53 protein-coding genes and 1 pseudogene (1 of these 54 cut by a window edge) are annotated in these 55759 nt (G+C 66.1%); 31 read left to right on the forward strand and 23 right to left on the reverse strand.

The window, feature by feature from the left end; translation table 11 throughout:
• A pseudogene (locus tag AB0N24_RS19720) lies at positions 1–766 on the forward strand (pyruvate dehydrogenase (acetyl-transferring), homodimeric type); the annotation flags it as partial.
• A 117-nt stretch (positions 767–883) separates the two neighbouring features.
• Positions 884–1492 (forward strand): nicotine blue oxidoreductase, encoded by a 609-nt coding sequence (gene nboR / locus AB0N24_RS19725; RefSeq protein WP_364127890.1) that lies wholly within the window; start codon positions 884–886, stop codon positions 1490–1492.
• 36 nt (positions 1493–1528) lie between these two features.
• Here nboR and AB0N24_RS19730 read toward each other — a convergent pair whose 3' ends face one another.
• Positions 1529–2179: a uracil-DNA glycosylase gene (locus AB0N24_RS19730; protein ID WP_364127893.1), complete on the reverse strand. Its 651-nt coding sequence runs from the start codon at positions 2177–2179 to the stop codon at positions 1529–1531.
• Between the two features lie 47 nt (positions 2180–2226).
• On the opposite strand from AB0N24_RS19730, the gene AB0N24_RS19735 reads away from it, so the two are divergent.
• Complete coding sequence (locus AB0N24_RS19735; protein ID WP_364127895.1) at positions 2227–2751, forward strand: DUF488 domain-containing protein; 525 nt, start codon at positions 2227–2229, stop codon at positions 2749–2751.
• Between the two features lie 56 nt (positions 2752–2807).
• Here the strand turns inward: AB0N24_RS19735 and AB0N24_RS19740 are convergent, their stop codons facing one another.
• Complete coding sequence (locus tag AB0N24_RS19740) at positions 2808–3791, reverse strand: aldo/keto reductase (protein WP_364127898.1); 984 nt, start codon at positions 3789–3791, stop codon at positions 2808–2810.
• Between the two features lie 80 nt (positions 3792–3871).
• Here AB0N24_RS19740 and AB0N24_RS19745 point away from each other — a divergent pair, with 80 nt between their 5' ends.
• Together AB0N24_RS19745 and AB0N24_RS19750 are read left to right on the forward strand one after the other, a co-directional pair.
• Positions 3872–4300, forward strand: coding sequence for a DUF3592 domain-containing protein (locus AB0N24_RS19745; RefSeq protein WP_364127900.1), 429 nt, complete (start codon positions 3872–3874; stop codon positions 4298–4300).
• 3 nt (positions 4301–4303) lie between these two features.
• Positions 4304–4735, forward strand: coding sequence for a DUF3592 domain-containing protein (locus AB0N24_RS19750; protein WP_364127903.1), 432 nt, complete (start codon positions 4304–4306; stop codon positions 4733–4735).
• Positions 4736–4748: 13 nt separating this feature from the next.
• Here AB0N24_RS19750 and AB0N24_RS19755 read toward each other — a convergent pair whose 3' ends face one another.
• The 5 genes from AB0N24_RS19755 to AB0N24_RS19775 form a co-directional block, all read right to left on the reverse strand.
• Entirely contained in the window at positions 4749–7619 is a 2871-nt protein-coding gene (locus tag AB0N24_RS19755; RefSeq protein WP_364127906.1) for a molybdopterin cofactor-binding domain-containing protein, read from the reverse strand.
• Between the two features lie 2 nt (positions 7620–7621).
• Positions 7622–8611 carry an FAD binding domain-containing protein gene (locus AB0N24_RS19760; RefSeq protein ID WP_364127908.1) on the reverse strand — a complete coding sequence of 330 codons (990 nt, stop codon included), beginning with the start codon at positions 8609–8611 and terminating at the stop codon, positions 7622–7624.
• Positions 8602–9942 (reverse strand): XdhC family protein, encoded by a 1341-nt coding sequence (locus AB0N24_RS19765; RefSeq protein WP_364127911.1) that lies wholly within the window; start codon positions 9940–9942, stop codon positions 8602–8604. Before AB0N24_RS19765 ends, AB0N24_RS19760 begins: the two co-directional genes overlap by 10 nt.
• A 177-nt stretch (positions 9943–10119) precedes the next feature.
• On the reverse strand, positions 10120–11616 hold the full coding sequence (locus tag AB0N24_RS19770) for an NCS2 family permease (protein ID WP_364128172.1): 1497 nt from the start codon (positions 11614–11616) through the stop codon (positions 10120–10122).
• Positions 11617–11630: 14 nt separating this feature from the next.
• Entirely contained in the window at positions 11631–12125 is a 495-nt protein-coding gene (locus AB0N24_RS19775) for a nucleoside deaminase (RefSeq protein ID WP_364127914.1), read from the reverse strand.
• 397 nt (positions 12126–12522) lie between these two features.
• Between AB0N24_RS19775 and AB0N24_RS19780 the strand changes: the two genes are divergently transcribed.
• Together AB0N24_RS19780 and ligD are read left to right on the forward strand one after the other, a co-directional pair.
• Positions 12523–13896 (forward strand): 8-oxoguanine deaminase, encoded by a 1374-nt coding sequence (locus tag AB0N24_RS19780; protein ID WP_364127916.1) that lies wholly within the window; start codon positions 12523–12525, stop codon positions 13894–13896.
• Between the two features lie 69 nt (positions 13897–13965).
• Positions 13966–15237 (forward strand): non-homologous end-joining DNA ligase, encoded by a 1272-nt coding sequence (gene ligD, locus AB0N24_RS19785; protein ID WP_364127919.1) that lies wholly within the window; start codon positions 13966–13968, stop codon positions 15235–15237.
• 80 nt (positions 15238–15317) lie between these two features.
• Here ligD and AB0N24_RS19790 read toward each other — a convergent pair whose 3' ends face one another.
• Entirely contained in the window at positions 15318–15533 is a 216-nt protein-coding gene (locus AB0N24_RS19790) for a hypothetical protein (RefSeq protein ID WP_364128178.1), read from the reverse strand.
• Positions 15534–15869: 336 nt separating this feature from the next.
• On the opposite strand from AB0N24_RS19790, the gene pucL reads away from it, so the two are divergent.
• Together pucL and AB0N24_RS19800 are read left to right on the forward strand one after the other, a co-directional pair.
• Positions 15870–16778: a factor-independent urate hydroxylase gene (gene pucL, locus AB0N24_RS19795; RefSeq protein WP_364127921.1), complete on the forward strand. Its 909-nt coding sequence runs from the start codon at positions 15870–15872 to the stop codon at positions 16776–16778.
• 171 nt (positions 16779–16949) lie between these two features.
• Positions 16950–18452 (forward strand): nucleobase:cation symporter-2 family protein, encoded by a 1503-nt coding sequence (locus AB0N24_RS19800; RefSeq protein ID WP_364127924.1) that lies wholly within the window; start codon positions 16950–16952, stop codon positions 18450–18452.
• 142 nt (positions 18453–18594) lie between these two features.
• Here the strand turns inward: AB0N24_RS19800 and AB0N24_RS19805 are convergent, their stop codons facing one another.
• Positions 18595–19350: an IclR family transcriptional regulator gene (locus tag AB0N24_RS19805; RefSeq protein WP_364127927.1), complete on the reverse strand. Its 756-nt coding sequence runs from the start codon at positions 19348–19350 to the stop codon at positions 18595–18597.
• 221 nt (positions 19351–19571) lie between these two features.
• Here AB0N24_RS19805 and AB0N24_RS19810 point away from each other — a divergent pair, with 221 nt between their 5' ends.
• From AB0N24_RS19810 to AB0N24_RS19840, 7 genes are all read left to right on the forward strand, one after another.
• Positions 19572–21008, forward strand: a complete 1437-nt coding sequence (locus AB0N24_RS19810; protein WP_364127930.1) for an NAD-dependent malic enzyme — start codon at positions 19572–19574, stop codon at positions 21006–21008.
• A 27-nt stretch (positions 21009–21035) separates the two neighbouring features.
• Positions 21036–22634 (forward strand): malate synthase A, encoded by a 1599-nt coding sequence (gene aceB / locus AB0N24_RS19815; RefSeq protein WP_364127932.1) that lies wholly within the window; start codon positions 21036–21038, stop codon positions 22632–22634.
• A gap of 3 nt (positions 22635–22637) precedes the next feature.
• Entirely contained in the window at positions 22638–23912 is a 1275-nt protein-coding gene (locus AB0N24_RS19820) for an aldolase (RefSeq protein WP_364127935.1), read from the forward strand.
• A 10-nt stretch (positions 23913–23922) separates the two neighbouring features.
• Positions 23923–24735, forward strand: a complete 813-nt coding sequence (locus AB0N24_RS19825) for a bifunctional allantoicase/(S)-ureidoglycine aminohydrolase (RefSeq protein WP_364127938.1) — start codon at positions 23923–23925, stop codon at positions 24733–24735.
• Positions 24736–24866: 131 nt separating this feature from the next.
• Positions 24867–26030, forward strand: a complete 1164-nt coding sequence (locus tag AB0N24_RS19830) for a serine hydrolase domain-containing protein (protein ID WP_364127940.1) — start codon at positions 24867–24869, stop codon at positions 26028–26030.
• Between the two features lie 74 nt (positions 26031–26104).
• Positions 26105–27010 (forward strand): CHAD domain-containing protein, encoded by a 906-nt coding sequence (locus tag AB0N24_RS19835; protein ID WP_364127943.1) that lies wholly within the window; start codon positions 26105–26107, stop codon positions 27008–27010.
• Positions 27011–27104: 94 nt separating this feature from the next.
• Positions 27105–27323 carry a hypothetical protein gene (locus tag AB0N24_RS19840; protein WP_364127946.1) on the forward strand — a complete coding sequence of 73 codons (219 nt, stop codon included), beginning with the start codon at positions 27105–27107 and terminating at the stop codon, positions 27321–27323.
• Here AB0N24_RS19840 and AB0N24_RS19845 read toward each other — a convergent pair.
• The 4 genes from AB0N24_RS19845 to AB0N24_RS19860 form a co-directional block, all read right to left on the reverse strand.
• Positions 27320–28021, reverse strand: a complete 702-nt coding sequence (locus AB0N24_RS19845; protein WP_364127948.1) for an HAD family hydrolase — start codon at positions 28019–28021, stop codon at positions 27320–27322. The genes AB0N24_RS19840 and AB0N24_RS19845 overlap by 4 nt on opposite strands.
• 14 nt (positions 28022–28035) lie before the next feature.
• Positions 28036–28347: a hypothetical protein gene (locus tag AB0N24_RS19850; RefSeq protein ID WP_364127951.1), complete on the reverse strand. Its 312-nt coding sequence runs from the start codon at positions 28345–28347 to the stop codon at positions 28036–28038.
• Between the two features lie 101 nt (positions 28348–28448).
• Positions 28449–29321: a fumarylacetoacetate hydrolase family protein gene (locus AB0N24_RS19855; protein ID WP_364127953.1), complete on the reverse strand. Its 873-nt coding sequence runs from the start codon at positions 29319–29321 to the stop codon at positions 28449–28451.
• A gap of 135 nt (positions 29322–29456) precedes the next feature.
• Positions 29457–31250 (reverse strand): glycoside hydrolase family 15 protein, encoded by a 1794-nt coding sequence (locus AB0N24_RS19860; RefSeq protein WP_364127956.1) that lies wholly within the window; start codon positions 31248–31250, stop codon positions 29457–29459.
• 47 nt (positions 31251–31297) lie between these two features.
• On the opposite strand from AB0N24_RS19860, the gene AB0N24_RS19865 reads away from it, so the two are divergent.
• Both AB0N24_RS19865 and AB0N24_RS19870 read left to right on the forward strand, forming a co-directional pair.
• Positions 31298–32029 carry a DUF72 domain-containing protein gene (locus AB0N24_RS19865; RefSeq protein WP_364127959.1) on the forward strand — a complete coding sequence of 244 codons (732 nt, stop codon included), beginning with the start codon at positions 31298–31300 and terminating at the stop codon, positions 32027–32029.
• 119 nt (positions 32030–32148) lie between these two features.
• A complete protein-coding gene (locus tag AB0N24_RS19870; RefSeq protein ID WP_364127962.1) occupies positions 32149–33207 on the forward strand; it encodes a phosphatase domain-containing protein in 1059 nt (352 codons plus the stop codon).
• A gap of 36 nt (positions 33208–33243) precedes the next feature.
• Here the strand turns inward: AB0N24_RS19870 and AB0N24_RS19875 are convergent, their stop codons facing one another.
• From AB0N24_RS19875 to AB0N24_RS19885, 3 genes are all read right to left on the reverse strand, one after another.
• Entirely contained in the window at positions 33244–34743 is a 1500-nt protein-coding gene (locus AB0N24_RS19875) for a GH1 family beta-glucosidase (protein WP_364127965.1), read from the reverse strand.
• A 108-nt stretch (positions 34744–34851) separates the two neighbouring features.
• Positions 34852–35235 (reverse strand): DnaJ domain-containing protein, encoded by a 384-nt coding sequence (locus AB0N24_RS19880; protein WP_364127968.1) that lies wholly within the window; start codon positions 35233–35235, stop codon positions 34852–34854.
• A 65-nt stretch (positions 35236–35300) separates the two neighbouring features.
• Positions 35301–35726, reverse strand: a complete 426-nt coding sequence (locus AB0N24_RS19885) for an Hsp20/alpha crystallin family protein (protein WP_364128175.1) — start codon at positions 35724–35726, stop codon at positions 35301–35303.
• Positions 35727–35866: 140 nt separating this feature from the next.
• On the opposite strand from AB0N24_RS19885, the gene AB0N24_RS19890 reads away from it, so the two are divergent.
• On the forward strand, positions 35867–36172 hold the full coding sequence (locus AB0N24_RS19890; RefSeq protein ID WP_364127970.1) for a MerR family transcriptional regulator: 306 nt from the start codon (positions 35867–35869) through the stop codon (positions 36170–36172).
• Positions 36173–36179: 7 nt separating this feature from the next.
• Here AB0N24_RS19890 and AB0N24_RS19895 read toward each other — a convergent pair whose 3' ends face one another.
• The gene (locus AB0N24_RS19895) at positions 36180–36485 is read right to left on the reverse strand and encodes an MmcQ/YjbR family DNA-binding protein (RefSeq protein WP_364127973.1); all 306 of its coding nucleotides are present in this window, start codon (positions 36483–36485) and stop codon (positions 36180–36182) included.
• 6 nt (positions 36486–36491) lie between these two features.
• On the reverse strand, positions 36492–37274 hold the full coding sequence (locus AB0N24_RS19900; protein ID WP_364127975.1) for a phosphatase PAP2 family protein: 783 nt from the start codon (positions 37272–37274) through the stop codon (positions 36492–36494).
• A gap of 146 nt (positions 37275–37420) precedes the next feature.
• Here AB0N24_RS19900 and AB0N24_RS19905 point away from each other — a divergent pair, with 146 nt between their 5' ends.
• The 6 genes from AB0N24_RS19905 (at position 37421) to AB0N24_RS19930 (ending at position 43421) form a co-directional block, all read left to right on the forward strand.
• Positions 37421–38536, forward strand: a complete 1116-nt coding sequence (locus AB0N24_RS19905; protein ID WP_364127978.1) for a DNA alkylation repair protein — start codon at positions 37421–37423, stop codon at positions 38534–38536.
• A gap of 312 nt (positions 38537–38848) precedes the next feature.
• Positions 38849–39973 (forward strand): multiple monosaccharide ABC transporter substrate-binding protein, encoded by a 1125-nt coding sequence (gene chvE / locus AB0N24_RS19910; RefSeq protein ID WP_364127981.1) that lies wholly within the window; start codon positions 38849–38851, stop codon positions 39971–39973.
• A 100-nt stretch (positions 39974–40073) separates the two neighbouring features.
• Positions 40074–41603 (forward strand): multiple monosaccharide ABC transporter ATP-binding protein, encoded by a 1530-nt coding sequence (gene mmsA / locus AB0N24_RS19915; RefSeq protein WP_364127984.1) that lies wholly within the window; start codon positions 40074–40076, stop codon positions 41601–41603.
• 5 nt (positions 41604–41608) lie between these two features.
• Positions 41609–42922 carry a multiple monosaccharide ABC transporter permease gene (mmsB, locus tag AB0N24_RS19920; RefSeq protein ID WP_364127987.1) on the forward strand — a complete coding sequence of 438 codons (1314 nt, stop codon included), beginning with the start codon at positions 41609–41611 and terminating at the stop codon, positions 42920–42922.
• A gap of 44 nt (positions 42923–42966) precedes the next feature.
• Positions 42967–43176: a hypothetical protein gene (locus AB0N24_RS19925; RefSeq protein WP_364127990.1), complete on the forward strand. Its 210-nt coding sequence runs from the start codon at positions 42967–42969 to the stop codon at positions 43174–43176.
• Positions 43177–43190: 14 nt separating this feature from the next.
• Positions 43191–43421 (forward strand): hypothetical protein, encoded by a 231-nt coding sequence (locus AB0N24_RS19930; RefSeq protein ID WP_364127993.1) that lies wholly within the window; start codon positions 43191–43193, stop codon positions 43419–43421.
• Between the two features lie 87 nt (positions 43422–43508).
• On the opposite strand, the gene AB0N24_RS19935 is transcribed toward AB0N24_RS19930, so the two are convergent.
• The 3 genes from AB0N24_RS19935 to AB0N24_RS19945 all read right to left on the reverse strand — a co-directional run bounded on the left by AB0N24_RS19935 (position 43509) and on the right by AB0N24_RS19945 (position 45923).
• Positions 43509–44540 (reverse strand): aldo/keto reductase, encoded by a 1032-nt coding sequence (locus AB0N24_RS19935; protein WP_364127996.1) that lies wholly within the window; start codon positions 44538–44540, stop codon positions 43509–43511.
• Positions 44541–44548: 8 nt separating this feature from the next.
• Complete coding sequence (locus AB0N24_RS19940) at positions 44549–45421, reverse strand: NAD(P)-dependent oxidoreductase (RefSeq protein WP_364127999.1); 873 nt, start codon at positions 45419–45421, stop codon at positions 44549–44551.
• A 184-nt stretch (positions 45422–45605) separates the two neighbouring features.
• Positions 45606–45923: a DUF3040 domain-containing protein gene (locus tag AB0N24_RS19945; RefSeq protein WP_364128002.1), complete on the reverse strand. Its 318-nt coding sequence runs from the start codon at positions 45921–45923 to the stop codon at positions 45606–45608.
• 282 nt (positions 45924–46205) lie between these two features.
• Between AB0N24_RS19945 and AB0N24_RS19950 the strand changes: the two genes are divergently transcribed.
• The gene (locus AB0N24_RS19950; protein ID WP_364128004.1) at positions 46206–46838 is read left to right on the forward strand and encodes a response regulator transcription factor; all 633 of its coding nucleotides are present in this window, start codon (positions 46206–46208) and stop codon (positions 46836–46838) included.
• Positions 46839–46892: 54 nt separating this feature from the next.
• Here the strand turns inward: AB0N24_RS19950 and AB0N24_RS19955 are convergent, their stop codons facing one another.
• Positions 46893–48563, reverse strand: a complete 1671-nt coding sequence (locus AB0N24_RS19955; RefSeq protein ID WP_364128006.1) for a GAF domain-containing protein — start codon at positions 48561–48563, stop codon at positions 46893–46895.
• Positions 48564–48834: 271 nt separating this feature from the next.
• On the opposite strand from AB0N24_RS19955, the gene AB0N24_RS19960 reads away from it, so the two are divergent.
• A complete protein-coding gene (locus AB0N24_RS19960; protein WP_364128008.1) occupies positions 48835–49878 on the forward strand; it encodes a glycosyltransferase family 4 protein in 1044 nt (347 codons plus the stop codon).
• Here AB0N24_RS19960 and AB0N24_RS19965 read toward each other — a convergent pair.
• Positions 49875–51224: a phosphoribosyltransferase gene (locus AB0N24_RS19965; protein WP_364128011.1), complete on the reverse strand. Its 1350-nt coding sequence runs from the start codon at positions 51222–51224 to the stop codon at positions 49875–49877. The genes AB0N24_RS19960 and AB0N24_RS19965 overlap by 4 nt on opposite strands.
• Positions 51225–51607: 383 nt before the next feature.
• Between AB0N24_RS19965 and AB0N24_RS19970 the strand changes: the two genes are divergently transcribed.
• The 4 genes from AB0N24_RS19970 to AB0N24_RS19985 form a co-directional block, all read left to right on the forward strand.
• The gene (locus AB0N24_RS19970) at positions 51608–52348 is read left to right on the forward strand and encodes a GAF and ANTAR domain-containing protein (RefSeq protein ID WP_364128013.1); all 741 of its coding nucleotides are present in this window, start codon (positions 51608–51610) and stop codon (positions 52346–52348) included.
• A gap of 182 nt (positions 52349–52530) precedes the next feature.
• Entirely contained in the window at positions 52531–53553 is a 1023-nt protein-coding gene (locus AB0N24_RS19975; RefSeq protein WP_364128015.1) for a LacI family DNA-binding transcriptional regulator, read from the forward strand.
• A 104-nt stretch (positions 53554–53657) separates the two neighbouring features.
• On the forward strand, positions 53658–54893 hold the full coding sequence (locus AB0N24_RS19980) for an ABC transporter substrate-binding protein (protein WP_364128018.1): 1236 nt from the start codon (positions 53658–53660) through the stop codon (positions 54891–54893).
• Between the two features lie 9 nt (positions 54894–54902).
• Positions 54903–55759: the 5' portion of a sugar ABC transporter permease gene (locus tag AB0N24_RS19985; RefSeq protein ID WP_364128021.1), read on the forward strand. The gene runs 175 nt beyond the window's last position; only the first 857 of its 1032 coding nucleotides appear in the window; its start codon is at positions 54903–54905; its stop codon lies off the right edge, out of view.

The raw sequence follows: 55759 nt of genomic DNA on the forward strand, positions 1-55759 counted from the left end.
CGCCACCAACCCGGCAGTGGTCACCTACGACCCCGCCTACGGCTACGAAATGGGCCACATCATGCGCGACGGCATCGAGCGCATGTACGGACCGGCCGCAAGCGGCGACGGAACCGGAACTGCGTCCGATAAAAACCTGATGTACTACATCACCGTCTACAACGAACCCATCACCCAGCCGAACGAACCGGAGAACCTCGACGTCGAAGGTGTGCTGAAAGGCATTTACCGGGTATCGGCGTCGGGCGCTGAAGGTCCCAGGAGCCAGATCCTGGCCTCCGGCGTCTCCGTTCCCTGGGCGCTGGAAGCCCAGCGGATCCTGGCCGGGGACTGGGGCGTCTCAGCGGACGTCTGGTCCGTCACGTCCTGGAACGAACTGCGCCGTGACGGCCTCGCCGCCGAGGAGGAAGCCTTCCTGAACCCCGGCGAACCGGCACGGGTCCCGTTTGTGGCCCGGCAGCTGGCCGATGCACAAGGTCCCGTCGTGGCGGTCTCGGACTACATGAAGGCCGTCCCGGACCAGATCCGCCAGTTCCTCCCCCACCAGTTCGCCTCCCTCGGCGCGGACGGCTTCGGCTTCTCCGACACCCGGGCCGCGGCACGACGTTTCTTCAAGAACGACACCCACTCCATCGTGGTGAAGACGCTGCAGCTGCTCGCGGCGAGGGGCGACGTGGAGGAGGGCGCGCCGTCGTACGCCATGGACCGCTACAAGCTCCTGGACGTCAACGCCGGCACCACCGGCGGAGCCGGCGGCGACGCCTGACATACCGCTGGAGTTTTTGTCCAGATAATGCGAATTGGAGGCCCTTTTGGGGCCATTATCTGGACAAAAACTCCTCCCCGGGGAGGGTGAGGCGATCCTTGGAGCTAGGGTTTGGGCATGGCTGACTTGAATGGACCGCGGACGACGGCGGTGCTGCTCGCCGCCGGGGCGGGCACCCGGCTTGGGCGGGGGCCAAAGGCGCTGCTGCCGTTCCGCGGCCGGACCCTGGTGGAAGTGCTGGCCGGTGTCCTGCTCGACGGCGGCTGCCGCGAGGTGGTCATCGTCCTCGGCGCCGACGCGGCGAAGGTCCGCGATGCCACCGACCTGGCCAACTACACCGTCATCAAAAACCCCGACTGGCAGTCCGGAATGGGCAGTTCATTCCGGCGGGGAATTGCCGCGGCGGCAGCCGAAGACCATGTGGTGATGGCCCTGGTGGACCAGCCCGGCCTGACCCCGGAAACGGTGGCCCGCGTGCTGGCAGCGCACCGGGCCGGCCGGGTGACCTCCGCCGCCTACCGCGGACCGGGCGGCACCCTCCGGCGCGGCCATCCGCTGTTGCTGGACGTCACCTTGCGTGCAGAAGCGGCCGCATCAGCAACGGGCGACGCCGGTGCCCGGCTTTTCCTGCAGACCCACCCGGAGCTCATCGACCTGGTGGATTGCAGCGATCAGTCCGGCGGCGAAGACCTGGATACTCCGGACCAGCTGCGGTTGCTCGGCTAGGCCAGACGCAAGGCCGGGCCCTGGCCGCAGACTGCCCTACTGCCGCACCTCCGCTGAAAGCAGCTCCTCCAGTCCGCGCTTGAAGCCGGACCTGCCGCCGTGGGCGGGATGCCTGATTTTCGGCACGTCCAGGCCGCTCCGTTGCAGGCTGCGGTGGGCCACATTGCCCACGGCCACAACGGTTTCGATCGGGAACAGCTCCGTCAGTGCCTGCCAGAACGGAGTACCCAGGGCTGCCTCGGGGGCAGTCGGCGTGCGGTTGGACAACGGCCGCCCGGGCACATGCGTATGCCAGGGGCACGCACTCCACAGCACGGGCAGGAAGTCCAGCTCGGCCAGCACCTGCCACATTACTGTTGCGGTCGGCTCGGACGCGACCCCCTCAGCCTCCGTCGGCAGCTCGTAGCCCTTTCCCGGCCCGAACAACCCGAAGTGGTTCGCCGGCCCCTCGAACATGGTGCGGTTGGTGAAGGGAACGCCGGTGATTCGCATGCCCCTGAAGCCGGGTGCTTCCCCCACCAGCAGCACCTTCGGGGAGCGGTCCAGCATTTCCTGCAGGTAGAGGCCCAGGTTCCGGCGGCGCTGCGCATTGGCCGGGATGGTGTGATCGAAGAAGTTGTTGCACCCGGGCGGTGTGGCTACGGCCGCGAGCCGGTCCACGAACGCGCTGATGGATGGTGTGGTCATGCACGTCCCCCTTAGCACCTTGGCAGCCGCCACCATAGCATTGGGGCATGACGGACATGACCATCTTCACGGTGGGCCACTCCACTCATCCCATCGAGGAATTCATCAGCATCCTGAAGGCCCACGGCGTGAAGAAGCTGATCGATGTGCGCACCGTCCCGAAGTCGCGGCACAATCCGCAGTTCAATGGGGATGCCTTGGCGGCGAGCCTTCGTGCCAGCGGAATTACCTACCGGCGGATGCAGTCCCTCGGCGGGCTGCGGCACGCCCGCAAGGACAGTCCCAACAGTGCCTGGCGCAACGCGTCGTTCCGGGGCTACGCGGATTACATGCAGACCGAAGAATTCTCAGCAGCCATCGACCAGCTTCTGGAACGTGGGCGGAGCAACAAGGCTGCCATCATGTGCGCGGAAGCCGTCCCGTGGCGCTGCCACCGCTCACTGATCGGTGACGCGCTGGTGGTCCGGAACGTCGAGGTTCTGGACATCATGACGGAAAAGACCGCCAAACCCCACACCCTGACGTCCTTCGCACGAGTCGACGGCGAGCGGGTCTGGTATCCGGTGGACTGATCTGCACCAATTGGTCCCGCAGCCTCAGCCATGCATGTCCCATTCCAGGAGACCGCCTACCAGCGCGGGTGGATCGAATCGCGGAAGTAGCGGTCGTAGATTTCCCGGACCCCCACGTCGAACGTTGCGTCAACGCCGGTGACGCCCGCCGCGGCGGCGTTGGAGCGGGCCTGGTCCACGTTCCGTGCGCCCGGGATCACCGTGCTGACGCCGTCCTGGGCGGCGATCCAGGCGATGGCCGCCTGTGCGGTGCTGACGCCGTCGGGCACCAGTTCCTCGAACTCTGCCACCGCTTTGAGCCCCTGCCCGAAGTCCACTCCGGAGAAGGTCTCTCCGACGTCGAACGATGAGCCGTCGCGGTTGAAATTCCGGTGGTCGTCCGCCGCGAAGGACGTGTCCGCGGTGTATTTGCCGGACAGCAGTCCCGAGGCGAGCGGAACCCTGGCGATAATGCCTACCCCGGCAGCCTCGGCCGCGGGCAGCACCAGGTCCAGCGGCTTGAGCCTGAAGGCGTTGAGGATGATCTGCACCGTGGCCGTGCCTTGGTGCCGGATGGCTTCGAGGGCTTCGTCTGCCCGCTCCACGCTGACGCCGTAGTTCCGGATTGCACCGTCCGCCACGAGGGTGTCCAGTGCGTCATAGACCTCGGCGTTGCTGTAAACCGCGGTGGGCGGGCAGTGCAGCTGCACCAGGTCCAGCTGCTCCGTTCCCAGGTTGCGCCGGGACCGGTCCGTCCATTCGCGGAAGTTGGCGAGGCTGTAGTTCTCCGGCTGCTGCTCCTTCCGGCGGCCCATCTTGGTGGCCACAGTGACATCCAGGCCGGGGTTGTCCGCCAGGAATGCGCCGATGGCCTGCTCGCTGCGGCCGTCGCCGTAGACGTCAGCAGTGTCGAAGAACGTGACACCCGCTTCCACGGACGCAGCCAGGATGTCCCGTGCCTGCGCGGGATCCACGTTGCCCCAGTCCGCGCCCAGCTGCCAGGTTCCCAGGCCAACAATGGAGACGTTCCGTCCAGTCTTGCCCAAAATGCGCTGTTCCATCATCCGACTATATGCCGTCGGCTTCGGTCCAGTGCGAGCCGGGATGACATACTTTTGGTGACTCGAACCGGGGGAATAGCTTGAAAATCGTTTTGTACGCCGTCTGGGCGCTGTTTGCCGTCGGCATCACGTTGACGCTGATCCATCAGTTTCGTAAATCGATGCGCCACGAAAAACTGATAGCCAGCTGGCCAAAGGTGCGGGCCACCGTGACCGGCAGCGTTGCAGGCTGGAGCAACGGCGGCGGCAGCGGAGAGAGGAGCCGGCGCTTCTTCGCCACCTACCAGTTCGCGGACCCGTACGGGACCCTCTTTGCCGGCGAATCGGAGGTGTCAAACGCCAACCCGCCGATGCCCGGATCGTTCGTCGAGGTGGCCTACAACCCCGTTAATCCCGTCCAGTCATTTGAGGTCCAGAACGGATCCACTACGATGCTCGGCATTGCGGCTGCTGTCTTCGCCGGAGTCCTCGCGGGCATGTTCGTCTTTATCGGCGTCCTCACAGGCTGAACCATGGACTCCATCAAATTGATCTTCGTGGTAGTGCCGGGCATGTTCCTGGTGGTCGGCCTGATCCTCATAGGCCTCTCGCTGGCCCCGTCCTTCCGACGTCGCCGTGCCGTGTCCAAGTGGTCACGCACCTCGGCCATGGTCACCGGCAACCTCCACGGCACGGACGGACCCGGCAGCAACGGCAGGAACCGCTTCGCCCCGACCTACGAATTCACGGACTCGACGGGCAAGCGCTGGCTGGGCCAATCGGACATCTACGGCTTCGACCAGGCGATCATCGGAACTGCCATTACGGTGCTGTTCAACCCGGCCAACCCTGCCGAATCCACGCCGCCGGTCCTGGTCGTTGCCAAAGGCCTGATGTCAACAGGCCTGATCATGGTGCTCTTTGGCGCAGGGGGCGTCACGATGTTTGCCACCGTTCTCTGGTAGCCTCCCCGCGCCGCTATAGGCCGTGGGCCCCCTCCAAACGCGACGCCCTGCCTGCTTCCTTCAGACCCAGGTAGATCTTGTCCCTCGCGATGGGCAGCTCGGCGAACCTCACGCCCGTGGCGTTCCGGATGGCATTCGCCAGCGCCGGAGCCACCGGATTGAACGGGCTCTCGCTCATTGACTTGGCCCCCAGCGGACCCATCTTGTCGCTGGTTTCGGCGAAGTACACCTCGCTGCGGGGCACGTCCGCGAAAGTGGGGATGTGGTACTGCCGCAGGATGTCCGTGGTGACTTTCCCGCCGTCGTCCACCCTGACTTCCTCATACAGCGCGGCGCCGAGGGCCTGGGCGATACCGCCTTCGATCTGGCCGCGGCACTGCCGCGGGTTGACCACCACGCCGGCATCGGCGGCCTGGACGCTTTGCAGGATCTTCAGTTCGCCGGTTCCGGTGTTGACCGCCACCCGGAAGCCCTGGACGTTGAACGCAACCGATCGCGGCGTCCCGCCCCAGTGCCCTTCGGTGGCAAGCTCGACGCCGGCCGCTTCCGCTGCGCCGAAGATTTCCGTCAGGGGCACCCGGGTTCCCTCGCAGACCACGGCGTCCTCCTCCAGCACGCAGCCTGAGGACTGCACCTGCCGGATGCCGGCGGCGAACGCGCGGATCCGGACTGCGAGCTCTTCGGCCGCGGTCAGCGTGGCCTTGCCGGCCACCACCGTTCCGGCCGAACCGAAGGCACCTGTATCGTGCTGCACCAGGTCCGTGTCCGACTGCCGCACGGTGACGCGCCCGGCCGTCGTGGACAGGGCCGTGGCCGCGAGCTGCGCATGGACCGTGGTGGTGCCGTTGCCGAATTCGGCGGTCCCGACGTCGGCAGCGTACGTTCCGTCCGGAAGGAGCCGAACCTTGGCGTGGGCAAAGTGGCCGCGCGGCGGGACGGTGTCGATCATGGACAGCGCCGTCCCCTCCCCTGTGACCCAGTCCGGGCCCAGGTCATCCAGCCCGGCAGCCCGGTACCGTTCGAGCCCGCGGGCTAGTGCATCCTGCACAAGCCGGGTGCACTGGTCCAGCCCGTAGCTGCCGTAGTGGACGTCCTCTTCCGGTTCGGGATGCGTGGAAAGCATGTCATCGCCTTCGAGGACCATGTTGCGGCGGCGGAACTCCAGCGGGTCCATCCCGATCCCGGTGGCGAGCTCGTCGATGCCGGACTCGATGGCGAAGATCATCTGGCTCAGGCCGTAGCCGCGGAACGCGCCGGCGGGAACCGTGTTGGTGTACACCGCGTGGGCGTCCACCTTCTTGTTGGCGCACTTGTACACGCCTAGGGATTCGCCGCAGCCGTGGAACATCACGCCGACCGCATGGTTGCCGTAGGCGCCGGTGTTGGTGAGCACGTCCAGCTGCAGCGCCGTGAGCCGGCCGTCCCTGCTGGTGCCGGCCTTGAGGTGGATGGTGAACGGGTGCCGGGTGGTGGAGGCCGTGAACTGCTCCGTCCGGGTGAATTCGAGCTGCACCGGCCGCTTCAGCTTCAGCGCCGCCAGGGCGACGACGTCCTCGGTGAGCACTTCCTGTTTCCCGCCGAAGCCGCCGCCCACGCGGCCGGCCACCACACGGATCTGCTCTTCCGGCAGGTCAAAGACGCGGGACAGGGTGCGGCGGACCAGGAACGGCACCTGGCTGGAGGTGCGGACCTGGAGCCGGCCGTCAGGGTCGACCGAGGCGATGGCGGCGTGCGTTTCCAGTGCGGTGTGCTGCACGCGCTGGGTCCGGTAGGTCTGCTCGTGGATGAAATCGGCCTCGGCAAACCCGGCGGCAACACTGCCGAGTTCCGAATGCAGCTCCGCCACCACGTTCTGGTCCGGCCGGCTGATCCGTGCGGTGGCTGCATCCTTCTCCCCGTGGATCGCCGGCGCACCCGGCCGCATCGCATCCTCGGGGGTGAAGACGGCGTCCAGCGCCTGGTAGTCCACCTTGAGGGCGCGCACTCCGGCTTCCGCCGCCGCCACGGAATCGGCGACGACGGCGGCAACCTTCTGCCCGATGAACCGGACCACGTCGTCCAGGACGCGCGTATCGTCCGGATCGTCGGTGTACAGCTCGTGCTGGGCCGTGGAGAACAGCTGCGCCGGGGCGTCCTCGTGAGTGAAAACGGCCACCACGCCGGGGATTTCCAGGGCCGCCGTTGAGTCGATGGAGAGCACCCGGGCATGGGCGTGAGGTGACCGCAGGAGCTTCAGGTGCAGCAGCCCCGGCAGTTCCTCCGCGGGCACATCCAGGGTGTACTGGGCCTTTCCTGTCACGATGGCGAGGCTCGCAGGCGCGGGCACGTCGTCGCCGAGCTGGCCCGGCTTGGGCTCGGGCTGGCCTTCGCCGGCGATCCCCGAACCCGGGCCTTTGGGATCCGGGTGCCCCTCATGGCCACAGACGGCATCCTCGATGGCCCGGTACCCGGTGCAGCGGCAGAGATTGCCCTTGAGGTTGCGGGGCAGGTTTTCCTTCTGCTCCTCGTCGAACGTGGCGGCCGTCATCACCATGCCGGCCGTACAGAATCCGCACTGGAATCCCTGGCGGTCCAGGAACTGTTGCTGCATCGGGTGGAGGGCGCCGGCGTCGGACGAAATCCCGTCGGGCGTTCCGCAGGTGGCCAGCCCCTCGATGGTGGTGACGGCGTGCCCTTCGGCCCGCACGGCGGGGTAGATGCAGCTGTGCACGGGGGTGCCGTCCACATGGACCGTGCAGGCCCCGCAGTCGCCGCCGTCGCAGCCCTTTTTGACGCCGAAGTTTCCCTGCTCCCGCAGGAACGTGCGCAGGCACTGGCCGGGACGCGGTTCAGCCGCGGCCGGAACGCCGTTGATTTCGATGGTGCGGGTGGTGTCGTTGGCCATGCTCAGGCCCCTTCCTGCTGAGACGAAGCCTGCGATGAAGCCGTGCGCCGGGTGATGTGCAGCGGCGATGTATGCTGCGGCAGGGTCTGCGGCGGCGGCCAGAAATCCCCGGAGACACGGACGGGCGGAATCCCGGCCGGGGCCTCCAGCTCGGCCCGGATCTCCTCCGCGAGGCGGTAGGTCATGTCTTTCCGCCAGGCTGGCAGGCCGTGGATGTCGTTGTGGTACAGCTCCGCCGGAATGGCGGCATCGAGTGCTTCGACGAGGGCACCTGCCGACGTCGCGGCGCCGTGCGGCGCACCGAAGCGCAGCTGGACGGGGCGTTTGGTGGCGGCGGTGACGGTGAGGACCAGGGTGCCGTCGGCGTCGAGCCTTCCAATCAGCAGCACCCCGGACCGTCCCAGGTTGCTCAGCGACAGCCGGCGGAACGCCACCCTGGCGGCAAGGGCCGACGCCGGAAGATGGATGCTGCGCAGGAGTTCGCCGGGCCCCAGGCAGTTCTTGCCGTCCCCCGTGACGAAGTCGGCCACCGGCACGGTGCGGCGGGCACCGCCCGGTCCGAGCACGGCGGCCTCGCCGTCGAGCGCAGCGCACAGCGAAATCATGGGACCGGCGGGCAGCGACGTGCAGAGGTTGCCGCCCACGGTGGACATGTTCCACACCTTGAAGGAGGCCACGAAGGACTCGCAGCAGGGGCGGACGAGGCTCAGGGCGGGCCAGGCAGCTTCCCGCTCCCCCAAAACGTCGGAGGAAGGCAGTGCGTAGAGCTCCGCGACAGTGCACGTTGCCGCGAGCTCGATGCCCGTTTCAGTGACTGTGACGGCGGGCCAGCCGGCGGCGCCGAGGTCCAGCAGCCGGCGGAGCGGCTCCTTGCCGAAGGCGAGGCTCCCGTAGGAGAAGAGGACCGTTCCGCCTGCGAGCCAGGCATCCCCGTCGCGCCATTCGGCCGGGTCCTCGGTGCGGACCACGGCCTCGATGGTGGTCATGTCCATGGGGTCTCCTGGTGTTGCGTGGTGTTGACGTTGTGAATGGGGCCCGTGTGAATGGGGCCTGTGCCGTCCTTCAGCGACGATGCCAGCACGGATGCCCCGGCGGAGCGGCTGCGGCTGGCCACCAGCTCGGCGGTGATGGACACCGCCACCTCGGCCGGGGTCACGGCGCCCAGGTCCAGCCCGATGGGCGAATGCAGCCGGGACAGGGCCTCGGCCGGAACCCCGGCGGCAAGCAGCGAATCGACACGCTGCCGGTGGCTTCGCCGTGATCCCATGGCGCCCACGTAGGCAAGATCCAGGCTCAGCGCCGTTTGCAGCAGCGGGATGTCGAACTTCGGGTCGTGGGTCAGGATGCAGGCCACGGTCCGGGCGTCGATCCGCCCCGCCGCGGCTTCCTCCGCGAGGTAGCGGTGCGGCCAGGCCGTAACCACCTGGTCCGCGCCGGCGAACCGTGACTGGCCCGCAAAGGCAGGCCGGGCATCGCACAGCGTCACGTGGTAGCCCAGCAGCTGGGCAGCGGGCAGCAGGGCCGCGCCGAAGTCGTTGGCGCCGAAGATCAGCAGGCGGGCTGGCGGAAGTCGGCTCTCCACGAGCAGGGAGATGGGCTCCGGATCGGTGGCTGGGTTTGTGGCTGGGTTTGTGGTGTGGCTTTGTGGCACGAGTGTGCCGGAACCCGCGCCGGGAACTTCCCCGGCCATGGCAGCGGCCATGCCAGCCGGAAGGCAGCCCTCCGGCGGGGCAAGCCGGACCAGGCCGGTCCGGCCGCCGCGCAACAGCGGTTCCAGCTGGGCAGCGGCCGCCAGCATCAGCCGCCCGGCAGCCGGTGCCCCATGAGAGGCCAGTCCCAGCAGCGCCGCGAGTTCGGCGGAAGAGTCCACCCGGTACGTGGCCGGATCCGGGATCACGACGGCGCCGCCCCCGTGGGCGTCCACCCTCCTGACCAGCGCCAGGGCACTCGCGGGGCCGTGGCCGGCGAACGCCTGCAGGCTCTCCAGCCTGAGCCCCCCCGGGGCCGAGCCGAGCGGCTCGATGTGGATCTCCAGCTCCCCGCCGCAGGTGAGCCCGACGGCGAACGCGTCCTCGGCGCTGTAGCCGAAAAACTTGCGGCGGGTGCCGCCGTCGTGCAGTGCCGCCAGCGCCGCTTCCACGACGGCGCCCTCAACGCAGCCGCCGGACAGGCTGCCGAGGACGTCTCCCGCCTCGGACACGAGCATGGACGTGCCCAGCGGCCGCGGCACGGATCCGCCGGCGCCCACTACGGTGGCCACGGCGCAGCGCTGGCCGGTAGCGGCGGGCTGCCATTCCTTCAGTGAAGGCATCAGATCCAACATTGCTGCACTCCCTTTTCCTGTGCCGCGATGGTGTCCATATTCTCGTTCCTATCCTGCGCCGGGGGAAGCACCGGCAGTAGTGGCGCCTGCCGTAATTTCCTTGCAGCCGGCGATGTTGCAGTTTGGTGGACCGGGGCCGGCCCCATCTGCCTGCCCCGGTCCGGTCTAAAGGGGTCCCTATACGCCCAGCAGGGCGTTGATGGGACCGCGGGCGAAGTACACCAGGAAGCCGGCCGTGACCACCCACATCAGCGGGTGCACCTTGCGGATCTTGCCGGAGCATGCACTGATGACCGCCCAGGAGATGAAGCCCACGCCGATGCCGTTGGCGATGGAGTAGCTCAGCGGCATGGTGACGATGGTCAGGAACGCCGGGAGCGCCACCGAGAACTTGCTGAACTTGATCTCGCGGATCTGGGCCATCATCATGGCGCCAACCACCACCAGGGCTGCGGCGGCCACTTCCAGCGGCACCACTGACGTGAGCGGGGTCAGGAACATCGAACCCAGGAACAGCACGCCCGTGACCACGGAGGCCAGTCCGGTGCGGGCGCCTTCCCCGATGCCCGCGGCGGAATCGATGTACACCGTGTTGGATGAACCGGAGGTGGCACCGCCCGCGACGGCTCCCAGGCCTTCGACGATGAAGGCCGACTTCAGCCGCGGGAACGTGCCGTCCTTGTGCGCCACGCCGGCGCTTTTGGCCAGGCCGGTCATGGTGCCCATGGCGTCAAAGAAGTTGGTGAACACCAGCGTGAAGACCAGCATGGTGGCGGCGAGTCCGCCGATCCGGCCGAAGGCGCCGAACAGGTCGAACTGGCCCACCAAACCAAGGTCCGGGGCGGACACAAGCTGGCCGGAGAGAACAGGGGTGTTCAGGTGCCAGCCGCCGGGGTTGCTTTCGCTGCCCGGGCCGATCTTCATGAACGCTTCGACGACCGCGGCCAGCACGGTGGTGGCCACGATGCCGATCAGCAGGCCGCCCTGCACCTTGCGGGCCACGAGGACGCCCATGACCAGCAGCCCCACGATGAACACCAGGGTGGGAACCGAGGTGATGGAGCCGTTGTCACCCAGCTGGACCGGAGGGCCCGCCGTCGTGGCCCGGACAAAGCCCGAATCCACGAACCCGATGAAGGCGATGAACAGGCCGATGCCCACCGTGATGGCGGCCTTCAGCTCCTTGGGCACGGCCCGGAAGATGGCTGTCCGGGCGCCGGTGACGCCGAAGAGCACAATCAGGATGCCGTTGATGACCACCAGGCCCATGGCCTCGGCCCAGGTGACTTCCTGGATAACTGCCACTGCCAGGAAGGAGTTGATGCCCAGGCCTGCTGCGAGTCCGAAGGGGAGGTTGGCGATCAGTCCGAACAGGATGGTCATCACGCCGGCGGTCAGGCCGGTGACGGCACCGACCTGCGCTGCGGACAGCCAGCCCCCGGCAACGTCGGTGGGGGCGTTGTCCGCGCTGAAGCCGCCAAGGATCAGCGGGTTCAGGATGACGATGTAGGCCATGGTGAAGAAGGTGACCAGTCCGCCGCGGACCTCGCGGGCCACGGTGGAGCCGCGCTTGGTGATCTCGAAGAAACGGTCCAGGAAGGCGTTCGACGGCCGCGGGCGCTTGGGGGCGGCAGGCTGCTGCCGCTCTTCGACGGTGGTGTCCAGGATTGTCATGTCAGCCACCGGCCCTAGTAGTCAATCCTGGAGTCGAGCGTGTTCCAGGTGTTGAACGGTTGAAGGACCGGAGGCGCCTGGGGGTCCTCGAGTTCCAGCTTGGCCACCGGCATCAGCGCATCGCGCCGGTCGTTTTCGAAGTACTCGTAGAACACGGCGTCGTCGAAGCCGACGGAGGCTGCGTCGTGCCGGTCCGCCGCGAACACCACGCGCTCCACCCGCGCCCACAGCGCCGAGGCCAGGCACATGGGGCACGGCTCGCAGCTGGTGTAGAGGGTGGCTCCGGTGAGGTCGAACGTGCCAAGTTCGCTGCACGCCCGGCGGATGGCCGTGACTTCGGCGTGGGCTGTGGGGTCGTTCGTGGCGGTGACGCGGTTGACGCCGTCGAACGTTTTTCCGTCTGCAGTGACAATGACGGCGCCAAACGGACCGCCGCTGTTCAGGACGTTGGCCGTGGCCAACTCGATGGATTTGGCCAGGAATTCCTGGGCCGTGACGGTGGTACTCATGATGCGACTCCCTTTGCTTGGAAGCCGGTACGCCGAGGTGGAACGAAAGGGCCAGATGCGACGGTTACCAGGCTTCAGCATGTGCTTTTGAAGGTTAAGTTGCGCCTGGTAGATAGCTTCCCCGTAGTCCCGGGGGCCCGCCTTTGGCAAAATCGAGATTAGCACCGGAACGTGAGCTGCGCCATAGGTTTTGGAAAGTTAATTTCGTGATGTGAAATTTGGATGTCCAAGTTGTCACATCGGGTTGGCTCCACCCGGAGCGTTGACGCGCCCCTTCCCGCCGTCCTACGCTGATGCCCAACCGGCGCTCGCCTTAGCCTGCGCCGGGAGCCTGGATCAGCAGACAGGCCTTCACTGAGCTGGCATTTCATCCGCACACTCAGACAGGAGCGCCCACATGTTCACGCACCCCCCGCACCCCACGGAATCCCGGCTCTGGATCCGGAACCCGCTCGCAGCCTTCACCGCCAACGCCCTGGACGCCTCCGGCGGCATCGTGGTCAGCGGCGGAGTGATCACGGAGGTTCTGGCCGCCGGCCAGCTCCCGTCCGCACCCGTCCAGGAGACGTTCGACGCCTCCGGGCATGTCCTGCTGCCGGGCCTGATCAACACGCACCACCACTTCTACCAAACGCTCACGCGCGCCTGGGGTCCGGTGGCCAACGCACCCCTGTTCCCGTGGCTGCAGAACCTGTATCCCGTCTGGGCGAGGCTCAAGCCGCGGGACCTGGAGCTGGCCACCACCGTTGCGCTCGCGGAACTGCTGCTCTCCGGCTGCACCACGGCCGCGGACCACCACTACCTCTTCCCCGACGGCATGGAGGACGCCATCGACATTGAGGTCCGGGCAGTGCGCGCGCTGGGCATGCGGGCAACCCTCACCCGCGGATCCATGACACTCGGGGAGGACGACGGCGGGCTGCCGCCACAGTCGACTGTCCAGGCGCCGGACGTGATCCTGGCGGACAGCGAACGGCTCATCCGCGAGTACCACGAGCGGGGCGACGGCGCCGTCATCCAGATAGCCCTGGCCCCGTGCTCACCGTTTTCCGTGACGAAGGAGATCATGGCCGAAAGCGCTGCCCTGGCGGAACGGCACGACGTCCGCCTGCACACGCACCTGGCCGAAACCCTGGATGAGGAAGACTTCTGCCGGGAGATGTTCGGCCTGCGCACCGTGGAGTACCTGGAGAGCGTGGGATGGCTGGGCAGCCGGACCTGGCTGGGCCACGGCATCCACTTCAGCGACGCCGAGATCGCCGCGCTGGGGGCCGCGGGCACCGCCGTCGCGCACTGCCCCACCTCAAACATGCGGCTGGCCTCGGGCACTGCCCGCGTGCTCGAGCTGGAAGACGCGGGAGTGCCCGTGGGGCTGGGAGTGGACGGCTCGGCATCGAACGATGCCTCGAACATGATCCTCGAGGCGCGGCAGGCGCTGTACCTGCAGCGGCTGCGCTACGGGGCGCAGGTCCCGGTCGAACGGGCGCTGGGCTGGGCGACGCGCGGGTCGTCGGCGGTGCTGGGCCGGTCCGATCTAGGGCAGCTGGCCCCGGGGATGCAGGCGGACCTGGCCCTGTTCCGGCTGGACGGCCTGCGCTTCTCCGGCAGCCACGACCCCCTCGCCGCACTCCTGCTCTGCGGGGCGGACCGGGCCGACCGCGTGATGGTGGGCGGGCAGTGGCGCGTGGTCGACGGGCAGATTCCCGGACTTGATGTTGCCGGGCTCATCGCGGAGCACTCGGCCGCGGCGCGGAAGCTGGTGGCGGGGTAGCTACTCCGCCGTTTCGCCTGCCGCGCAGCTGCTCTAGCTGGGACATCCGATCGTTGCTAGCGTGACGGAATGAACCCGTCGAAGGCCCCGGCCGAGATCCTCACCATTAACGGCGCCGAGGTGCGCATCTCGAGTCCGGACAAGGTGGTGTTCCCCGAGCCAGGGCTGACGAAGCTCGACCTGGTGCGCTACTACCTCGCCGTCGCGGACGGTGCACTGCGCGGCGCCGGCGGCCGGCCAATGGTGCTCAAGCGCTTCCCGAAGGGCATCGATGCCGAGCCGTTCTTCCAGAAGCGCGTGCCCGAAAACCACCCCGACTTCATCGACACGACGACGCTGCACTACGCGTCGGGGACGTCGGCCGAGGAGGCCGTCATCCGGGATGCCGCGGGCCTGGCATGGGTGGTGAATCTTGGCTGCCTCGACCTCAACCCGCATCCCGTGCGGGCCGAGGACCTCGAGCACCCCGACGAGCTCCGGGTCGACCTCGATCCGATGCCGGGAGTCGGCTGGTCCCAGATCGTCGACGTCGCGTATGTGGCACGGGAGGTGCTCGGCGACATGGGACTCGTGGGGTGGCCGAAGACGAGCGGGTCGCGCGGACTCCACATCCTGGTGCGCATCGCGCCGCAGTGGTCGTACCGCGACGTGCGGCTCGCCGCGGAGACCCTCGCCCGCGAGGTGGAGAACCGCGCTCCCGGCCTCGCCACCGCGCGGTGGTGGAAGGAGGAGCGCGGCGAGAGCGTGTTCGTCGACTTCAACCAGAACGCCAAGGATCGCACCGTGGCATCCGCATACTCAGTCCGGGCACTGCCGGATGCCCGGGTGTCGACGCCACTCACCTGGGACGAGGTCCGCTCCACCCGGCCGGAACAGTTCACGGTGCGCACAGTGCCCGTGCGCTTCGCGGAGGTGGGCGACCCCCACGCCGGCATCGACGACGCGGTCGGCTCACTCGACGGCCTCCTCGCCTTGGCGGCCGAGCTCGGGCCCGCCGAGAAAGCGCCGCGCGGCGGCGACGGCTCCGGCCGCCGGCAGTCGGTGATGCCGCTCATCGAAGTGGCCCGCACCAGGACCAAGCCCGAGGCGCTCGCGGCGCTCGATGAGTGGAAGACCCGGCATGCGGACATCGTGCCCGCCCTGCATCCGGCCGATGTGCTCGTCGATGGAATGCGCGGGTCGAGCTCGCTTTGGTACAGGGTGCGGGTGAACCTGCAGCACGTCTCCGAAGCGGACCGTCCGGTGCAGGAGGAGCTCATCGCCGACTACGACCCATGGGCCGGCAAGGAGTGGCCGGGGCACCCTGGGCCCGACACCGGCGACGCGCAAAGTTCCTCATGACGCGCAAAAGGCCTGGCGACACCCGAATCCGGGTGTCGCCAGGCCTTTTGCGCGTCGCTTAGCGCATTGCGTGTCCCGGGCTACGGGCGCTGCCGGCCGAAAACCGGGAGCGCCCGCAGCCAGCGGGAGAATCCGCGGTCGGTGCGGTCGCAGTCGGCCGGGATGTAGAAATCGGGATCGGTGGCGCCGAACGGCAGGTACAGCTCCTGGCCGGGTGCCGGAAAGTCAGCGACGTTGTTCTTATCCTGCGAGTCCATCTGTTCCTCCTCGTTCTTGCGGGGCTTCGTTTCCGTCATTCGGAAAAGATTTATTGTTATGTGGAAATCCTAATGGCCGGACCCAGGCGGGTCAAGACCCCCGCCCAAGGCCTCCTCCTCACGTGGGGGCCGCGCCGGTCACAATCCGATTTTTCGATTAGTGATGTACACCACGGCAAAGCTCGGCTACGCTTTAAGTCAACTCGTGGCGTAGGTCACGTAACCTGGGAGCAGCAGGCAGGGTCGTAATGAGCTGGCGTCATTGGATGCCGGCTCTTTTTTGTTGGGTCGGCTCCATCAGAAACGCGTGGGAAACACGCGCTTAATTTCAATGATGGAACCTAGGTTCCACATCACGGAAGTTGGGAACAGACCATGAGCAGCAAAATCATCCTCGGCCAGAACCAGTACGGCAAGGCCGAAGTCCGGGTCGTCAAGATCACCAGGGACACCGACCGCCACGAGATCGAAGACCTGAACGTCACCTCGCAGCTCCGCGGGGACTTCACCGCGGCCCACCTCGAAGGCGACAACAGCCACGTCGTAGCCACGGACACGCAGAAGAACACCATCTATGCCTTTGCCCGCGACGGCATCGGCTCGCCGGAGGCATTCCTCCTGCGGCTGGGCGAGCACTTCACTTCGAGCTTCGACTGGGTCACCGGCGGCCGCTGGGAAGCCGAGTCCTACAGCTGGAACCGGATCCAGGCCCACGGTGCGGAGCATGACCACTCCTTCGTGCGCAACGGCCAGGAAGTCCGCACCGCCGTGCTGGTCCGCGATGGCGCGGCAACGCACCTCATCTCGGGCCTCAAGGACCTTACGGTGCTCAAGTCCACCCAGTCCGGATTCGTGGGATACCCGAAGGACAAATACACCACCCTGCCCGAGACCACGGACCGCATCCTTGCCACGGACGTTTCCGCACGCTGGCGCTTCAATGCCAACACCGATTTCAACGCCCTTGATTTCAACAAGAGCTACGAAGACGTCAAGAGCCTCCTTCTGGAAGGCTTCACCGAAAAGTACTCACACGCCCTGCAGCAGACCCTGTTCGACATGGGCGCCAAGGTCCTGGAAGCACACAGCGAGATTGACGAGATCAAGTTCTCGATGCCCAACAAGCACCACTTCCTGGTGGACCTCTCGCCGTTCGGCCTCGACAACCCGAACGAGGTCTTCTTTGCCGCCGACCGCCCGTACGGCCTGATCGAGGCTACAGTCCAGCGCGAAGACGCCGCTTCGGCGGACGTCGCCTGGAACGGCATCGCCGGCTTCTGCTAAACCGCACCCGGCGGCCCGGAGTTTTTGTCCAGATATCGAGGCTTAAAGACACTCAAACGCCCATTATCTGGACAAAAACTCCGGGCCCAGCGCACCAATGATTCAAAAACTGTTAGCCAGACACCGTTAGCCAGACAAAGACGTCTGCCATGAACACCAAGAAAGTCTGCCATGAACATTAAGAAGAAATCGGCTGCAGAAGCCGGCACTGGCCGCAAGCAGTCCGACCGCCCGGAGGACCAGCGGCTTCCCCTCGGAAGCACCTTCGCCTACGGCTTCCAGCACGTCCTCACCATGTACGGCGGCATCATCGCCCCGCCGCTGATCATCGGCGCAGCGGCGGGGATGTCTTCGCAGGACATCGGCCTGCTGATTGCCGCCTGCCTCTTCGTCGGCGGCCTGGCCACGATCCTCCAGACTGTCGGCATCCGGTTCTTCGGGTCCCAGCTGCCCCTGGTCCAGGGCGTCTCCTTTGCCGGCGTCTCCACCATGGTGGCGATCGTCCACGGCGGCGGGGGCATCCAGGCCGTATTCGGCTCCGTCATCGCCGCTTCATTGATCGGGCTTCTCATCACGCCGCTGTTTTCCAAGATCATCCGCTTCTTCCCGCCGGTGGTCACGGGCACAGTAATCACCACCATCGGCCTGACGCTGATGCCGGTCGCGGCCAACTGGGCCATGGGCGGCAACAGCAAGGCGCCGAACTACGGCAGCGTGGCCAACATCGGCCTGGCCGCGGCAACCATGGCAATCGTCCTGTTGCTCAGCAAGGTGGGCAGCGCCGCGATCTCCAGGCTTTCCATCCTGCTGGCCATGGTGCTCGGCACGGTGATTGCCTTCGTCTTCGGCATGGCTGACTTCTCCAAGGTGGGCCAGGGCGACATCGTCGCGTTCCCCACCCCGTTCGCGTTCGGTCCGCCCACCTTCGAAATCGCTGCGATCATCTCCATGCTGATCGTCATCCTGGTGACGCTCACCGAGACCTCCGCGGACATCATTGCGGTCGGCGAGATCGTGGGCACCAAGGTTGACTCCAAGCGCATCGGCGACGGCCTGCGGGCGGACATGCTCTCCAGCGCCATCTCGCCCCTGTTCAACTCCTTCACCCAAAGCGCCTTCGCCCAGAACGTGGGCCTGGTTGCCATCACGGGCGTCAAGAGCCGCTTCGTGGTCAGCGCCGGCGGCCTGATCCTGGTGATTCTGGGCCTCCTGCCGGTTCTTGGCCGGGTGGTCGCAGCGGTGCCGACTCCCGTCCTGGGCGGCGCCGGCGTCGTACTCTTCGGAACGGTTGCCGCCAGCGGCATCCGGACACTTGCCAAAGTGGAGTACAAAAACAACATGAACCTGATCATCGTGGCGGCGTCCATCGGTTTCGGCATGATCCCGATCGCGGCTCCGGCGTTCTACGATCAGTTCCCGTCCTGGTTCGGCACCATCTTCCACTCCGGCATCAGCTCGGCCGCCATCATGGCCATCCTGCTGAACCTGCTGTTCAACCACCTCAAGGCCGGCAACTCGGAGAACCAGTCCGTGTTTGTGGCCGGCACGGGGCGCGTGGTCCGCGAAGAGGACCTTAAGTGCCTGGCCGACGGCGACCGCTACGAAGGCGGCAAGCTGATCGACTGCGACGGCAAGGAAGTCCCGGTGGAGTCGGCATCGAAGTCTGAGCACTAAGGCTCCCCCGCCAGTTCCCGGCCACCGCCACACAAACGCGAACGGACAGTTGAAACCCTCTTTCCACCGGATTGAGGACCTCAACTGTCCGTTCGCGCGTGCAGCGCCCGCCGTCGTCGTACCGGACTTACGACGGCGGGACCTAGCTTTGGTTGAGCTCGTCCGAGATCGTCTGGGCCGCTTCGCGCAGCAGCGGCACAGCACGTTCCGCGAAGGACTGGTCCACGCGGGACACCGGCCCCGACACCGAGATGGCCGTGGGCGTCGGGGCGTTCGGGACAGCCATTGCGAAGCAGCGGACGCCGATCTCCTGCTCCTCCTCGTCGATGGAGTAGCCGCGTTCACGGATCAGCTTCAGGTCCAGGAGCAGGGTGTCGATGTCGCCGATGCTCTTGGGCGTGGGCGTGGGCATGCCGCTGCGCTGGATGATCCCGCGGACGGTGTCGTCGTCCAGCTGGGCCAGGATCGCCTTGCCGACGCCGGTGGCGTGGGTGTGCGCGCGGCGGCCCACCTCGGTGAACATGCGCATGGAATGCAAAGACGGCACCTGGGCCACGTAGATGACCATGTCCGAGTCCAGCACGGCCATGTTGGCCGTCTCCCCGAGCCGGTCCACGAGGGATTTGAGCTGCGGCCGGGCCAGTGCTCCGAGCTGCTTGTTGGCGCCTTCGCCAAGCCGGATGAGCCGCGGGCCGAGGGCATAACGCCGGTTCGGCAGCTGGCGGATGTAGCCAAGGGTGACCAGGGTGCGCAGCAGGCGGTGGATGGTGGGGAGCGGCAGATCGGTGGAGGAAGAAAGCTCGCTGAGCGTGACGTCTCCGCCGGCGTCAGTAATCAGTTCCAAAAGTTCGAAGACGCGCTCAACGGACTGCACGCCTCCCGGGGCCTTTTCAGCCATAACCGTGGTCTCCTGCGGTATCGGTTCCGACAACTCTTATCCACATCGTGAAAAAAATTGCTTAGAAGTCCCAAGATACAGCACGCTCCGGTCGTCGTCGATGCGCCTTTGGGGCTTGTGTTTCCACAAAGTAGATAATAATATCCATAATACGAAAACATTTGATTGAGCACTAAGCCCTGATGTGCACCGCATCGGGGCCCGACCAGGAGGAACATTCAATGGCGAACCCGAGCCCCGGAAATTCGATCACCCTGCGCGTGGAAGCACCGTCCAGCTTCACCGCCACGAGCGAACTGGCCGCCGCCGTCGGAGCCGCCGGCGCAGCCATCACCGCCCTGGACGTCACCGAGTCCCACCACGAGACGCTGGTTGTGGACGTCACCTGCAACACCACTGATGACGAGCACGCCGCCCGCGTCAAGGACGCCCTGAACGCGCTCGACGGCGTCACGGTCCAGCACGTTTCCGACCGCACCTTCCTGATGCACCTCGGCGGCAAGCTCGAGGTCGTCCCGAAGGTGGCCCTCCGCAACCGCGACGACCTTTCCCGCGCCTACACCCCCGGCGTCGCCCGCGTCTGCCTGGCCATCGCGGAGGACCCGTCAGCGGCCCGCAACCTGACGGTCAAGCGCAACACGATCGCCGTCCTCACCGACGGTTCAGCAGTCCTTGGCCTGGGCAACATTGGCCCGGCCGCAGCGCTACCCGTCATGGAGGGCAAAGCCGCCCTGTTCAAGCAGTTCGCCAATGTTGACGCCTGGCCGGTCTGCCTGGACACCCAGGACACCGAGGAAATCATCATGATCGCCAAGGCCATGGCCCCCGTCTACGGCGGCATCAACCTCGAGGACATCGCGGCGCCGCGCTGCTTCGAGATCGAAAACCGCCTCCGCGAAGAACTGGACATCCCGGTCTTCCACGACGACCAGCACGGCACGGCAATCGTCACCCTGGCCGCACTGGTCAACGCCCTGCGCGTAGTGGACAAGAAGCTCTCCGAGGTCAAGATCGTTGTCTCCGGCGTCGGTGCCGCAGGCTCGGCCATCATCCAGCTCCTCAAGGCCCAGGGTGCGCAGCACATCGTCGCCGCCGGCCGCTCCGGCGCCATCCACTCCGGCCAGGAATACAGCGACGAACACCGCAGCTGGATCGCAGCCAACACCAACGAAGAAGGCTTCTCCGGGACCCTGCACGAGGCCATCGTCGGGGCGGATGTCTTCATCGGCGTCAGCGCCCCTCACGTGATCGGCGAGGAGCAGGTGGCCGCGATGGCTGAGAACGCCATCGTATTCGCCATGGCCAACCCCACACCGGAAATCGACCCGGTGGTAGCGTCGAAGCATGCGGCAGTGGTGGCTACGGGGCGCAGCGACTTCCCCAACCAGATCAACAACGTACTGGCATTCCCGGGGTTCTTCCGCGGGCTGCTGGATGCCGGGGCCTCGGACATCACGCCGGACATGCTGGTGGCCGCAGCGGAGGCGATTGCCAAGCGCGTGGCGGACGATGAACTCAACGCCAGCTACATCATCCCCAGCGTCTTCGACCCCCACGTTGCCGCCGACGTCGCAAGTGCCGTAGCACAAGCAGCAGCCAATGCAGCCAACGCAGCCAAAGCCGCCGCGCACGCAGCCCCAGAACCCGCCAACGCCTGATTCGCAAGCCTAGAAAGGACCCGGACAATGGCTCTCTCAGTCACAGACCCGCAGCCGATTGCACGAGCAGAGGAAATCCTCACCCCGAAGGCACTGGCCTTTGTGGAGGAGCTCCACAAGCGGTTTGCGGGCACCCGCGCCGAACTCCTCAAAGCCCGCGTGGCCAAGCGCGAGCAGGTAGCCCGGACCGGAAAGCTTGATTTCCTGCCGGAAACCAAGGATGTCCGCGAGGGCGACTGGAAGGTTGCGCCGGCGCCTGCCGCACTGCAGGACCGCCGCGTGGAAATGACCGGCCCCGCCTCACCGGCCAAGATGGCCATCAACGCCCTCAACTCCGGCGCCAAGGTGTGGCTGGCCGACCTCGAGGACGCCAGTACACCCACCTGGGCCAACGTCATCGACGCCATCCTAAACCTGCGCGATGCCGCCACCGGATCGCTGAGCTACACCTCCCCCGAGGGCAAGGAATACCGGCTCCGCACCGATGCCCCGCTCGCCGTGGTCGTGGCCCGTCCCCGAGGCTGGCACATGGACGAGCGCCACCTCCTGCTCAACGGCGAACACACCGTGGGCGCGCTGGTGGACTTCGGCCTGCACTTCTTCCACGTGGCCAAGCAGCTGGTCCTCAACGGCCACGGTCCGTACTACTACCTGCCCAAGATGGAAAGCCACCTTGAGGCGAGGCTCTGGAACGAAGTGTTCGTCTTCGCGCAGGAATTCCTGGGCCTCCCGCAGGGCACCATCAAGGCCACCGTGCTGATCGAGACCATCCCCGCAGCGTTCGAGATGGACGAAATCCTGTACGAGCTCCGCGACCACGCCGCCGGTTTGAACGCCGGACGGTGGGACTACCTGTTCAGCATCATCAAGTACTTCCGCGATGCCGGAGCGGACTTTGTGCTGCCGGACCGCGCCACGGTGGCCATGACGGCACCCTTCATGCGCGCCTACACCGAGCTGCTGGTCAAGACGTGCCACCACCGCGGCGCCTTTGCCATGGGCGGCATGGCTGCCGTGATCCCCAACCGCCGCGAACCCGAGGTCACCGCCCAGGCGTTCGAGAAGGTCCGTGCGGACAAGACGCGCGAGGCCAACGACGGCTTTGACGGCTCCTGGGTTGCGCACCCGGACCTGGTGCCGGTGTGCCAGGAAGTGTTCGATTCCGTCCTCGGGGAGCGCCCCAACCAGCTGGACAAACAGCGCCCGGAGGTCAGCGTCACCGCGGACCAGCTGCTGGACATCGCCTCGGCTGACGGCACGGTCACGGAGGCCGGGCTGCGCCTGAACCTCTACGTCGCCGTCGCGTATACGGCCGTGTGGATTTCGGGCAACGGCGCGGTGGCCATCCACAACCTGATGGAGGATGCCGCCACGGCCGAGATCTCCCGCTCGCAGGTCTGGCAGCAGATCCGCAACGGCGTGGTGCTGGCCGACACCGGGAACACTGTCACCCGTGAACTCGTCAGCGCCATCCTCGCCGAGGAAACCGCAAAGCTCCGCGGCGAAGTGGGAGAGGAAGCCTTCGCGAAGTACTACCTCCCCGCCAGCGAGCTGATCGCGGACATCTGCCTTTCCGAGGACTACACGGACTTCCTCACCACTCCGGCCTACGAACTGGTGGGCTGAGGCATGGCAGTACCCTCAGGTTCCCTCAGCCCCAACGATCTCGCGCAGATCGACGCCCAGCTGGCCGCCACCGACCAGCTGCTGGAGCGCAACTACCCGGGCGACGACGGCACCCGCCAGCCCGTACATACCGTGTATATACCGGCGGACCGTTTCACGCCGTCGTTCGCGGCTGAGTGGGGTGCCCAGGCGCTGGCGACGGCGGACGCCCACGGCGGCCTGGCCCGCCTGGGTCACCTGCTGGGCCAGGACGCCGACCTTGCCGAGGCCGTGGCGGCACGGGTCCAGGCGAAACTGGAGACCGAGCCGGTCGAGGACCTGCGCCTGGACTTCGAGGACGGGTTCGGGGACAGGGGCGACGACGCCGAGGACGCTGCCGCTGTGGCGGCGGCTTCCGCCGTGGCCGCCGCAGTTGCGGCCGGCACAGCGCCCCCGTTCATCGGCATCCGATTCAAGTGCTTCGAGGCTGCCACCAGGGCCCGCGGCCTGCGTACGCTGGACCTGTTTGTTTCCGGCCTGGCCGCAGCGGGCGAACTCCCGCAGGGCCTGATCCTCACCCTGCCGAAGGTCACCACCGTGGCGCAGGTCAAGGCCATGGACTTCGCCGTCTCCCGGCTGGAGGAAGCCCATGCGCTGCCCGCAGGCCGGCTGCGGTTCGAGGTGCAGGTGGAGACCCCGCAGCTCATCCTCGGCCCGGACGGCACCTCACCGGTGGCGCAGCTTCCGCACGCCGTCCCGGGCAGGATCAGCGGCCTGCACTACGGCACCTATGACTACTCCGCCTCCCTGCAGATCGCCGCCGAATACCAGTCCATGGAACATCCGGTGGCTGACTACGCCAAGGAGGTCATGCAGCTTGCAGTGGCCGGAACGGGCATCCGGCTGTCGGACGGTTCCACCAACATCATCCCGGTGGGCGACAACGTGGAGAATGCGTGGCGCCTGCACGGGCGGCTGGTGCGGCGTTCCCTGGAACGCGGCTACTACCAGGGCTGGGACCTGCACCCGGCCCAGCTGCCCAGCCGGTTCGCGGCCACCTACGCGTTCTACCGCCAGGGGCTGCCCGCGGCGGCGGCCCGGCTGCGCAACTACGTGGATCACACCGAAGGCGGGGTCATGGACGAGCCCGCCACCGCCCGGGCGCTGGCCGCATTCGTGCTGCGCGGCGTCCAGTGCGGCGCCGTGGGCGCCGAAGACGTCCAGGCGCTTGCCGGCGTCGGAATCCCCCAACTCACCGGTCTGGCCCACCCAAGGCTGGCCCACTCCACTTCGAAGTAAGGACCCAATGATGGGCAAGTACTACTACCCCCAGGGCGGCCTGCCGCCGCAGACCCACCTCACCACTGAACGGGCCATCGTCACGGAGGCCTACACGGTCATCCCCAAGGGCGTCATGACCGACATCGTGACCAGCACCCTGCCGGGTTTCACTAACACCCGGTCCTGGATCATCGCCCGCCCGATCGCCGGTTTCTCCACCACCTTCTCCCAGCTGATCGTTGAGATCGGCCCCGGCGGCGGTGCCCCGAAGGCCGAGTTCGAAGCAGGCGTCGAAGGCGTCGTCTTCGTCACCAAGGGCAAGGTCAACCTGACCCTCGACGGCGAACTGCACGCAATGGAGGAAGGCGGCTACGCCTACCTTGCTGCCGGCTCCACCTGGGGCCTGGAAAACGTCTCGGACGACATCGTCTCCTTCCAGTGGATCCGCAAGGCCTATGAGCGGCTCGAGGGTTACGAGGCCAAGTCGTTCGTCACCAGTGACGCGGAAGTCGAACCCACCGCGATGCCGGATACCGACGGCGCCTGGAAGACCACCCGCTTCACGGATTCCAGCGACCTGGCCCACGACATGCAGGTGAACATTGTGACGTTCCAGCCGGGCGGCGTGATCCCGTTCCCGGAGACCCACGTCATGGAGCACGGCCTGTACGTGCTGGAGGGCAAGGCCATGTACCTGCTCAACAACGACTGGGTGGAGGTGGAGGCCGGCGACTTCATGTGGCTGCGCGCCTTCTGCCCGCAGGCTTGCTACGCCGGTGGTCCCGGCCAGTTCCGTTACCTGCTGTACAAGGACATGAACCGCCAGATCCGGCTGACCTAGCCCTCCAAGACTGACGCCCACCGAGATCGTCGGAAGCCTGCCAATTCGCCGTTGGTCCGGCGATTTCGCGCGTTTCCGGCGAATTCGGCGGCATCCGCTGGCTATTGACGCGTCAGAGCGCTCTGAGGAACATGAGTTTCGTGGCACGGATTCGCGCACTGCCGTTCCGGACCGCGGCCGCGGCAACCGTCGCCGTGCTGGTCGCAGCACTGGGCGGCTGCACTGCGGCCCCGGAGCCGCCGGAGCAGCCCTCGTCCCTGGCACGGCTGGCGGCAGCGCTGGAAGAGTTTGGCAACGAAATGCTCGACGACGGCGCCCCCGCCGTCCTGATGCAGGCCAAAGTGCGGGGCGAAGAATGGTCCCGCGCTTCCGGTGTCAGAAGCCTGGAGGGCCGGGAACCGTTGGAGATTGACAATCCCGTGCCCATCGGAAGGGTGACCGAATCCTTCGTGGCCGTGTCCGTGCTCAAACTCGCGGTGGAAGGCAGACTTGGCCTCGAGGACCCTGTCAGCCAGCATTTGCCGGACTTCGAGAGCATCATGCACCCGCCCGGGCCCGTCACGATCCGGCGGCTGCTGCAGCACGAGTCCGGGATGCCGGACTACCTCATCCCGCTCCTTCAACAGGGCAGCCTGGGCGAGGTGTTGGCCACCGGCCGCAGCCACCGGGAACTCCTCGCCTTGGCCGCGACCAAGCGGTGGGAGCCGAGGCTGGCGCAGGGTTATGAGTACTCGGGTTCGAACTACATCGCGCTGGGCATGATCGTGGAACGGCTGCGCGGGTTGCCGATCGGCGACGTATTGCGATCCGACGTGACAGAGCCGCTCGGCCTCACGACCACGTGGATGACCGAACGCGGTCCCGCCCCTCCCTCGCTGGTCCACGGCTACGTCACCAGTTCTGGCGAGCGCCTGGACGTCAGCTACCCCCCATTCCGCGCCGGCGATCCTGCCGGGGGCCTGGTGTCCGGCGTCGGCGACCTGAACACGTTTTATGCCGCGCTGCTCGAGGGCCGCCTGATCCCACGGGCCATGGTCACGGACATGCAGACCCCGCCGTACGCCCGGTACGGGATGGGGATCCAGCGCTGGAACGATACCTGCACCAACAACTTCTACTACGGCCGCGCCGGGGACACGGCCGGCTACGGCACTATTTCGATGTCCAGCGCTGACGGAACCCGGCAGGCATCGGTCTCCCTTGCTACCCCGCCGCGGCCCTTCAGCTTAAAGGGCAACGGTATGGCGGAGGACCTCGTGGACATCGTTGAGGAAGCACTCAACGCCAGCTGTTGAAGCACGCAGAAGCCCAGCAACACGGCATGACAAACGGCCCTTCTGGCGTCACCCCCGCCGACGTAGAGTGAGGCATGCCCACCACAGCCGGCGAGGTCCTGACAAACTACTTGGCCCAGCAGCTCGCCGAGCTCAGGCATCAGGAGCCCCTGGTGCGCCAGGAAGAACCGGACTCAGTCCATCAGATGCGGATGTGCGCCCGCCGGCTGCGGTCAGTGCTCGCAACAGGGAAGAAGCTCCTCGACGCCGGCACCGTGACTGATGTGAGGGCAGAGCTGAGGTGGCTCTCCGAGGTGCTCGGTTCGGCGCGGGATCCGGAAGTGATCCACGACCGGCTCCGGGAGCTCCTGGCCGGCGAACCCGACGCGCTGGTCTTCGGACCAGCGGCCCAGCGAATCGACGACGAACTTGACTCCACGTCCGCCGCTGGCCGCCTCGCCGTCCTGGAGGCCCTCGACGGCGACCGTTACGCCACCTTGGTCTCCCGTCTTGAGGAGCTGGTGGCGGCCCCGCCCCTGACCGCGAAGGCTGCAGGAGACGCCCGCAAGGCAATGCGGAAGCTGGTGTCCAGGGAAACCAAGAGGGTCCGGCGCAGAGTGCGGGCGCTGCAGGAACAGCACGGCGGCAGCAGTCCAGCAGCGAGCTCCGGCTCCCCTCCGGACGGTACGGCCCGCGACGCCGGCCTTCATGAAGTGCGCAAGGCGGCCAAGCGGCTCCGCTACGCTGCCGAGGCCGCCGAACCGGTTGCTGGGAAGAAGGTCGCAAGAATGGCCAAACGTGCCCACGAACTGCAGCAGATCCTGGGCCTTCACCAGGACAGCGTGGTGGCACGACACCTCCTCGCGGACCTTGGCGGCCGGGCCTTCCGCGGCGGGGAAAGCGGCTTCACGTACGGACGGCTCCACGCTCGGGAAGAAGCACGTGCGGACCGCGCCGAGGCTAAATTCAGGAAGGCCTGGAAGAAGTTTCCCCGCAGCTAAGTAGAAAAACTAAGCAAACTGAGCAAATCCCTTGCCTGGGGAGGCAGCGGATCATAGCGTTGGATCATCCCGAGCATCGAGGAAAGGCAACGACATGACGCTGTACCAGCCAGAGCCGGTGGAGATTTCCACGCGGATGCGTCCCGGCGAGTGGACGGAATCCAGCCTTGAAGAGCTGGTCACGTCCTACCGGGCCAAGCTCATGAAAATGGGGGCGGGGCCTACCGATGTCATCACCGAAGTTGAACGGGACGATGACGGCTCCGTCAGTGTCGCGGTTTCATGGAACAAGGGCGACATCTCCGACGCCTAGTCCCTTGCGGCGAGCCTGCCTAAGGCGCTGTCACGCAGGTTCGACAGCAGGTCGCGCGGATTCTCATAAATTTCCACGGCACCGGCCTCCAGCAGCTCGGCCGCGCTGGTTCCGCCGCAGGTGAGGCCGATCGTGGGAATACCCAACTTGCCGGCGGCGTACACGTCCCACACGGCGTCGCCGACGTAAACCGCATCCCCGGCGTCCAGGCCGATCGCTTCCAGCGCCGCCTCCAGGATGTCCGGGTCCGGCTTGCTTTCTTTGGCATCGTTGGCGCTGGTGGCGGCGTGGATGAAGGAATCGGCGCGAAGCGTGGAGCGCAGCACCTCGAGGTCCTGCGCCCGGGCCGATGACGCAAGCGCGACGGCGAAGCCGCTTTCATAACACTGGGCCAGGAGGTCCCGCGCTCCGTCGAAGGCCCGCAGCGCTGGCCAGTAGGTGGCGAACACCGCGCCGTGGGCGGCCATGATGGCTGCGTCCCGGGTCTTGTCGCGTCCGGTCGGGAGAAGCCGGTCAACCAGCTTGTCGCCTCCCATGCCAACAGAGCGGTGGATGGACGCCATCGGAACATCCAGGCCAACTTGCCTGAACGCCTGCCACCACGCGAGGGTATGCAGATAGCTGGAATCCACCAGGGTCCCGTCGACGTCGAAAAGAACGCCGCGCTGCCGGCCTGAGCCGGGTCCGATGTTGGGCATGGCCACCTTTAGGCTCAGTGATGCGTGCGGGCTCGCTTTTGACCTGTGGCCGCCGATGCCCGCCCGGACCCCAGAACGCCTATGTTCTTGGGTGCCTTGGCATGCTGCCGCACGGGCGGCTGCCTGAGCGGCTCGGAGTCCTGGGTTTCGCTAAGGTCGCGGATCAGGCCGGTCCCCGCAATTTCCCTAGCCTTGGCCACGCCTGCCGCGGCGGCACGCTTGGTGGGAAAGGTCACTGAGATGGCCATCAGGGTTCCGGTTCCGTCGATGAGCTTGACGCGGTAGCCGCCGTCGGGGGCATCAACCAGCTCGAAGTATCCAGCCATTGCAACTCCTCCATCCATACCCCAATCCGAGGTATTAGTAAGTATACTTACCTCTGCTGGATAGGGAAGTCCCGAGGCATGTCCAGGCGACGGCTTCCGGGCTAAAGTGCAGCGGTTTGCCGAAGAACCTGGCGCTGACGGCCCAGTCCTTCGACTTCCAGCTCCAGCACATCGCCGTCCCGGAGGTAGGGAAAGCGCCCGGAGAGGGCCACGCCCTCCGGGGTACCGGTCAGGATGACGTCGCCGGCTTCCAGGACCATGAACTGGCTCAGGTGGTGCACGATGGCGGGAACGTCGAAGATGAGGTCCGCCGTGGACGAGTCCTGGCGAGGCTCGCCATTTACCCAGGTCCGCAACCGAAGATCCGTTGCGTCCAGGTCAGCGGCCGGGACGAACCACGGGCCAAGGGGCGTGGACGCCGGCAGCGACTTTCCTTTGACCCACTGGCCGGCCGCGCCGGGCAACTGGTAGTCACGCTCTGAAAGGTCGTTGGCCAGCACGTAACCGGCGATGCAGTCCGCGGCCTCGCCCACCGACGCCAGGTAGGAGGTGCGCCGCCCGATCACGACGGCGAGCTCAACTTCCCAGTCATACTTGCCGGACAGCGGCGGGATGGGGGCGTCGTCGAACGGGCCTGCCACCGTGTTGGTTGGCTTGAGGAATACCACCGGCACTTCCGGCACGGCGGCTCCTGACTCGGCCGCATGGCCGGCGTAGTTCAGGCCGATGCCCACCAGCGCGCGGGGGCGGGCCAGCGGGGCACCCGTGCGAAGCGCGCCAGCGTCAGTGATCTCGGCCAGGTTCCCGGCCGCGAGCGCGTCCCGGACCCGGTCAACGCCACTGGCTTCCAGGAACGTTCCGTCGATGTCCGCTGTGAGGCCAGCGAGGGAATACCATTTCCCGTTCGAGTCCGCACCGCCGGGCTGAACGGCCGGCTGCTCCCTGCCTGGATCTCCGAGACGCGCAAATTTCACCGGTCAACACTCCTTCGTGCCTGCTCCGAATAGGTTCCGTGACCATGGAACCACGCAGCTGCCCCCGGCCCCCAGCTGAACGAAATGTGACCGCCTCGCGGACCGCCGGGCAGGCCGCCGCCGCCGGCCCCGCCGTCAGCTCCCGTGTACCGGGGTGTCGCTGCGGTGCACGCTGTCCTCATGCAGTTCCAGCGCACTCATGATCAGCGCGAAGTGGCTGAAGGCCTGCGGGGTGTTTCCCAGCTGGCGGCCGCTTTCGACGCCCCATTCCTCGCTCAGGAGACCCACGTCGTTGCGCAGCGCCAGGAGCCGCTCGAACAGTTCCTTGGCTTCGCGGCGCCGCCCCACCCCAATGAGCGCTTCCACCAGCCAGAAGGAGCAGGCGAGGAAGACGCCTTCGTCCCCGGTGAGCCCGTCGTCGACTTCCTCCGTCCGGTAGCGCAACAGGAAACCGTCGTGCGTGAGTTCGCGCTGCACGGCTTCGATGGTGCCCACCACCCTGGGGTCTTCCGGCGGGAGAAAGCCGACGCGGGGCAGGAGCAGGAGGCTGGCGTCCAGCTCCGGCCGCCCATAGGACTGCACAAAGGTGTTCCGCTCCGCGTCGAATCCGTGGGCCATGACATCTGCGTGGATGGTGTCCCGGAGTTCCTCCCAGCGGTCAGCCGGGCCCACCAGACCAAAATCCCGTACGCCCTTGACCATCCGGTCGGCCGCAACCCATGCCATCACTTTTGAGTGGGTGAAGTGGCGGCGGGGGCCGCGCATCTCCCAAAGTCCGTTGTCGGGCTGCCGCCAGGCGCCCTCAAGGTGTTCCATAAGGGCAACCTGGACGTCCCAGGCCTCGTCGCTGTGCTTCAGCAGGGAGTGCCTGGTCAGGGACAGGCAGTCCAGGACCTCGCCCCACACGTCCAGCTGGAGCTGGCCGGCGGCACCGTTGCCGATCCGCACTGGAGCGGACTTTTCGTAGCCCTGCAGCCACGGGAGCTCCATTTCCGGCAGCCTGCGCTCGCCGTGGATGCCGTACATGATCTGCAGGTCCGCCGGGTCGCCGGCCACTGCCCGCAGTAGCCAGTCGCGCCAGGAGGCTGCCTCTTCGGTATAGCCGGCGGCAAGCAGTGCCTGCAGCGTGAGCGTGGCGTCCCGGAGCCAGCAATAGCGGTAGTCCCAGTTGCGGGAGCCACCCAGCTGCTCCGGCAGGGACGTGGTCACAGCAGCCACGATGCCGCCCGTTGGATCGTAGGTCAGTGCCTTGAGCGTGATCAGCGAGCGCTGGATGGCCTCACGGTAGGGGCCGGTGATGGTGCATTTCGCGGACCAATCCAGCCAGAAGGCCTCCGTGGACGCCAGGACGGCCTCCGGATCGATGGACCGCGGGCGGTAGAGGTGGCTGGGCGTCCAGGTGAGCACGAAGGGCACTCTCTCGCCCGCTCCGACGGTGAAATCGCTGACGGTCTTCATGCGCTCGCCGCGCAGGGGTGCGTCGGTGACCAGGTAGGCCGCATCGGGGCCGGCGACGGCGTGGATTCCGTGCTTGTCGTGCCGGACCCAGGGGACGATGTGGCCGTAGTCGAACCGCAGGGCCAGTTCGCCCCGCATCCTGACGCTTCCGCGGACGCCAACCACGATCCGCACAATGTCCGCCACGGCGTCACGGGGCGGCATGAAGTCGATGACCTTCACCTTTCCGCTTTCGGTTTCCCATTCGGTCTCCAGAATGAGCGTCCCCTTGCGGTAACGGCGCCGGGTGCAGTTTCCGCCGCCGGCAGGTGCCAGCAGCCACCGTCCCGACTTAGGTGTGTCCAGCAGCGCGTTGAAGCAGGCCGGCGAATCGAACCGCGGCAGGCACAGCCAGTCGATGGAACCCTCCGTGCTGATAAGTGCCGCCGTGTGCAGGTCGCCCACCACCGCGTAGTCCTCTATGCGTGCCATGGGACTCACAGTGCCACACGCCGCCCCGTCCGACTACCATCCAAGGCATGGGGATCCACATCGGCACGTCCGGCTGGAGCTATGACCACTGGGAGAACGTGCTCTACCCGCCGGGGCTGCCGGCGCGCGACCGGCTGGCGCACTATGTGGCGCGCTTCAATACCGTGGAGCTCAACGCGAGTTTCTACCGCTGGCCCCGGGAGTCCTCGTTCGCGAGCTGGCGCCGCCGCCTCCCCGAGGGGTTTGCCATGTCGGTCAAGGCCCCCCGCGGCCTGACTCACGGCAAGAAGCTGTACGGCCCCGAGGTGTGGGTGGAGCGGATCATCAGGTGCTGGCATGAGCTGGGTGACAAACGCGCGGTGCTACTGGTCCAGCTCCCGCCTGATTTCGGCCGCGACGATGCCCGTCTTGGCTACTTCCTGGCGGCATTGCCGTGGTGGGTCCGCGTTGCGGTGGAGTTCCGGCACCCCAGCTGGGACCATCCTGACGTGTACGCCCTGCTGGAGCGCCACGGGGCCGCCTATTGCATCATGAGCGGCGCAAACCTCCCCTGCATCCTGCGGGCCACGGCGCCGTTCGTGTACGTCCGCCTGCACGGCCCGGACCACCAGCACCTCTACGGGGGCTCCTATTCGGAGGATGACCTTCGATGGTGGGCAGACCGCGTCCGGGAGTGGCAGGGTCTGGGCAAGGACGTGTTCGTCTATTTCAATAACGACGGCGGCGGCAACGCCGTGCGGAACGCCGACACGTTGCGGTGGCTGCTCGGAGAGGGCTGACTCACCTGCAATGGCCCCTTCGCGGGGAGCTCCCGCTCCACCTCCGCGGGTTGTTACGGTGCAGCGCCTTAGTGTCCGGCGGCGGTTGCCGGAGGGCCCCCTTGTGGCAGAGTGGAGGCATGGAATTGGCGTCGCAGGAATCACAGTTGCCCGGAAACCACGCGCTCCGGGTGGCACACAAGGTCTCGGATACGGTCAACGGCGTCCGCATCCAGCTGGCCCGGCGCTGGAATTTTATTCCGCAGACCCTTGCCTACCAGGGGTACGGCTCCACGTCGTGGGTGCGGGTCCTTGGCCGGGTAGTCCTCACCAGCAAGCCGAAACCAGGCAGCCGTGCAGAGCACGCCGCGAAGAACGGCAACCAGAATGTCCGCGGCTGGAGGGCGTTCACCAGCGTGCCCCTGCAGTTCACGAATGTGGACATCGAAATCGAGGGTGTGACCACCCGGGTCAAGGCGGACCGTGGCGGCCTGGTTGACACAGTGGTGAAGGTTGAACTGTCCCCGGGCTGGCACACCGCGACACTCCGCGCCGAAGGGACCGAGGCCGTGAAGGCCAGCATCCTGGTCATAGGTCCGGACACCAAGTTCGGAATCGTGTCCGACATCGACGACACCGTGATGGTCACGGCTCTACCCCGGCCCTTCCTTGCCTTGTGGAACACCTTTGTACTGAGTGAGCGGGCGCGGATGGCCACGCCCGGCATGCCGGTGCTGATGGACAGGCTGGTGGTGGAACACCCGGACGCCCCGGTGATCTACCTTTCCACCGGACCATGGAATGCGGCCCCGACGCTGGCTCGTTTCCTCAGCCGCAACATGTACCCGGCGGGCCCCCTGCTCCTGACGGACTGGGGGCTGACCCAGGACCGCTGGTTCCGCAGCGGCCAGGAGCACAAGAACGGCAATCTGGACCGGCTCGCCCAGGAATTCCCGGATGTGCGGTGGCTGCTGATCGGGGACAACGGCCAGCACGACGAACAGATCTACTCCAGGTTCGCCCGGGATCACGGCGACCGCGTTGCCGCCATTGCCATCCGCCAGCTCTCCGTTGGCGAATCAGTCCTGGCAGGCGGCCACTCTGAAAACGGGGACCACAGCGCCTCCGCCGTCCCGTGGATCTACTCCCCCGACGGCGCAGGCATCACCAGGGGCCTCGCCGACCTGAAACTGGTCTGACCTGCGGGCTGGACCCCAGCCGGCACGCACATCCCGTCACGGCACAGGCTCAGGCTCTTCCGCGGCGCCGGCGTCTAGGGCGGGGGCGGCCGCGTCCTTGCGCGCGGCGAGCACCTCCTGGAGCCAGTAGTAGGAGGCCTTGGGCGTCCTTGCCAACGTTTCGAAGTCAACGTGCAGGAGACCGAACGGCTGTTTGTAGCCGGCGGACCATTCAAAATTGTCCAGCAGCGACCACACATAATAGCCACGAAGGTCAATGGACTCCGCCTCGCCGCCCGGGGCTGTGGCCTCCAGCGCTGTGGCGATGTGCTGGGCCAGGTAGCGCAGCCGCCGCTCGTCGGGAATGATGATCCGGTCCGCGGCCTTGTCCCGGACCACTATGTCCTCAAAGCTTCCCCCGCCCTCGGTAATGAAGACCGGCGGCAGGTCCGGGTAGCGTTCCGCCATTTCACTGAGCGCCACCGCCATGTATTCAGGCTTGATGGGCCAGCCGTAGGCGGTCGTTTCGGCGTCGGGGAAGGGGGCGATGTGGAACGGGGCCCCCGGTGCGGTTCCGCTGAGGTCGTCCCCCATGGCCTCCGCCATCCCTGGCGGAACTGCTCCCTCGCCGGGCCCGGAGGCAACACTCGTGGGCATGTAGTAGTTCAGGCCGTAGAAATCCATGGGCTGGGAGATAAGCTGCATGTCCTCGTCGGAGGGGCTGAACGGGGTAAAGAACGTGGCAGCCCGGATGACGTCCGGGTACTTTCCGAGCAGGACGGGGTCCGCGAACAGCCTGTTCTGGAAGACGTCCATAAGCCCCGCGCTCAGCTTGTCCAATGGATTGCTCGAGGCGGGAACCATGGGCGAGTACACATTAGTCATGCCGATTTCGCCCGGGACTTTCGCTGCTCGCAGCGCCTGCATGGCCAGGCCGTGGGCAAGCAGCTGGTGATGGACGGTGGGCAGGGCCTGCAGGAGCTGCGATTCGCCCGGGGCGTGCAGGCCAAGGGCGTAGCCATTGGTGGTGACCGTGGCCGGTTCGTTGACCGTCACCCAGCGTGCCACCCGGTCACCGTAGGCAGCAGCCGCTATCGAGGCAAACTCGGCCAGCCGGTACGCCGTGTCCCGGTTCATCCAGCCGCCGGCTTCGTCCAGGGGAAGCGGCGTATCCCAGTGGTAGAGGGTCACCATCGGCGAAATACCGCTGGCGAGCAACTGGTCCAGCAGCCTGTCGTAGAAATCGAGTCCCGGCCTGTTGACCGGACCGCTGCCGCCCGGCTGGATCCGTGACCAGGACAGTGAGAACCGGTAGGAATCGATCCCCAGTTCCTTCATCAGTGCAACGTCTTCGGGCATGCGGTGGTAGTGGTCACAGGCAACGACGGGGCTGTGGTCGTCGACGATCGCGCCGGGCTTCTTCGCGAACACGTCCCATCCGGAGGGTCCGCGGCCGTCCTCGTCGAGGGCACCCTCGATCTGGAAGGCGGCCGTTGCAACCCCCAGGGTGAAGGACGGCGGGATCTTGGCGGCCATGTCCTTGGCTGAAAAGTTCATCGGCTTGCCCCTTATGTAGTTACCGGGTGGTGGATTGATATTAGTGCACTGCGGGCTCCGTGCCGAAGAGAAATTCCTTGCCGTGCATCAAGGCTTATCCGGTTCCCGCTAACCGGAGCCTGCCTTCGGGCCGCGTTCCCAGAGCACGGGACTAACCCGCAGCAACGGAGGCTGCTGCGCATGGACACGGCGGACCGGCACCTCGATCGGCCCGCGGCGGCGGGTGGTCGGGACGGACATGGTGCGGTCGTATGCGGCGCGGGTTATTGGATCCCCGAGTACCGCAAAAGCCTCCATGATGTCCAGCAGGCCGCTGTCGGCGTCGGCTTGACCGCCGTTGCCGGTCCCACGATCGGCCGGCACGCTGCCGCCGCCGTCGACGTCCGGGTGGTGGAGCCGCATCAGCGCGCGGTATGCGCGCGCGATTTCCCGCCGGGTGGCCGTTCTGTCCACCTTCAGCACTTCGTAATAGTCAGGCGGTTGATTACTCATGGCCGTAGTCCGCGACGGGGCGGCGGCCAGTCACCACGGCACCCGCCCCGCGCTTCATTTACCGACTAGCTGCCGATTTCGTGCATGCTGTCCTGCTTGGAATCGATTTCGATCTTGCGCGGCTTGGCCTGCTCGGCGATCGGGATGCGGAGCGTCAGGACGCCGGCGTTGTAGCTGGCTTTGACCTTATCCGTGTCCAGGGTGTCGCCGAGGATCAGCTGGCGGCTGAAGACACCGCGGGGGCGCTCCGAAATGACCAGCTCCACGTTGGGCTGCGTCTGATCGCGCCGTTCAGCCCGCACAGTCAGCACGTTCCGCTCAATGTTGAGGTCCACCGAATCGACGTCGACTCCAGGCAGATCGAACGAGACCACGAACTCCCCGTTTTCCTGCCATGCGTCCATCGGCATGGCCGCAGGCCGGGCAGCGGTTCCAAACACCTGCTGGGTAATCCTGTCCAGTTCACGGAACGGGTCCGTACGCATTAACATCATTTCCCACTCCTTCGACATGTGGTTGTGGCTGTATTTCTTTTCCTTGCCCGCCCTTATCTATGGTGGCGGGTATAGATTTTTTATAGCACCAGTGAGAGACTGTGGCAAGGGCAAAATGAACAGACCGAGGAGGGCCCATGGGAGCGCGCGGTGAGGAGACGGGCGTGTATGCCATCTCCGTGGTGGCCCACCTCGTGGGCACGGGCCAACAGAACATCAGGCTCTACGAACGGAGGGGCCTGCTCACGCCGGACCGCACCTCCGGCGGGACGCGGCAGTACAGCGAGGCGGACCTCGCCGTGCTGAAGCGCATCGGTGAGCTGCTGGACGAAGGACTCAATCTTGCCGGCGTGGCGAAGGTACTGGAACTTGAGGCAGCCAACGCCAGGCTCCGGACCGAGCTGAAGAGGGCCCGCGCCCGCCCGCAGGACTCAGGGGCATGAGCGGGGGCTACTTGCGGCCGCCGGCAAGCAGGTAGGATTCTTCGAGAAGTTCCGCCAGCTCCTCCACATCGATCCGGTCAAGCCGGACCAGGACAAGCTGCCGCGAGCGCTCGTGGTGCGGAGTCCAGAAGTACGTGCCGGGGTCCGTACCGGCGAGCGCTTCCCGTTCCCCCGTCTTTACGGTCAGGACACCGTCCTCCCAGATCCTGGCCATGAGCGTCCGGGCAAACCATGCCGGCTGGTTCCAGCTGGGCCGCTCGGTGACGCCAGGCAGAGCGAGGCAGATGCGCCGGACGTCCCCTTCGCCGGCCATTCCGCGCTAGCCTTCCGCCGTATCGGCCTTGGACAGTTCACCGGTGATCTGTTCTCCCGGGACGCGGGCCGTGCGCCACGTATCCACTGCGATGACGGCCCCCAGCACCACGAAGGAAATGAACAGCGAGGCCAAAGCGTCGCTGACCCAGTGGTACCCCAGGTAGAGCCGGCTCACCGAGGCCAGGACAATCCCGATGGCGGCAGCGGCGAAGCCGGCCACAGCCGGCCACGTGCTTTGGCGGCGCGAGAAAACGAGGAACGCGGTGATCAGGAGGAAATCGCAGGCACCGAGCACATGCCCGGAGGGGAAGGAGAAGGTGACGTCCGGACCGAACAGCATAAGGTCCAGTGGCGGCCGCTGGCGGCCCACCGACCGGCCAATGATCTGGGCCAGCGCCACGCCCGTCAGCATGGCTCCGGCCAGGAGCAGAGGGCGCCAGGCGTGCTTGGCGGCGATGCCCCAGGCCACGGTGACCACCAGGATGATGATGGGGAGCGCAACAGGTCCGAAAACGATTGCCAGGAAGATCATGACAGCGGTGAGCGGTTCCGAGCGCTGACTTAGCAGCCAGGCCCTTGCGGGTTCGTCCAGGCCGGTCAATCCGTCCCTTCCGAGGACATCCGCGAGAGTCAGCACGAACAGGCCTGCACCCAGGATCATCAGGATCAGGGCGATCCGGTACAGGTTCTTCCGGGACCCTGCACTCATGTACCGCTCTTCGACTACGAATTTGTCGTGGAAGACCCGCCACCAACGGGGCGATTTCCGCGATTGATCTTCAGACATTTAACGCCCCGCCTCAGCAGTCCTAAACGATGTTCTCCGCTGAGATTATCCCGGTTCCGCCGTTTTGGCTCGCGGCGGACCGCTGACAGCCTGGGCCCCGACCGCCGGTGGCCGATCCAGTCAGGCCACCGCGGTAGCCTGACTGGATGGGTGCCATGAACGAACTGATTGACCGGGCCGCCGTCGGCCTGCTGGTCCGCGTCCTGACGGACGCATCACCCGGCACGTCCTGGACGAATGTGACGGCTGCCGGCGGCGCGCTGGACCACCTCAGCCTCCGCGGCCGCACGGACCACGTCAGCCAGGGACTCCTTGCGGACATCGCCGGAGTGGCCGGTCCTCAGGGGAAGTATCCGACGGCGGCGCGCATCTTCCGCCGCGCCCTCAAGGACGCCGACTTCACGGGTTGGACCCTCTGGCCCGTCACGGAAACGGCAGTGACCCTCGCCCTCGATTCGACGGAGTCCGCCGACTTTGACGACTGCCTCCGGCTTCTCGCCCAGCTGACTCCACGCCTGACCGGGGAGTTCGCCATCCGGCGGCTGCTTGCTGCCGACCTGGACCGGGCACTCGCTGCCGTGCTGACCTGGACAGCCAACCCCGACGAACACGTCCGCCGCCTCGCCAGCGAAGGCACCCGCCCTTACCTTCCCTGGGCTGTCCGGATTCCCGGCCTGATCGAGCGGCCCGGGGCCACCATTCCCATCCTTGATGCCCTATACCGGGACCCGCATGAGTATGTCCGGCGTTCGGTGGCAAACCACCTCAATGACCTGGCACGCCACTCCCCCGAAGCAGTGCTGGCGGCGGCGGCGGCCTGGGCTGCGGAACCGGACGGCAACACGCAATGGGTGATCCGCCACGGACTCCGCACCCTGGTAAAGAAAGCCCACCCGGGCGCCCTGGCCCTGCAGGGGTTCGCTCCCGCGTCGCTCACGGTAACCCCGCCGAGGCTGGACCGGAGCGTCGTGGCACTGCCGGCGGACCTGGCCTTCGAATTCGAGATCTCGAACACGGGGTCCGACCCCGCCAGGCTCGCCGTGGACTACATCGTGCACTACATGAAGGCGAACGGCTCGCAGTCGGAAAAGGTCTTCAAACTGGCGGCCCTGACCCTGCACCCCGGCGAAACCAGGACGGTGTCCAAGCGCCACGCCTTCCGGCAGATGACCACGCGGGTGCACCACGCCGGCGGCCACGGCCTGGAACTCCAGATCAACGGCGTCAGATATGCGTACACCGACTTCGTTGTCGAAACCTAAGGGGGCAGCCTCCGATGTCAGGCGGTCCGGCGGGGCGAAACCCGCCCACCGTGGCTTAAATGTGATTTGACTCACAGGAATCCGCCGGTTATGCTCGATTCGTTGTTAGCGCTAACATAGCATCATCTTTACGGAGTAAAACCAGCCGGAAGCGACCCAAGCGGCCGGTCCGGTCACTGAAGTACCGTGGTGACGGATCTCCGGATCAGGCACCGTTCGACCGGTCCCACCGGCCGGCCCGGCCGGGAAGCGCAGATGCCTCCCGGCTCAGTACAAATTCGCGGACTGCGTTGTCCGCGGAAGGAGATAAACGTGAGAATCAAGAAACTCCTGGGCGCAGTTGCCGTCGTCCTCGCTGTCACAGTGGGGGCTACGGGGTGCGGAAGCCGGGGCGGAGCGGCCACTCCTTCCGGCAGCGCCGATGCAGCGGGCTCGCTCGTGGGCATCTCAATGCCCACCCAGACCTCCGAACGCTGGATCGCGGACGGCAAGAACGTCTCCGACTCGGTCACGAAACTGGGCTACAAGGCAGACCTGCAGTTCGCCAATGACGACATTCCCACGCAGGTCTCGCAGATCGAAAACATGCTGACCAAAGGCGCCAAGGCCCTCATCATTGCGGCCATTGACGGCACCACCCTGACCGACGTCCTCGCCAAGGCGAAGGAGCAGAACGTGAAGGTGATCGCCTACGACCGCCTGATCAACGGCACACCGAACGTGGACTACTACACCACGTTCGACAACTACACCGTGGGCGTCCAGCAGGCCACGTCACTGCTCACCGGCCTTGGCCTGGTTGATGCCAGCGGCAAGAAGGTGGAAGGCAAGGGCCCGTTCAATGTGGAGCTCTTCGCCGGCAGCCCGGATGACAACAACGCCAACTTCTTCTGGACCGGCGCCATGGACACGCTCAAGCCGTACCTGGACGCCGGAACCCTGAAGGTCCCCAGCGGACAGACCAAGTTCGAACAGGCAGCAATCCTGCGCTGGCAGGCCCCCGTTGCCCAGAAGCGCATGGAGGACATCCTGACCGCGGCCTACAGCTCCGGCACCAAGCTCGACGGCGTCCTCTCCCCCTATGACGGCCTGTCCATCGGCATCATCTCCGCACTGACCAGCACCGGCGGCTACGCCAAGGGCAACCTTCCGATCGTGACCGGCCAGGACGCAGAGAAGGGCTCCGTGAAGTCCATCATCGCCGGCGAGCAGTACTCCACCATCTTCAAGGACACCCGCAAGCTGGGTGAGCAGGCAGTGAAAATGGTTGACGCCGTGCTGAAGGGCCAGCAGCCTGAAACCAACGACACCAAGACCTACAACAACAAGGTCAAGGTGGTCCCGGCTTTCCTGCTCGAGTCCGTGATCATCACCAAGGACAACTACAAGCCGGAACTGGTTGATTCCGGCTACTACACGGAGGCGGACATCAAGTAGCAGCCGTACCGGGTGCGGCCGGGCCTGGTCCCGGCCGCACCACAACGGGGGACCCTGCATCCGCAGGAGTCCGGCTCTGACAAGTCATCGGGAAATCACCATGAACGTACCTATTCTTCAAATGCGGGGAATCACCAAAACCTTTCCCGGGGTGAAAGCCCTCCAGGACGTCACCCTGGACGTGAACCGCGGCGAGGTGCATGCCATCTGCGGTGAAAACGGCGCAGGCAAATCCACCCTCATGAAAGTCCTCTCCGGTGTGTACGCGCACAACACCTTTGAGGGCGACATCCTCTTCGAAAACGAACCGTGTGACTTTTCCAGCATCAGCGACAGCGAAAAGCGCGGCATCGTGATCATCCATCAGGAACTGGCGCTGAGCCCTTACCTTTCCATTGCCGAGAACATCTACCTCGGCAACGAGCTGGCCAGGAACGGATGGGTGGACTGGCGCAGGACGAACCTCGAAGCCGCCAAACTGCTGGCACGCGTCGGGCTGAGCGAAAACCCCGTGACCCCGATTCAGCACATCAGCGTCGGGAAGCAGCAGCTGGTCGAAATCGCCAAAGCGCTGTCGAAGGAAGTGAAGCTGCTCATTTTGGATGAGCCGACCGCTGCGCTCAACGACGAGGACTCCGACCACTTGCTGGACCTCATCATGCACTTGAAGGGCCAGGGCGTCACGAGCATCATCATCAGCCACAAGCTCAACGAAATCCGCAAGGTCGCCGATGCCGTGACCATCATCCGCGACGGCAAATCGATTGAGACCCTGCGGCTCGACCAGGGGCAGATCACCCAGGAACGCATTATCCGCGGCATGGTGGGCCGCGACCTGGAAAGCCTGTATCCGGACCGCTCGCCCAGCATCGGCGAGGAAGTCCTCCGCATTGAAGACTGGACCGTGCAGCATCCCCAGGACGCCAGCCGCACTGTGGTCCACAACGCCAGCCTGAACGTGCGGAAAGGCGAAGTCGTCGGGCTTGCCGGCCTCATGGGCGCAGGCCGGACCGAACTGGCCATGAGCGTCTTCGGCCGCACCTACGGACGCGCCGTTTCCGGCAAGGTGTACAAGTACGGCAGGGAAATCAACACCTCCACCGTTTCCGATGCCATTCAGCACGGGATCGCCTATGCCACCGAGGACCGCAAGCACTACGGCCTGAACCTGATCGAAGACATCAAACGCAATATCTCGATGGCAGCCCTGCACAAGCTCGCCAAGCGCGGCTGGGTGGACAAGAACGAGGAAACCACGGTGGCCAACCGCTACCGGAAGAGCATGAACATCAAGGCGCCCTCGGTGGCAGCCATCACGGGAAAGCTATCCGGCGGGAACCAGCAAAAAGTCGTGCTGAGCAAGTGGATGTTTTCAGACCCCGACGTGCTGATCCTCGATGAACCCACCCGCGGCATCGATGTCGGGGCGAAGTTCGAGATCTACACGATCATCGCCGAGCTCGCAGCCGAGGGGAAGGCCGTGATCGTGATCTCCTCCGAACTTCCGGAGCTCCTGGGAATCTGCGACAGGATCTACACCCTGTCCGCAGGTCACGTCACCGGCGAGGTCCCTATCGCCGAGGCCACCCAGGAATCCCTCATGCACTACATGACCCAAGAGAAGGAATAGCGAACATGTCCGCCCTACGAGAATCCCTTGGCTTCCTCACAAGCCGCCTCCGCCAGGTTGGCATCTTCGTCGCCCTGATCCTGATCGTCCTGCTCTTCCAGGTCCTGACCGATGGCATCCTGCTGGAACCGCAGAATGTCACCAACCTCGTGGTCCAGAACAGCTACATCCTGATCCTGGCCATCGGCATGGTCATGGTCATCATCGCCGGCCACATCGACCTCTCCGTGGGGTCCATCGCCGGCTTCATCGGCGCCGTATCGGGTGTGATGATCGTCCACTGGGGCTGGGCCTGGTGGATTGCCATCCCGGCCTGCCTGCTGGTCGGCGCCCTTGTCGGCGCCTGGCAGGGCTACTGGATCGCCTACGTTGGAATCCCCGCGTTCATCGTGACCCTCGCCGGCATGCTCATCTTCCGCGGGCTGACCCTGATCACCCTCAAAAACCAGCAGATCACCCCGTTCCCCGCTGAACTGCGCGCCCTCGGCGGCGGCTTCCTGCCCGACATCTCCGGCGGCACCTCGGTACTCGAATGGCTGACCGTCATCCTGGGCGTCGGGGGCACGGCGGCCATTCTCTTCCAGGCCATCAAGGAACGCCGCGTCCGCCGCAAGTTCAACCTCGAAAACGAACCCATGGCGTGGTTCGCCATCAAAACCGGGTTCATTGCCCTGCTGATGCTCACCATCACCTTCCTGCTCGCCAGCTACCGGGGGACGCCCATCGTGCTGATCGTGCTGGCCGTCCTGGTCATCGTCTACTCGGCACTCATGAACAACAGCATCTTCGGCCGCCACACCTATGCGATCGGCGGTAACCTCCACGCGGCCGAACTTTCAGGCATCAAGACCAAAGCAGTGACGTTCCGGCTGTTCGTAAACATGGGTGTGCTTGCCGCGCTGGCAGGCCTCGTGTTCACGGCCCGCCTGAACTCCGCCCAGCCGGCCGGCGGCACAGGCTTCGAGCTGGACTCCATCGCTGCCGCTTTCATCGGCGGTGCCGCAGTACAAGGCGGTATCGGCACCGTGGCCGGCGCCATGGTGGGCGGCCTGATCATGGGTGTGCTCAACAATGGCATGTCGATCCTCGGCCTCGGCACCGATTACCAGCAGCTCATCAAGGGCCTGGTGCTCCTCCTTGCCGTCGGTTTCGACATCTTCAACAAGAACCGCAGCAGCGGCGGCGGATCGGCCATCGGAAAGCGGTTCAAGCTCAGGACGACACCTCCTGCCGGTGCAGAAACCAAGGAACCCGCCCAGGACCGCCCGGTGGCTGTGCCCGCCGGCACCGAGCAGGCAAGCGCAGTGCGCAACCCCTGAGACAGTACATCCACCGGAAACCCGACCAGCGAAAAGGACAGCCCATGCCCACACTCATTGAGCCGATCGACATTCAGGTCACCAGTCGGCGCGTCCTGGACGAACGCCTCGAGGCCGCCGTCAATGGCCTCCGGGAGGTGGCGATGCTGACGGGGACCCACGGAATCCTGATCACCCGCAACCGGCCCGGACACTACACCGTGGCCCTTTCCGAAGAGGTTCCGTTCGGGACGACCCGCGAACTGATTCGCTGAAGTCGGATGCTCTCGTGTCCGAAGCACCCGATGACTGGCAGCTGCTGATTGGTAGCTGGGTTGAGCTGCGCCACGACGGCCGGATTGTCCGGACCGGCGAGGTGGAAGACGCCACCGCTGACTCATCCGTGCTGTGGCTGAGGTTTAACGGCAACCACGGCCGCCAGCTGGTGGCCAAGACCGACGGGTACGAGATTCGCCAGATCGGCCCTTGGCAGGATCAAGGGCAGGATCAGCGGCACTGACAACACAAGGGAGGCCGACGGCGGCAGTCACATTCCGCCGTCGGCCTCCCTTGTCAGTGGTTCCGTCCGTTGTGTTTCCGGCGTTGCTTAGCGGCCGCCCTCGAGCTTCCGGATGCGCTGCTCCTGTGCCATCGGACCGTACGGATACACGCCCAGCTGCGGCTGGCTGACCTCGGCCAGGCGCCGGGTTTCGTCCTCCGACAGCCGGAGGTCCGCCGCGGCAAGGTTGTCCGCCAGCTGCTCCTTGGTGCGGGCCCCGAGGATCACGGACGTCACAGCCGGGCGGTCCGCCAGCCAGGCCAGGGCAACCTGCGAGGCGCTCACGCCGTGGTCCGCCGCGATCTTTTCCACGGTTCCGATAACCTCCCAGGTCCGCGGATTGTCATTGCGGGCCTGCCAGGCTTCCATGCCGCGTTTCGGATTCTCCCCGAGCCTGGTGGCACCCGCCGGGGCCTCGTCACGCTTGTACTTCCCGGAGAGCCAGCCGCCGCCAAGGGGCGACCACGGCAGCAGGCCGATGCCGGCGTCGAGGGAGGCGGGAACAATCTCCGATTCAATTTCGCGGACCAGCAGGCTATATTGCGGCTGCAGGGTGACCGGCGCGCTCCAGCCGTTGGCCCTGGCGAGGTGCACCGCCTTGGTCAGCTGCCAGCCCAGGAAGTTGGAGAAGCCGTAGTAGGCAATCTTGCCGCTGCTGACGGAGTCGTGCAGGAAGCGCAGCGTCTCCTCCAGCGGTGTGATGGGATCCCACGCGTGCATCTGGTACAGGTCGATCTGTTCGACGCCGAGGCGCCGCAGCGAATTGTCGAGGGCATGCGTCAGGTGCCGGCGCGAGGTTCCGAGATCGTTTGGAGCCTTGCCCATCGGGAAGCGGCCCTTGGTGGCCACGACAGCGCGGTCCCGGACGTCGGGACGGGCCGCCAGCCAGCTGCCGATGATCTGCTCCGAGACCCCCTGGCTGTAGACGTCCGCGGTGTCGATGAAGTTTCCGCCGGCTGCAAAGTAGCCATCAAGGATGGCGAACGAGGTTTCCTCGGTGGCTTCAGCGCCGAATGTCATGGTGCCCAGCGCGTAGTTGGAAACGACGGCGCCGCTGTTGCCCAGTGTGCGGTATTCCATAGTGCTCCTCAGTCCTCGGTTGGGGTGGTGCGGTTCGGGTGGTAGCTGCGCCAGCTGTGCTCGGGGGCGTAGCCCAGGAGACGCCTGGCCTTGTCGATGGACAGCATGGTCTCGTGTTCGCCGAGTTCCCTGGTTACCTTGACGCCGGGAAAGACTTCCGCGGCCAGGCTGGCACTGGACCGGCTCATGACCGTGTCCTCGTTGGCAATGATGAACGCCTCGAACCCGGGTTTGCCGTTCTCCAGCGCCCGGGCAACGGCCTGGGCGCCGTCGCGGCCGTCGATGTAGGCCCACAGGTTCCACTTCCGCAGGGTGGCGTCAGAGTCAAAGGTCGGAAAGTCCTCGTAGTCCTCAGGGTCCATGACATTGGAGAACCGCAGTCCCACAATGCTCAGTTCCGGGTCCCAGCGGGTCAGCTGGATGGCCATCTGCTCCTCCAGGTGCTTGACCAGCGAGTACGTGCTCTCCGGCCGGGCCGGATATTCCTCGTCCACCGGGATGTAGGGCGGCTCGACGTCGAACGGCAGTCCCAGCACCGTCTCGCTGGAGGCGTAAACAATGCGTTTGATCCCGGCACGGCGCGCTGCCTGGAAAACGTTGTAGGTGGCCAGCATGTTGTTCTCGAAAGTGGCGGCGTCCGGCGCCAGGCCGGGCGCCGGAATGGCGCCCAGGTGTACCACCGCGTCAAAGCCCTGGTGGCGGTCATCGAGGCCAAGGATAACGTCCAGCACCTGGCCGTAGTCGCGCAGGTCCACTTGGGTGAAGCCGCGGCCCCTAGCGCCCGAGCGGTCCAGGTTCAGGACGTTGTGCCCGTCCGCGGCGAGCCTGCGGACCACGCTTCTGCCCAGCTTCCCGCTTCCTCCGGTAACAGCAACTCTCATCAGGAACTCCTCTGGGTTGTTGGCGGCAGCAGTGCACCGGTGGTCTTCCGGCACCGCCGTCGTCATTCCACCCTAGGGGCGCTGCGGCACGCGCGCAGCCCTTTTGGCTGGCCCTCTGAGTCCTAGGAAGAGGCGGCCCTGCCTGTCGGAGCACACGGCTCGGACGGAACAGGCGTATGGGTCCTTAGATATGCTGTGACTGGCCTGGCAGGCCGAGGCTCGGGCGGCCGAACGGAAGCCTGCTCGGACCGATCCCCAGCGAGGCGTAGTAGCCACCGGCCACCATCACCGCGAAGCCGGAGACGCCTAAATACAGCAGCTGCAGGACGGCGCCTGCGATCACCATGAGGAATCCGAAGACCACGCACAACGCCCCGAGCACTACCCGGCGTATCAGTAAACGCCGCCGGCCTTCCATACGCGCGGCGAATCGCGGATCATCCTCGAGAAGCGACTGTTCGATCTGCCTGAGGATGTCCCTTTCATGTTCAGAAAGCGGCATCGTTACCTCCGAACTGGATTGATATTAAGGATCGTCCAGTCTGGCGTTATGTCAATAGAGCCAAAAGACATGGACGAAAGCCGGTGGCTTCAGGGCCACCGTGTTCAGTGACTTTGTGCCCTAATCCCGGTTGGTGCCAAGCCCTAACCTGAAGTCATGAGCGCGGTGAGCACCGCGCGCCACGTCCCGGGAGCATCGTCATGAAAGCAGCAACGGCGAGCATCACTGCAGGCGCAATCCTGCTGCTGGTGGGCGCCCTGCCAATGAAACCAGGACCGGGTGATGCTCACCGTGGCCACTGACCCAGCACACGGGGACAACGTTGTTGGGGGGACGCGGGTATACATCCTCGACAGCCATGCTCTGGTCCGGCTGGGGCTCCGGGAGCTGCTGGAAGAGGCGCACTTCGTGGTGGTGGGCGAGAGCGGTTCGGCCGCCGAGGCGAGCCAAAGGATCCCCGGGCTGAACCCGGATCTGGTGGTGATCGGGGCGTACTTGCCCGAGGGCACCGGCATCGAGGTGTGCCGGGAGATCCTGTCCGACAACGCGTCGCTCCGGTGCCTGCTGCTCAGCAGTTACGACGACGACCATGCCTTGGGCAGTGCGGTATTGGCCGGGGCGGCCGGCTATGTGCTCCGGCAACTGCCCGGAACCGCCCTCATCGAGGGAATCCGCAGGGTGGCCACCGGCGAATCGTTACTGGCGCCAGGGGCCAAACGCAGGGTCATGGAGGGCCTGTACAGGGTCCAGGCGGACCGCAGCGGCCTGAGCTCGCATGAGCTGGAGGTCCTTGCCCTGATGGGGCAGGGCCTGACTAACCGCGAGATCAGCGAGGAAACCAGCTTTGCCCGGGCCGCAGTGAAGATGCAGGTGGCCGGGATCCTGGTGAAGCTGGGCTTCGAGCTGCGCAGCTAGTTCCGGTCGCCGCCCGCACCGGCCCCGTTGCCTCCCGGGTCACCTTGTCCCGGGTCACCTGGAGGGGGCGCTCCAGGTCAGGCGGGTGCCGCGTCCCGGGCTGCTCTTGATGGAGCACTCCCCGCCCAGGGCCACGGCCCGGTGCTTCATGTTGGCGATTCCGCTGACACGCAGGGGGTTTTCGAACCCGCAGCCGTTGTCCGCAATCCTGAGCTCCACACCGTCTGTCCCGGCAGTCAGGGTGATGTCGATTTCGTCGGCGCCCGAGTGGCGTACCGCGTTGCTCAAGCCCTCGGACAGCACCGGCAGCAGCTGTTCGACGACGGCGTCGGGCACCGCTTCGTCCACCGGTCCCGTCAGCTGGACCTTGGGTGAAAATTCAGAGTTCCGGATCCCCTCGTGGATGGTCCGCATAATGAGGCCGGTCAGCGGCTCCTTCTGCCCATGGCCGGTCCGCATCGAGTAGATGGTGTCCCTGAGTTCGTGGATGGTGCTGTCCAGCTCCGCAGTAACCGCCGAGATGCGGTCCTGGGCCACGGGGTCCGGGATGTACCGCCGTAGGCTCTGCATGCTCAGGCCTGCCCCGAACAGCCGCTGGATCACAAGGTCGTGCAGGTCCCGGGCGATCCTGTCCCGGTCGGTGGACAGCAGCTGCTCTTCCCTACGCTCCCTCGCCCGGACCAGCCCCAGGGCCAGCCCCACCCGGGAACCGAAGACGGCGCTCGATTGGATGTCGGATTGGAGGTAGAGCGCGCCTCCTGCGGGCCGGGCAAGAATCAGGAGGCCGCATTCACTGCTCTTGCGCCCCAGCGCCGCCACCAGCAGCGGACCCAGCTTCCCGTCAGTGCCGGGCCCGAACACATCGCCGGGATGCAGGACCAGCGCCGACATTCCGGTGTCGATGACCTCGGTGACGATCTTCGACGCCGGCAGCTCCTGACCGGCGGGGAGGGACTGGACGCCCACCATGGTCCGGCAGCGCTGGGTGCCGTCGGCATCGGGATAGGCCACCACGGCCAGGATCGAATCCGAAACGGTCAACGCCCGCTCAGCCACGAGGTCCAGGTTGTCCGTTTCACCGGAAAACAGCGCCGAACTCAGCTGGTCGCTGACCTCGAGCCCGGCTTCAAGCCACCGTTGCCGCCGGCGCGTATCCTCGTACAGCCGCGCATTCTCGATAGCGACTCCCGCGGCCGCCGCCAGCGCAGAGGCCAGCTCCTGGTCCTCCGCGGTGAACGGCCCGCCGTCGAGCTTCTCTGTCAGGTAAAGGTTCCCGAACACCGCGCCCCGAACACGGACCTTCACGCCGAGGAAGGTTTTCATGTCCGGATGGTTCGGCGGGAAGCCGTTGGCCATCCCGTGGGCCCCAAGGTCGTCCAGCCGCAGGGCTTCGGGCTGGTTGATCAGGTGCCCGAGGACGCCGCGGCCGGTGGGGAGCTCGCCGATCAGCCGGATGCCGTCGTCGTCGATTCCCACCGTGATGAAGTGTCCCAATTGATGGTCGTCGTCGAGCACGCCAAGGGCGCCGTAGCGCGCTCCCACCAGTTCGCACGCGGACTGGACCACTCTGTCCAGGACGGCTTCGAGGCTGAGGTCTTCGGTGAGCGAAACAACGGCGCCCAGCAGGCCCTGCATCTGGTCCTGGGCGCGCACCAGCTCGTCCGCCCGGGCTACGAAGTCGCGGAGCAGATCCTCGGTGCGCCTCCGGATGGGTTCACGCCACATGGCGCCATCGAACGGAGGAGGATAGGTACGGGTTGAAAACCGGACGGTCCGGGCTCATGCGACTCCCCAATGCAACGAGACTCACACGGCGGACTTCTTCACCGAGTTCCAATAAATCAACCCCAGACTGATGACAACACAGTACCAAGACGGGCACAGCCGCTCAAGGGAACGGTGCGGGACTAAAGGCACTGGGAAACCCGCAGTCACGGGTGGGAACCTAAAACAGCGGAATATCGCGGCTCCCCCGGATGTGAGGAGGTGATCGGACGTGCGCATCGGACTGATCGCCCCGCCATGGTTGCCGGTGCCTCCACCGCGTTACGGCGGCACCGAGGTGGTGGTGGACGGGCTGGCCCGCGGGCTGGTTGCGGCCGGTCACGACGTGCTGCTCGCCGCCCCGGCGGGAAGCACGTGCTCCGTTCCGCTCGTTCCGGGCATGCCGAAGCCGAGCATCGGCACATCCGCCACCTGGTTCGCCGGTGCCGAGCTCTACCATGTGGCCCACGCCTATGCCGCCATGACGGATGTGGACCTGGTGCACGACCACACCGTGGCCGGCCCCTTTTTCCGCTACCGCCCGGCAGCCCTGCCCGTGGTCACCACCAGCCACGGGCCGTTCAGCTCGCACCTTGGGGATCTCTACCGGCTGATGGGGCCTGAGGTGTCCATGGTGGCGATCTCGCACCGGCAGGCCGCCGATGCGAAAGGCATCAGCGTCGCACGGGTGATCCACCACGGCATCGACGTGGACGCCGTCCCGGTGGGTGACGGAAGCGGCGGCTACGCGGCGTTCCTCGGCCGGATGAGTCCGGACAAGGGCCCGAGGGAAGCCATCCTGGCCGCCCGGGAGGCGGGACTCAGGCTGCTGATGTCCGCCCGTGTCCAGGGCGAGGAGGAAACTGACTACTTCGACAGCCAGATTGCCCCGCTTCTGGGGCCGGACGTGGAGTTCCTCGGAGAACTTACCGCGGCGGAAAAGTACCAGCTGATGGGCGGCGCGGCGGTATTCCTCAACCCGATCCAGTGGCCGGAACCCTTCGGCCTGGTGATGATCGAAGCACTGGCAACCGGCACTCCCGTGGTGGGTACAGGTTCCGGTGCGGCCCCTGAAATTGTGGACGACGGCGTCACCGGCTACCTCCGCGGCACCATCCGGGAACTGGCCGAAGCCCTGGTCCTGGCGTCGGCGCTGGACCGGCGAGCGTGCCGGCAGTCGGCCGAGACGCGTTTCAGCATGGGGCGCATGGTGGCCGACCATGTCTCGCTGTACCGCGAAGTGTTGCAGGGCAGGCTGCCGCAGCACGGCGGCTAGGCGCCGGACCCGCCCAAATCCGTCCCCGTCCCTTCACTTGGGCCCGGCACGAGGTAGCGCACGAACCAGTCCCTGGCCAGTGCCGCAGCCTCTGACAGCGTCCCGGGCTCCTCGAACAGGTGGGTGGCGCCCGGAACGACCGACAGCTGGTTGGGACACCGCATCAGGGCCTGGGCCCAATGGTTGAGCTCCAGCACCTCGCGGTCTGCACCGCCCACTATCAGAAGGGTGGGCGCGTGGACGGCGGGGAGCCTCTTGCCGGCGAGGTCCGGACGGCCTCCGCGCGAAACCACGGCCCCGATCCGCGCTCCTGGTTCCGCCGCCGCCCACAACGCGGCGCCGGCGCCCGTGCTTGCACCGAAGTACCCCACGCGGCTTCCGGAGGTGTCCGTCCGGCCGGCAAGCCACTCCGTTGCCCCCGCCAGCCGGCCCGCAAGCAACTCGATGTCGAACACATTGGCACGGTTGAGTTCCTCGGCGGGGGTGAGCAGGTCAAGCAGCAGCGTTCCAAGCCCGGCCCGCTGAAGGAGCGAGGCCACAAAACGGTTGCGGGGGCTGTGCCTGCTGGAGCCGCTTCCATGGGCGAACACCACCACGGGCGCCGCCGTCACCGGGAGGTAGAGGTGCCCTTGGAGCTGCACCTCCCCCACATCGATCTGCACGTCCTCATCGACGCCGATCCCGTTGGCGGCGGACTGGGCACTGTGCAGCCGCTTGGCTGCCGCGTCGAGCAGCAGCACCACTTCGTCGTCGCCCGTGGGGGAAAAGTCGCGGTAGTGGTAGCCGACGGCAGTGAAGTGGCGGGGCGTGGCAAGGCATACGATTTCGTCCGCTTCCCTGAGGTCCGAGAGCGTGTCTGCCGGGGCCACCGGAACTGCGAGCAGAACCTTGGCAGCGCCCAACTGCCGCGCAATCAGGCACGCCACGCGCGCCGTGGAACCGGTGGCGATGCCGTCGTCGACAATCACGGCGGTGCGGCCCGTCAGGTCAACGCGGGTCCGGCCCTTCCTGAACCGTTCCACCCGCGTCTCGAGCACCGCCCGCTCCCGTTCCTCAACCGCTCCGAGTTCGGCTTCCGACACCCTGACGCGGGAGATGATGTGCTTGTCCAGCACGCGTGCGCCGCCTTCACCGATGGCTCCCATCGCCAGCTCAGGCTGGAACGGCACACCCAGCTTCCGCACCACAATGACGTCCAGGGGTGCGTCCAGCGCCACGGCGACTTCGAAGGCGACGGGAACCCCGCCGCGGGGCAGCCCGAGGATCACGATGTCCTGGCCGCGAAGGTATTCGAGGCGCTGGCCAAGCCGCCGCCCCGCTTCAACCCTGTCCTCGAAAATGCTCATCGCCAGCCGTCCGCAGTGTGACATCGGCCGCTGTCGGCGTCCGGGCAATCGATCGGTAGGCAGGGATGCGGGGAGGGACTTCGGCGGCCGCCCTTCTCCCACTATCCGGCAGGCGGGAGCCGGGAGCGAAGGGCCTTTCGGCCCGGATTCAGCGGACACCGAGGGCACCGCTGCCGCCGCCTGCGCGGCCCCCGGTGCCCGTTGTCACACGCGACCGGAGCCCGGCAAGGGATGTATATACTTTCCCGGTACGGTTTAGCAGAGAGCCGTTGGATAGTTCTACGATCCGGCTTCTCTGCGTGCTTCCCCGCCAGTCACATTTCGGGGAGGATGGCCGCGCTGCCGGTTCGTTTTGACCTGAACGAAACGGCAGCAAGAACATCGTGGCCAGCGAGTCGACCGCAAACGGAACGTCCATCAGCCAGCACCTGCACGAAATGGTGTTGAACAGCTCAGATGTAGAGGAATTCCTCCACGAACTCGCACGCGTGTCCGCGCGCAGCCTCTCCGAACCCGGGGATGCCGTCCTGTGCGGCATCACCCTGCTCCGGCACAAGAAGGCTGCGACGGTGGCCAGCAGCAGCCCGGAAGCGCAGGCCATGGACGAAATCCAGTACACCTACGGTGACGGCCCGTGCATGACCGCCTCCCGCGACCAGGAGACTGTCCACATCAGGGATCTTGCGGACCACGACCGCTGGCCGAAGTACTCGGACACGGTCCTGGGCCACGGAGTCCGGTCCATCCTCGCCGTGCCGTTCCGGCTCGACGGCGACACCCGGGCGGCGCTGAACCTCTATTCGCACCGGCCCGGCCGGTTCGAGGGCAAAGTCCTGGAGCTCGCCGAGGACTTTGTCAGCCAGACGTCCCTGGCCCTCCGGCTGGCCGTAAGGTTCGCCCACTTCAGCGAGACCGCGGCAAACCTGAAGGCAACACTGGAGTCCCGCACCGCCATCGACGTTGCCATCGGCATCATCATGGCCCAGAACCGGTGCAGCCAGGAAGAGGCCTTCCAGCTGCTCAAGGCCGCCTCGAGCGCCCGGAACGTCAAGCTGCACGGCGTGGCCGCGGCCATCGTCGACTCCCTGGGCCACGGGCCCGCCAGGACGCACTTCGAGCTGTAACCGGACCCGGCCCGTCGCCCGCCGACCACCCACGCCAAAATAAACGTTGCACGGGGGTGTGATGCGTGCCATACTTTTTCTCGATGCGCATCGACGATGCGTATCGACAGCGGGATGAACCAGACCCGAAACCCAAATGGCCCGGCATCCAGCAGGCCCGGACGCACAGGAGGTGGGAAAGCATGCCAACCAGCAAAGACGTCGCGGAAGCGGCCGGCGTCGCCCAAAGCACAGTCTCCTACGTCCTGAGCGGCAAGCGGCCCATCTCGGAAAAGACCCGCAAAAAGGTCGAGGCTGCCATTGAGCAGCTGACCTACCAGCCCAACGCCGGGGCACGGGCGCTCGCCAGCCGCAGGACCCGCGTTATCGGCCTGGTCATCCCTTTCATCCCCGAGCTGGAGATGGCCTCGATCATGGAGTTCGTTTCTGTGATTGCCTCCACCGCACGGCAGTACGACCACGACATCCTCCTGGTCACCGAGGACGAAGGGGCCGCCGGGCTCCGCCGCGTGGTCGGCCAGCAGATCTGCGACGGCCTGATCCTCATGCAGGTGGAAGACGAGGACGAACGGCTCCCGGTGGCCCGGACCCTCAACGTCCCGGTGCTGCTGATCGGCATCCCCCGCGATCCGTCCGGACTCGTCTGCATCGATGCGAACTTCGAAATGGCCGGCGAGCACTGTGTCCGGGACCTTGCCGCCGCCGGACACTCCGTCATCTCGATCATCGACTGGCAACCTGCCGTGGTGAACCGCCATGTGAACTATGTGGACCGGTTCATGGGCGGCGCGGACGCCGCCGCCAAGGCCCTGGGCGTGTCCGTGCAGCACCTGCCGGGCGGCCCGGACCAGGCTACTATTGCCGATTCCGTGGACAAGGCCCTGGCCGCGACTGAAGGCCTGCCGGCGTTCATCGCCCCCGACCGCACCGTCCAGGACATCCTCCGGCGCGCCCTGGCCTCCCGGGGCCTCACCCCGGGCGTGAACGTTTCCATCATCGGAAGTGCCACCCCTACGCTGGCCGAACTCCAGCCCATCCCGCTTTCCACCATCGACCTGCGCCCAGCGGAGGTCTCCCGCCGGGCCGTGAAAATCATCTGCCAGCTTCTCGAAGCCGACTCCCAGGGACCACACGAATCCCTGGAGTTGGTACCCACGGTCATAACGCACCGTTCCAGCACGCTCCGACCACCCCACGGCGCCTAGCTACGCCCTCCCTGCCCAAACTTTTTATTTGACCATCGTCGATACGCATCGATGATCTGCTTTTCCGACAATTCGCCAAACCCAACAAAACAAGGAAACAGACAATGAAGTCAGCACTTCGGAACAGCCGGCCCCTGGCCGTGGCAGTGACCGCCCTCGTGGGCCTGCCCATCCTGCTCTCCGGCTGCGGCACCGCCGCTTCGTCCTCCTCGACGGAGCCGGTATCGGAGATCTCGGTCATGGACTACTACAACAACGAGCCGGACAAAACCTTCATCGGTGATGCCCTGACGGCCTGCGGCACCAAGGCCGGGGTCACCATCAAGCGGGAGACCGTCCCGGGCAAATCCCTGATCTCCAAGGTCCTCCAGCAGTCCTCCTCCAAGACGCTGCCCGACGTCCTGATGCTGGACAACCCGGACCTGCAGCAGATTGCGGCCACCGGCGCCTTGGCTCCCCTGTCCGACTTCGACATCAGCACCGCCGACTTCGCCCCCGGCGTCCTCAGCGCGGGCACCTACAAGGACAAGGTGTACGGGCTGGCCCCCACCGTCAACACCATCGCCCTGTTCTACAACAAGGACATCCTGGCGAAGGCCGGCGTCACCCCGCCCGCCACGTGGGACGAGCTGGAAGCAGCGGCCGCGAAACTGACGTCGGGCGACCAGTACGGGCTGGCGTTCAACGCCAACCCCACCTATGAAGGCACCTGGCAGTTCCTGCCGGTCATGTGGTCCAACGGCGGCAACGAAAAGAACATCGACACCGAGGAAACGGCACAGGCCCTGCAGCTCTGGACCGATCTGGTGAAGGACGGCTCTGTGTCCTCCTCCGCCCTGAACTGGACCCAGGCGGACGTCAAGGACCAGTTCCTGGCCGGCAAGGCCGCCATGATGGTCAACGGACCCTGGCAGATCCCTTCCCTCGACAAGCAGGCCTCGCTGCAGTACGGCGTGGTGAAGATCCCGGTCCGGGAAGCCAGCCAGACCGTGGTTGCCCCGCTCGGCGGCGAAGTCTGGACCGTTCCGCAGACCGGAAACAAGGCCCGCCAGGCCAAGGCCGCAGAGGTGGTCTCCTGCCTCAACAGCGACGAAAACCAGCTGGCCATGGCCAAGGTCCGGAACACCATCCCTTCCAAGACCACCCTGGCCGCGAAGTTCGCCGAGGAGAACCCCAAACTCGCCACCTTCACCGAACTCGTGAAGACGGCCCGCGCCCGCACCGGCCAGCTCGGCGAGGAATGGCCCGCGCAGGCCACCAAGATCTACACTGCCATCCAGACCGCGCTCACCGGCAAGGCATCCCCGTCGGAAGCCCTGAAGCAAGCGCAGGGACAGTAGGCAGCGGCCATGTCACTGAAAACTGATTTGTCGCAGGCCACTCCCCCGAACGGGAAGCCGGGCATCGGAAAGGCCGGTGCCCGCAAGCCGGGCTCCGGCCGGGCCGGATCCGGGGACGGGCCGGACGGCACTGCTCCGGCGCCCCGGCGACGCAGCCGGCAGCGCCGCGAGCGCCTCTTCCAGTGGCTGTTCCTGGTCCCCGCCGTCGTCTACATGGCACTGTTCTTCGGCTACCCCGTGGTCAAGAACGTCGTCATGAGCTTCCAGGACTACACCACCGCCACGTTCTTCACCGGCGAAGCCCCGTGGGTGGGGCTGGCCAACTACGCGACGGTCCTGTCGTCGTCGTTGTTCTCCACGTCCCTGCTCAACACCGCGCTGTTCACGGTGGGATCCATCCTGGGCCAGTTCGTGATCGGGCTGGCGCTGGCCATCTTCTTCCAGCGGAAGTTCCCGCTCAACGGGATCCTCCGGAGCCTGCTTCTCCTGCCGTGGCTGCTGCCGCTGATTGTCTCGAGCGCCGTGTGGCGCTGGATCCTGGACAAGGACAGCGGTGCCCTGAACCGGTTCCTGGGCGACCTGAACATCGTGGACACCGGAGTGCCGTGGCTGACCAGCACGTCGCTGGCGCTGATCGCCGTCGTCGGCGTGAACATCTGGATCGGCATCCCGTTCAACCTGACCATCCTCTACGGCGGACTGCAGGAAATCCCCGACGAGCTGTATGAGGCGGGCTCGCTGGACGGCGCCACGGGCTGGAAGGCCTTCCGGCACATCACATGGCCCATGCTGCGGCCGGTGGTGAGCGTGGTCCTGGTGCTCGGCGTGGTGTACACGCTCAAGGTCCTGGACATCATCCTGGGCCT

The sequence above is a fragment of the Arthrobacter sp. NPDC093128 genome (genome assembly GCF_040683875.1).
GTDB lineage: Bacteria > Actinomycetota > Actinomycetes > Actinomycetales > Micrococcaceae > Arthrobacter.

What these genes read in the sequence shown, in the direction of transcription:
- AB0N24_RS19980 (WP_364128018.1), top strand. Translation starts at nt 53,658, where the DNA reads ATGAAGTCAGCACTTCGGAACAGCCGGCCCCTGGCCGTGGCAGTGACC.
- pucL (WP_364127921.1), top strand. Translation starts at nt 15,870, where the DNA reads ATGAGCAGCAAAATCATCCTCGGCCAGAACCAGTACGGCAAGGCCGAA.
- AB0N24_RS19780 (WP_364127916.1), top strand. Translation starts at nt 12,523, where the DNA reads ATGTTCACGCACCCCCCGCACCCCACGGAATCCCGGCTCTGGATCCGG.
- AB0N24_RS19875 (WP_364127965.1), bottom strand. Translation starts at nt 34,743, where the DNA reads ATGAACTTTTCAGCCAAGGACATGGCCGCCAAGATCCCGCCGTCCTTC.
- AB0N24_RS19945 (WP_364128002.1), bottom strand. Translation starts at nt 45,923, where the DNA reads ATGCCGCTTTCTGAACATGAAAGGGACATCCTCAGGCAGATCGAACAG.
- AB0N24_RS19950 (WP_364128004.1), top strand. Translation starts at nt 46,206, where the DNA reads ATGCTCACCGTGGCCACTGACCCAGCACACGGGGACAACGTTGTTGGG.
- nboR (WP_364127890.1), top strand. Translation starts at nt 884, where the DNA reads ATGGCTGACTTGAATGGACCGCGGACGACGGCGGTGCTGCTCGCCGCC.
- AB0N24_RS19895 (WP_364127973.1), bottom strand. Translation starts at nt 36,485, where the DNA reads ATGGCCGGCGAAGGGGACGTCCGGCGCATCTGCCTCGCTCTGCCTGGC.
- AB0N24_RS19965 (WP_364128011.1), bottom strand. Translation starts at nt 51,224, where the DNA reads ATGAGCATTTTCGAGGACAGGGTTGAAGCGGGGCGGCGGCTTGGCCAG.
- aceB (WP_364127932.1), top strand. Translation starts at nt 21,036, where the DNA reads ATGGCTCTCTCAGTCACAGACCCGCAGCCGATTGCACGAGCAGAGGAA.
- AB0N24_RS19850 (WP_364127951.1), bottom strand. Translation starts at nt 28,347, where the DNA reads ATGGCTGGATACTTCGAGCTGGTTGATGCCCCCGACGGCGGCTACCGC.
- AB0N24_RS19805 (WP_364127927.1), bottom strand. Translation starts at nt 19,350, where the DNA reads ATGGCTGAAAAGGCCCCGGGAGGCGTGCAGTCCGTTGAGCGCGTCTTC.
- AB0N24_RS19810 (WP_364127930.1), top strand. Translation starts at nt 19,572, where the DNA reads ATGGCGAACCCGAGCCCCGGAAATTCGATCACCCTGCGCGTGGAAGCA.
- AB0N24_RS19845 (WP_364127948.1), bottom strand. Translation starts at nt 28,021, where the DNA reads ATGCCCAACATCGGACCCGGCTCAGGCCGGCAGCGCGGCGTTCTTTTC.
- AB0N24_RS19750 (WP_364127903.1), top strand. Translation starts at nt 4,304, where the DNA reads ATGGACTCCATCAAATTGATCTTCGTGGTAGTGCCGGGCATGTTCCTG.
- AB0N24_RS19880 (WP_364127968.1), bottom strand. Translation starts at nt 35,235, where the DNA reads ATGAGTAATCAACCGCCTGACTATTACGAAGTGCTGAAGGTGGACAGA.
- AB0N24_RS19885 (WP_364128175.1), bottom strand. Translation starts at nt 35,726, where the DNA reads ATGTTAATGCGTACGGACCCGTTCCGTGAACTGGACAGGATTACCCAG.
- AB0N24_RS19775 (WP_364127914.1), bottom strand. Translation starts at nt 12,125, where the DNA reads ATGAGTACCACCGTCACGGCCCAGGAATTCCTGGCCAAATCCATCGAG.
- AB0N24_RS19790 (WP_364128178.1), bottom strand. Translation starts at nt 15,533, where the DNA reads ATGACGGAAACGAAGCCCCGCAAGAACGAGGAGGAACAGATGGACTCG.
- AB0N24_RS19820 (WP_364127935.1), top strand. Translation starts at nt 22,638, where the DNA reads ATGGCAGTACCCTCAGGTTCCCTCAGCCCCAACGATCTCGCGCAGATC.
- AB0N24_RS19925 (WP_364127990.1), top strand. Translation starts at nt 42,967, where the DNA reads ATGCCCACACTCATTGAGCCGATCGACATTCAGGTCACCAGTCGGCGC.
- AB0N24_RS19865 (WP_364127959.1), top strand. Translation starts at nt 31,298, where the DNA reads ATGGGGATCCACATCGGCACGTCCGGCTGGAGCTATGACCACTGGGAG.
- mmsA (WP_364127984.1), top strand. Translation starts at nt 40,074, where the DNA reads ATGAACGTACCTATTCTTCAAATGCGGGGAATCACCAAAACCTTTCCC.
- AB0N24_RS19755 (WP_364127906.1), bottom strand. Translation starts at nt 7,619, where the DNA reads ATGGCCAACGACACCACCCGCACCATCGAAATCAACGGCGTTCCGGCC.
- AB0N24_RS19740 (WP_364127898.1), bottom strand. Translation starts at nt 3,791, where the DNA reads ATGGAACAGCGCATTTTGGGCAAGACTGGACGGAACGTCTCCATTGTT.
- AB0N24_RS19870 (WP_364127962.1), top strand. Translation starts at nt 32,149, where the DNA reads ATGGAATTGGCGTCGCAGGAATCACAGTTGCCCGGAAACCACGCGCTC.
- AB0N24_RS19940 (WP_364127999.1), bottom strand. Translation starts at nt 45,421, where the DNA reads ATGAGAGTTGCTGTTACCGGAGGAAGCGGGAAGCTGGGCAGAAGCGTG.
- AB0N24_RS19975 (WP_364128015.1), top strand. Translation starts at nt 52,531, where the DNA reads ATGCCAACCAGCAAAGACGTCGCGGAAGCGGCCGGCGTCGCCCAAAGC.
- AB0N24_RS19935 (WP_364127996.1), bottom strand. Translation starts at nt 44,540, where the DNA reads ATGGAATACCGCACACTGGGCAACAGCGGCGCCGTCGTTTCCAACTAC.
- AB0N24_RS19840 (WP_364127946.1), top strand. Translation starts at nt 27,105, where the DNA reads ATGACGCTGTACCAGCCAGAGCCGGTGGAGATTTCCACGCGGATGCGT.
- AB0N24_RS19835 (WP_364127943.1), top strand. Translation starts at nt 26,105, where the DNA reads ATGCCCACCACAGCCGGCGAGGTCCTGACAAACTACTTGGCCCAGCAG.
- mmsB (WP_364127987.1), top strand. Translation starts at nt 41,609, where the DNA reads ATGTCCGCCCTACGAGAATCCCTTGGCTTCCTCACAAGCCGCCTCCGC.
- AB0N24_RS19830 (WP_364127940.1), top strand. Translation starts at nt 24,867, where the DNA reads ATGAGTTTCGTGGCACGGATTCGCGCACTGCCGTTCCGGACCGCGGCC.
- AB0N24_RS19955 (WP_364128006.1), bottom strand. Translation starts at nt 48,563, where the DNA reads ATGTGGCGTGAACCCATCCGGAGGCGCACCGAGGATCTGCTCCGCGAC.
- AB0N24_RS19905 (WP_364127978.1), top strand. Translation starts at nt 37,421, where the DNA reads ATGGGTGCCATGAACGAACTGATTGACCGGGCCGCCGTCGGCCTGCTG.
- AB0N24_RS19730 (WP_364127893.1), bottom strand. Translation starts at nt 2,179, where the DNA reads ATGACCACACCATCCATCAGCGCGTTCGTGGACCGGCTCGCGGCCGTA.
- AB0N24_RS19800 (WP_364127924.1), top strand. Translation starts at nt 16,950, where the DNA reads ATGAACATTAAGAAGAAATCGGCTGCAGAAGCCGGCACTGGCCGCAAG.
- AB0N24_RS19760 (WP_364127908.1), bottom strand. Translation starts at nt 8,611, where the DNA reads ATGGACATGACCACCATCGAGGCCGTGGTCCGCACCGAGGACCCGGCC.
- AB0N24_RS19890 (WP_364127970.1), top strand. Translation starts at nt 35,867, where the DNA reads ATGGGAGCGCGCGGTGAGGAGACGGGCGTGTATGCCATCTCCGTGGTG.
- AB0N24_RS19900 (WP_364127975.1), bottom strand. Translation starts at nt 37,274, where the DNA reads ATGTCTGAAGATCAATCGCGGAAATCGCCCCGTTGGTGGCGGGTCTTC.
- AB0N24_RS19765 (WP_364127911.1), bottom strand. Translation starts at nt 9,942, where the DNA reads ATGTTGGATCTGATGCCTTCACTGAAGGAATGGCAGCCCGCCGCTACC.
- AB0N24_RS19860 (WP_364127956.1), bottom strand. Translation starts at nt 31,250, where the DNA reads ATGGCACGCATAGAGGACTACGCGGTGGTGGGCGACCTGCACACGGCG.
- AB0N24_RS19735 (WP_364127895.1), top strand. Translation starts at nt 2,227, where the DNA reads ATGACGGACATGACCATCTTCACGGTGGGCCACTCCACTCATCCCATC.
- AB0N24_RS19825 (WP_364127938.1), top strand. Translation starts at nt 23,923, where the DNA reads ATGGGCAAGTACTACTACCCCCAGGGCGGCCTGCCGCCGCAGACCCAC.
- AB0N24_RS19770 (WP_364128172.1), bottom strand. Translation starts at nt 11,616, where the DNA reads ATGACAATCCTGGACACCACCGTCGAAGAGCGGCAGCAGCCTGCCGCC.
- ligD (WP_364127919.1), top strand. Translation starts at nt 13,966, where the DNA reads ATGAACCCGTCGAAGGCCCCGGCCGAGATCCTCACCATTAACGGCGCC.